Below are 56,340 nucleotides of genomic sequence, written 5' to 3'. Positions count from 1 at the left end.
ATTGAAGCAACAATGCGTCCATCAACCATTCCTAGGAAGTCGCCATCTGTAATGGTAATACCATCGATTTGCGTATCACGAATCGCATGCGTAATTGATCCACTAACCACACCTGCCAAGGCTTCGGTCATCGCTTCTTTATTTTCATCTAAAGAAGCAGTCTCGTTAAATGCCAACATCGCCGACATTCCTTGTGAAATCGTCTTCGATGGCACCACCGCAACAGGAATTTCCGCTACTTCTGCGGCTTGATCAGCTGCCATGAAGATGTTTTTATTGTTAGGCAAGACAATCACTTTGTCCGCATTCACTTCTTCAATTGCTTTCACAATATCTTCCGTGCTTGGGTTCATAGTTTGTCCGCCACTAATCACATAGTTGACACCTAGACTCTTGAATAATTCTTGCACACCATCTCCAGCTGCAATAGCTACAATCGCATATGGCAAGCGTGGCTTAGGCTTAGTTGTTTCTGCATCATGTTCCAAAATGGTTTCATGTTGCAACCGCATATTGTCCACTTTTACTTTGACAAGGGAACCAAATTTTTGCCCGTAATTCATCACTTCACCAGGATGCTCTGTATGCACGTGTACTTTGATAATTTCATCATCATTGACCACTAATAAAGAATCACCAAGCTCATTCAAATAATTGCGGAATGTTTCATAATCAAAGGCGGAATCCACGGTCGGACCTTCGCCAATTTTCACCATAATTTCGGTACAGTAACCAAAGTGGATGTCTTCTGTCGCTAATTGACCTTGTACACTGCGATGATGTTCGGCGTTCACCATTTCATCCATTGCAGCAGGTGTCGCCACCACTTCTTCTGGCTGATAATCACCCATCAACGCTCCAAGGAAGCCTTCATAGATGAAAAGTAGTCCTTGACCACCGCTATCTACCACGCCAACTTCTTTTAAGACCGGCAACAAGTCAGGTGTCTTAGCTAATGCACGCTTAGAACCAGTCACTACTGCACGCATCACTTCGATACAGTCATCGGTTTCCGCTGCTTTGCGTTCACCAAACTCCGCACCAATGCGAGCCACCGTTAAAATCGTGCCCTCTACTGGTTTCATGACCGCTTTATACGCAGTTTCGACACCTCGCGTAAACGCTTGGGCTAGCTCTTGGGCAGTAAGTGTTTCGACTGTTGGGATTTGTTTAGCAAACCCTCTAAATAACTGCGACAAGATAACCCCTGAGTTTCCACGAGCTCCCATTAACAACCCTTTTGATAAACGATTCGCTAATTCCCCTACTTGCTCAGACGCGGAATCACTGACAGCTTTCGCTCCGCTAGTCATCGATAAATTCATATTTGTCCCTGTATCACCATCTGGTACTGGGAACACATTTAAAGAATTGACATATTCTGCATTGATTTGTAGACGATTAGCGCCGGCTTGCACCATCTGTTGGAACTGGCCCGCACTTATATTCGTTACTTTCACTGATAATCCTCCTTAAGATCAACAACCTGTAATTAGTTTATTAGTCGGGCAATACTCGTACTCCTTGAACAAAGACGTTCACAGAGTTAGCCGTTATACCGAGCATCGTTTCCAAATTGTACTTCACTTTTTCTTGTACATTTCGTGAAACTTCCGAAATTTTTGTACCGTAGCTTATAATAGTATACACGTCAACAGCAATACCATTTTCTTCTTGACGCACGACTACGCCACGTGAATAATTTTCTTTACGTAAAATTTCATTGATATTGTCTTTGATTTGATTTTTGCTTGCCATACCGACAATGCCAAATACATCTGTTGCTGCACCGCCCACAACTGTTGCAATGACTTCGTTTGATATTTCAATCATGCCGGATGCATTTTTCATTTTTACAGCCATAAGATAGCCTCCTTAACAGACTTTTCGCCTATTTTCTACTATAGTATTCTAACATAGCTACCATTGAAATAAAAGAACGAGTGCCCTCTTAGGTCAAAAACCTTGCCTTCTCTTGAAAATGACAGCCTTTAATTTACCTTTTTTTACAAAAAAAGTCAATTGCAGCCTAATTTTTTCTTGCATATTTCTGTGGGGTATGATAAATTCATTTAGTATGAGCCAAAGTATAGGCTAACAATCAAGGCAAAGGAGGAAACACACACATGGCTAAAGTTTGCTATTTCACAGGACGCAAAACATCTAGTGGAAACAACCGTTCTCACGCAATGAACTCTACAAAACGTACAGTTAAACCGAACCTACAAAAAGTTCGCGTAATGATCGACGGAACACCAAAGAAAGTTTGGGTGTCCGCTCGCGCTTTGAAATCTGGTAAAGTAGAACGCGTATAATTGAAAACTAGTAAGTAACCGTTCGTCTAACGAACGGTTTTTTTATCTATGAATTTTCTGTGTCGTTTCTCTTCCAATTCCCCTAGATTTAGCAGAATGTGGTAAACTAAAACCATTCTATCAAGCTAAATGACTGGGGGATTTTTTTTGTGTTTACTTTCCGTCAATACTTACGCACGCATCGCTATTTTTTACTAGCAAGCTTTTTGCTACCTGTGATTATTTTGGCAGGAATTTATTTAAGTATCGGCATTTATCCCGGTAGTTCTAGAAGCATCTTAGCCAGTGACGCCTTTGCACAGTTTTCAAATTTTCATGCTAGCTTTCGCAATATGTTGCTTGGCAAGCAGAGCTTTTTTTACACTTGGAACGCTTCACTAGGACTCAACTATTTATCACTTGTTTCCTACTATTTAGGTGGATTGTTTACTCCGCTTGTGCTATTCTTTCCAAATAGCTATATGCCCGATGCACTCTATGTAGTAACATTGGTCAAGATTGGCGCTGCCGGACTGAGCTTTTGGTTATTTGCTCAGCACACCTTTAAGCTCTCACGCTGGAATCTTTTGACGTTATCCAGCTGCTATGCGCTAATGTCTTTTGCCATTGCTCACTCTGAAATCGTGATGTGGCTAGATACCTTTACCTTTTTACCACTTGTCATTTGGGGCATTCATCGCCTCATCCAACAACGCCGCCCTTGGCTCTTGTTCATCAGCTATGCTCTTTTATTTATTTCAAATTTCTACATGGGATTCATGGTCGCGCTCTTTTCTGGGTTGTATTACCTTGTCTTGTTATTTACTCAATGGAAAGACGTCAAGCACAGCTTCTTTCCCTACGCCCTGACAGCTGGTCTATCTGTCGGAACAGCCATGCTCACATTACTGCCTACGTATCTTGACCTAAAGACAAACGGTGAAGAACTCACCAAGATCACTACACTAAAAACTGAAGCAACTGGCATGTTTGACTTCTTCATTAAAAATATGGTGGGCGTCTATGATACGACCAAATACGGCTCCATTCCTTTTATCTATATTGGTTTACTGCCATTAAGTTTGTGCTTGTTTTATTTCTTTGTCCGAACGATTCCTTGGCAAAAGAAAGTCGGCTTTGCTTTATTAGCCGGACTGATTATCGCTAGTTTTTACTTTCAGCCGCTTAATTTATTTTGGCAAGGCATGCATGCGCCGAACATGTTTTTGTTCCGTTATTCCTTTTTGCTTTCTTTTCTTATTATTTTACTCGCTGGGTATGGTTGGGAGCAATTAACGCCAAAGCACACCCCTATCTATCTACTGGGCAATTTACTTTTACTGATTTGCTTTATCGTTACTTACTTCGTGCTAGATAAGAGCGACACGGCATATGGGTACGTCACACTCAGTTCTTTTATCCTTACGTTAGTATTCTTAGGATTGTATGCACTATGCACTGCCAGTATGACGTTTCATGTTCTTTCACTGAAGCAATTTTCCTTGTTATTACTACTATGTGCTGTAGTCGAGATTGGCCTAAATACGAATGGAATGATTCACGGCATTTTAGATGATTGGAACTATGCTTCTCGTAGCTTGTACACTGACCCATATCCGTCGATTCAATCTCTGGTGAATCAAACAAAAGAAGACAACACTACCTTTTATCGACTAGAAAATTTGGATAACGTTTCACCAAACGATAGTATTAATTATGGATACAGCGGTATTAGCCTATTTTCTTCCATTCGTAACCGCCATTCTTCTAGTTACTTAAATCAGCTTGGTTTTCGTTCGAGTGGCACCAATCTAAACATCCGTTACAATAATAACACCTTGCTAATGGATGCATTTACTGGCATAAAGTACAACATCGCCTCTACGCCAATTAGTAAATATGGATTTACTCAGACGACAACAAAAGGCAACTACTCTTTATTTGAAAATACCGATGCCTTATCTTTAGGCTACCTAGCCTCAACAGATGATCAAGCAGTGACGACATACGATAATGACAACTTACTCAACCAAACAACGTTGATGAACTATTTATCTGGATTGAACTTGAACTACTTTACACTGTATCCTATTCGTGTAATCAACACGAACAACACCACCCTGGAAACGCAAGGCAATCAAACAACCTATAAAGAAGTCGCTTCTAACTTAGCCAAAGACGTGACGTGGGATGTGACCATTCCAGCGAATACACAAGCCTACCTAAGTCTTTACCCATCTAATTACAATGACTTACAAAGCTCGACCGTTACGATTCGCGTCAATGGCACAGAACGCAAAACCCAGCTAAATATCAATGGCCAATATTATGATTTAGGCTATTATGCCAATGAAACAACTGTGACATTCGCCGCTAGCTTCTACGGTACCGATCAGGTCACGTTCCAGACACCTAAAGTGGTCGGCTTAGACACGATTGCATACCAAGAAGCAGTTGATGCCATTCAAAACCAAAATGTCTCAATGACAACAACCAATCGGGGCGCATCCGCAACAATCACTACTGATAAAGAGCAAGCCCTGATCACGACTATTCCATATGATAAAGGCTGGAGCGTAACAATTGATGGCAGGAAAGCAACCGTATCTTCCTTTAAAGATGCCTTTGTCAAAGTAACGATTCCTAAAGGTACCCACACTGTTGTATTCAGCTATCTTCCAGATGGTTTCTTATTAGGCTTTTACAGTAGCTTGATTTCAATCGTGCTTTTTGTGTTCTTGCAATGGCTGTATGGACGCCATCGCAAAAACCATCATCCTCACACTTAATTGACAGGTTCACTAAAAATGCATCGCCAGTTCCTTGCTTTTGTTTATTTTCATCAGCGAAGGAATTGGCTTTATTTATTTTGTTATTTTTCCTTACGTCACCGTTTTCATCCTAAAAAAAGACTGATAGGCTAATAATCGAAAGTTTTTCAATCTTTTCAGAAATAATTTTTAGAATTTTCTGTTGTTTTATAAAAAAATTGGTTTACTTGTTCCACTAACCATGTTATATTTCTTTACATGAACGACAATAAGATTGGTGAGCACTAGAATAGCCGATACAAAAAGGATGGGATGAACAATGCCAAAAGCAAAAAAGACTGCTGAAGAAATTAAAGCGATTGTTGAAAAAGAACATGTACGATTCTTACGCCTCATGTTTACTGACATTATGGGAACAATTAAAAACGTCGAGGTTCCTGCTTCTCAACTTGATAAAGTGTTAGAAAACAAAATGATGTTCGATGGTTCTTCGATTGAAGGATTTGTACGAATTGAAGAAAGCGATATGTATCTACATCCTGATTTGGATACATGGATGATTTTCCCATGGGAAAGCGAACACGGAAAAGTCGCTCGTTTAATTTGCGACATTTACAATCCTGACGGTACACCATTTGCTGGTGATCCTCGTGGAAATCTAAAACGTGCCTTAGCTGATATGGAAAAAGCTGGTTTCACTTCATTCAACTTAGGACCTGAACCAGAATTTTTCTTATTCAAACTTGCAGCTGACAATAGCATCACCACTGAATTAAATGACCAAGGTGGCTACTTCGACTTTGCTCCTACCGATTTAGGCGAAAACTGCCGTCGCGACATCGTATTAGAATTAGAAAACCTTGGATTCGAAGTGGAAGCTTCTCACCATGAAGTTGCCCCTGGACAACACGAAATCGACTTTAAATACGCTAACGCTGTGGAAGCTTGCGACAATATCCAAACATTTAAACTTGTGGTGAAAACAATCGCTCGCAAGCACGGCCTACATGCAACATTCATGGCAAAACCATTGTTTGGTATTAACGGTTCTGGTATGCACTGCAACATGTCTCTATTCAAAGGATCTGAAAATGCCTTCTTCGATAAAGATGGCGACATCCAATTATCTCAAACTGCGTATCATTTCTTAGCAGGTCTAATGAAACACGCCAAAGCATTTACGGCCATCTGTAACCCAACAGTAAACTCATACAAACGTCTCGTACCAGGATACGAAGCACCGGTCTACATCGCATGGTCAGGACGCAACCGTTCACCATTAATCCGTGTGCCAGAATCAAGAGGATTATCAACCCGTTTGGAATTACGTTCAGTTGACCCAACTGCTAATCCTTACTTAGCTCTTGCAGCACTATTAACTGCTGGACTTGATGGTGTGAAAAACGAATTGGAACCACCAAAATCAGTCGACCGCAACATATATGTGATGACTGAAGAAGAACGTGAAGCAGCTCACATCTATGATTTACCAGGTACCTTGCAAGCTTCATTAGCAGAATTGAAAAACGACCAAGTTATCGTAGACTCACTTGGCAGCCATATCTTCAATAACTTCTATGAAGCAAAAACAATCGAATGGCAAGCATTTGGTCAAGCTGTAACAGAGTGGGAACGTGAACAATACTTAGAATTATATTAATCAACAGATTATAAGTGGATAAAACAACTTAATCTACACGCAAAAAGCCAGGCAATCCAGAAGTTATTTCTCAAACTTTTGGATTACCTGGTCTTTTTTAGTAGACACCATTTAGATCTAGTAGTACATAACACACTCGTTTAATATTTGACTTCTTTCAAATACAAGCCCTCTGGATGGGCAGTCGGTCCTGCACAATTTCGATCCTTACTTGCAATAATTTTAGGAAGGCTCGTCTCCTCTAAGCGTCCATTTCCAATCTTTAATAATGTCCCGACCAAAATGCGAATCATTTTATACAAAAAACCATCGCCACGAAAGGTAAATACCAGCTCACTCAACGCTTCATCATGCACCATCGTTGCTTCATAGATTGTCCTGACTTTATCTTCGACTGAGCTGCCACTCGCACAAAACGCGCTAAAATCATGTGTTCCTAATAAATCAGGCAACGCTCGTTCTATTTTTGCTAAGTCTAGTGGATATGGATAGTAGCTAGCATAATGACGGCGAAACGGGCTCCGTGGTTTGCCGATTTGGACATGAAACTCATAGACTTTCTCTTGTACCAAATACCTCGCATGAAATAGCTCATCCACTATTTCCACTTGCTTCACAGCAATATCCTCTGGTGTCTGCGTGTCCATCGCAAAACGCATCTTTTCAAGTGGACGCTCTTTTGGATAATCAAAATGAATGACCTGTCCCAATGCATGGACATGCGCATCCGTCCTACCTGATCCATGCACAACGATGGGCTGACTAGCCATTTTGGATAGCGTTCGCTCCAGTTCTTCTTGCACAGTCCGTCCTTGTGGCTGACGCTGAAAGCCATGAAAAAGCGTCCCATCATACGCGATAATTGCTTTGTATCTAACCATACTCATTTCCTTTCTCAAAAAAAGAGTGTATCCGTCCTTCTCACTGCTTCAACTACACACTGAGCTATTTCAGATACACCTCTTCTTAACTTTTCAGTCCGATTAATATTACTGTTAATAAAGCAAAAACAACCACAACGGCAGTGTCTCGTCGTTGCCAATGGAGAATACGATACTTCGTTCTTCCTTCTCCGCCTTGATAGCCACGTGCCTCCATAGCTGTCGCTAAGTCTTCCGCACGATTAAAGCTACTGACAAATAACGGAATCAATAACGGCACGATTGCCTGCATCTTTTGGATTAAGTTCCCTTCACCAAAGTCCACCCCTCTTGCACGTTGGGCATTCATGATTTTTTCCGTCTCATCCATTAATGTCGGTACAAATCGCAGCGCAATCGATAGCATCAATGAAATTTCATGGACGGGAAACTTCACAGCTTTTAACGGCCGTAATACGTACTCCAAAGCATCCGACAGTTCAAGTGGGGGGGTACTTAGGGTTAAGAGTGTCGACATAAATATAATTAATACAAATCGACAAAAGATAAAAATCCCATTACGTACACCAAATTCAGTCAGCTGTAAAATCCCCCACTGCCAATACACGATACCTCCAGATGTAAAAAACATCTGTAACGCAACAGTGAAGAGAATTAGCCACAATAGAGGCCGTACGCCCTTCCAAAAAAATGTAAAACTGATTTTTGAAAGAGCAATCGCCACTAACGTAAAGGCCGCTAAAAATAAATAACTTTGCCAATTATTCGCTAAAAAAATAATCCCAATGAAATAAAAACTGCCGAGTAATTTTGTCCGCGGATCCAACTTATGAATAAATGAATCACCTGGTATATATCGACCAAAAATCAATTTATTCATCATAGTTTTGATCCTCCTTGGCTAGAATCATATCTGCCAATTCTTTTGCTGTTAACGGCAACATCTTAAATGAAACACCTTTAGCCATTAGCTTTTGTGCAAAGCGCGTCGCTGTCGGCACGCCCAGTTGCTTCTCTTCAAGCCAAGAGACGTCTTGAAAGACATCTCTTGGGGTGCCTTCTTTCACCAACTTTCCTTTTTCAAGGACATAGACATAATCAGCAAAATCAGCGACATCATCCATTAAATGTGTCACCAAGACAATCGTCATCTTCTTTTGTTTGTGCAAGGCTTCAAACATCGCCATCATTTCTTTTCTTCCTTGTGGATCCAGACCCGCTGTCGGCTCATCTAAGACCAATACTTCTGGTTCCATCGCCAACACACCCGCGATCGCTACCCGTCTCATCTGCCCACCAGACAAATCAAATGGTGATTTTTCCAATATATCTGCCGGAAGTCCCACAAGCTCCAAGTATTCCTCAGCTAATTGCCGCGCCTGCTCTTCAGGAACACCAAAATTTTTAGGTCCAAACATAATATCTTTCGCCACTGTTTCTTCAAAAAGCTGAGCTTCTGGAAATTGAAAGACGATGCCGACTTTTTTGCGAATCGGCTTTAAGTTTTTATTGTTCGACTCAGGTGTAATGATTCTTTCACCAATTTTTACAGTACCCTGTGTTGGCTTTAATAACGCATTTAAGTGTTGCAATAGTGTAGATTTCCCCGACCCTGTATGACCGACAATGGCTGTATAGCTACCATCTTTGATCGTCATATCCAATTGAAACAACACGCGCTGTTCAAATGGTGACTTCGGCTGATAGGTAAAGTCTACTTGTTCAAAACGGACGTCCATAACCACTCAACCATTCCTTCCTCAGATAGATATGAATCAGGCACAGGCAACCCACGTTCTTTTAAAACTTGTTTCAGTTTTTCTGGAAACGGCAAATCCAATCCTAATTCAATTAATTTGGGACCTTCTAAAAAGATTTCTTCCGGAGTCCCTTTTTTGACTAGCTGACCTTGCTTCATGACGAAAAGACGATTCGCATTCGCTGCTTCATCAATATCATGCGTGATTGAAATGACCGTTAGCTGACTTTCCTCTTTAATCTTCTTAATTGCTTCGATTACTTCAAAGCGCCCTTCTGGATCAAGCATACTTGTCGCTTCATCTAAAATAATAAGATCTGGACGTAAGGCAACAACACCTGCAATTGCGACTCTTTGTTTTTGTCCACCGGATAGTCGAGCTGGTTCACGCGTTGCAAAGTCGCTCATTCGTACTTGCTCTAATGCATCCTTGACGCGCGTTACCATATCTTCTCTAGGGACTCCTTGATTTTCCATTCCAAATGCGACATCATCTTCTACTGTTGCTCCTACGAACTGATTATCTGGATTTTGAAAAACCATCCCGACTGCTTTGCGAATTCCCCAAATCGTTTCTTCTGAAAGTATTTGACCAGCAACACGGACTTCTCCTTCATTAGGCAATAGTAACCCATTGATTGTCTTTGCCAAAGTCGACTTACCTGAGCCATTGTGACCAATGATTGCAATCCACTCACCCGGATAAATTTCTAATGAAACATGGTCAATCGCTGGCCGACTGTCTTCTGGTTGGTATTTAAATGTAATATTTTTTAGTTCAACTATCGGATCCATTTCTTTACCCCCGCTATTCTATCTGCATAAAACACTACCAAAAAAAAACAGTGAACGCAATCACTCAGAAGAACATTTTTTTCACTCTCCATCATCTGTCAAGACAGGTAATCGAGAGTAAAAAAAAACACCAACATCTTATGATGAGTGCATACCCCTTGAAAAAATCAAGGGGTAGCGCTGAGCTAGACTCGGAATACTATTCCAACATCATAACACTCTTTTTGCATCGATAAAATGATGATAAGTGTGATTTTATACTAATTCTAGGACAACCATTTTGGCAGCGTCTCCGCGTCTTGGTTCAGTTTTCAAAATACGAGTATAGCCACCTTGGCGATCAGCATAACGAGGAGCGATATCACTAAACAACTTTTGTAAAGCTGATTCGATAACAACTTCTTCGTTTTCTTCACGTACGCTAGCAACTTCATTGCGAACAAATGCAGCAGCTTGACGACGTGCATGTAAATCACCGCGTTTTCCTAAAGTGATCATTTTTTCTGTAGTTGAACGAACTTCTTTCGCACGAGCTTCTGTCGTTACAATGCGTTCGTTAATGATTAAATCAGTTGTTAAATCACGCAACATCGCTTTACGTTGACTTGATGTGCGACCTAATTTACGATAACTCACTTGGTTTCCCTCCTTTGAAAAGGTTTAATCGTCTTTACGTAACCCTAATCCTAAATCATGTAATTTAGCTTTCACTTCTTCAAGTGATTTACGGCCTAAATTACGTACTTTAATCATTTCAGGTTCAGACTTATTCGTTAATTCTTGTACAGTATTAATTCCTGCACGTTTTAGACAGTTATAAGAACGTACAGATAAGTCTAGTTCCTCAATCGTCATTTCCAACATTTTTTCTTTTTGTGTTTCTTCTTTTTCTACCATGATTTCAGCGTTTTTCGCTTCATCAGTAAGGTTAACAAAGATGTCTAAATGTTCAGTCATGATTTTTGCTGCTAAACTCATTGCATCTAATGGTTCAATTGAACCATCTGTCCAAATTTCCATCGTTAATTTGTCGAAGTCATCACGGTGACCAACACGAGTGTTCTCTACTTGGTAGTTCACACGACGAACTGGTGTGTAAATAGAATCGACAGGCAACACACCGATTGGCATGTCATCTTTTTTGTTTTCATCTGCTTGAACATACCCACGACCAGGCTTCACTGTTAAGCGAGCGTGGAAGGTAGCACCTTCAGAGACTGTACAGATGTACATATCTTTATTCAGGATTTCTACATCACTGTCAACGATAATATCGCCAGCAGTAACTGTTGCAGGACCTGTAATATCGATTTCAAGGGTTTTTTCATCTTCGCCATACAATTTTAATGCTAGGCCTTTAATATTCAAGATGATTTGAGCCACGTCTTCTCGAACACCCTTAATTGTTGAGAATTCGTGCAATACGCCATCTATTTGAATATTAGTGATTGCTGCCCCTGGCAAAGAAGATAACAAAATACGACGTAGGGAATTTCCTAAAGTAGTTCCGTAGCCACGTTCTAGTGGTTCCACGATGAACTTGCCATAATCTTTCTCTTCATCAATCTTTGCAATTCTTGGTTTTTCGAATTCAATCATTCTTATCTCTTACCCCTTTCAAACGAAAAGTGTCTTGTTCAATGACGCGATACTAATATTGCTCATATGAGAAGCACTCATTAAACACGACGGCGTTTTGGAGGGCGGCACCCATTATGAGGTACTGGAGTCACGTCACGGATTGCCGTTACTTCCAAGCCTGCTGCTTGTAATGAACGAATAGCTGCTTCACGTCCTGAACCAGGACCTTTTACAGTTACCTCTACTATTCTTAATCCGTGTTCCATTGCTGCTTTAGCTGCAGTTTCTGCTGCCATTTGAGCGGCGAAAGGAGTTGATTTTCTGCTTCCTTTGAAACCTAATGCACCAGCTGATGACCATGCTAACGCGTTACCATGAGTATCAGTGATCATTACAATTGTATTGTTGAATGTTGAGTGGATATGTGCAATCCCAGATTCAATATTCTTTTTCACACGGCGTTTACGACTCACTTTTTTTGCTGCCATGAAGTTATAACCTCCTTCACTTTAAAATCAATTATTTTTTCTTGCCTGCGACTGTTTTAGACGGGCCTTTACGAGTACGTGCATTATTTTTCGTGTTTTGTCCACGAACTGGTAATCCACGACGGTGACGGATACCACGGTATGAACCGATTTCCATCAAACGTTTGATGTTCAAGTTGATTTCGCGACGTAAGTCACCTTCAACTTTTAATTTGTCGATTTCAGCACGGATAGCGTCTGTTTGATCATTCGTTAAATCACGAACGCGAACTTCTTCAGAAACACCAGCGTTTGCTAAAATTTGTTTGGCAGTCGTATTTCCAATACCATAAATGTAAGTAAGAGAAACGACTACACGTTTATCACGAGGAATATCTACTCCTGCAATACGAGCCATAGCTTGTTACACCTCCGATTATCCTTGACGTTGTTTATGTTTTGGATTTGCTGGGCAAATCACCATAACGCGTCCTTTACGACGAATTACTTTACAATGTTCGCACATTGGTTTTACTGATGGTCTTACTTTCATGATAATACCTCCTGTGGTTTTACGGAGTACAATTACTTAAAGCGATATGTAATACGGCCACGGTTCAAATCATACGGTGAAAGCTCAACCGTTACTTTATCTCCAGGTAAAATTCGAATGTAATGCATTCTTATTTTTCCAGAAACAGTTGCTAGAACTTGATGTCCGTTTTCCAATTCGACTTTAAACATTGCATTCGGCAAAGTTTCGACGACTGTACCTTCGACTTCAATCATATCTTCTTTTGCCACGCACAGTACCTCCTTGTACTTTTTCGCATTTTCACACGATAAAACGGCGGAATGCAATGCTTCCACCTAATAATCTTCGAGACTTCTACAAGTAGAAGTCAGACTGAAACATTGTAGCATGTTTCTACTAATATATCAAGAAAAAGTCATTGCACCTGTGAGTAGGCAATCGATCGTTACTCGATAATTTTTTTTACATCTGCAAATACAGCATCGATTTCACGATTGCCATCAATAGATTGCAACAAACCTTTGTCTTTGTAATACGATAAAATAGGTTCGCTACTTTTGACATTGACAGCTAGACGATTTTTGACCGTCTCAGGCTTATCATCTTCACGTTGATAGAAATTGTGGCCACCACATTTATCACAAGTACCTTCCACTTTTGTCGGGTTAAATACTTTATGATACGTTGCACCGCAATCACGGCACATGAAGCGTCCAGTCAATCGATCAACTAAAATAGATTCAGGGACATGAATATCAATCACGGCATCTAGTTTCTTACCAAGTTCATTTAACATTGTATCCAAAGCTTTTGCTTGATCCAGTGTACGAGGAAAGCCATCTAATAAGAAGCCTTTGTCCGTATCTGATTCTGCTAAGCGTTCTTTTACAATACCATTAGTCACTTCGTCTGGAACGAGGTTGCCTTGATCCATGTATGATTTTGCTTTTAATCCTAGTTCTGTTTTGTTTGCCATTGCCGCACGAAACATATCACCAGTAGAAATATGTGGAATGTTATAAGTAGCAACAATTCTTTCTGCTTGGGTACCTTTTCCTGCGCCAGGAAGCCCCATTAAAACGAGGTTCATTCTGCTTCCTCCTTATAAAGTTCTTGAATAGTGTTGAGGGAAATGCCTCAACACTTCAATCACTTGTTAATTCATAAAGCCAGTATAATGACGTTTTAGCATTAGTCCTTCAAGCTGTTTTGCAGCTTCTAAAGCAACACCGATTACGATCAATAAACTTGTACCACCGAGTCCAATCGATTGTGGTAGATCCCAAATCATTTGCGCAATGATTGGAACTAGAGCAACTAGTCCTAAGAAAATAGAACCAACTGTACTCAATCTCATTAAAACGGCTGAAACATAGTCCTCTGTTCCTTTACCAGGGCGAACACTTGGAATGTAGCTTCCTTGTTTTTGTAAGTTTTCAGCCAATTTTTCGGGATTGACCTGCACAAACGCATAGAAGAAAGTGAATGCAACGATTAACACAGTGTAAATAGTTGCACCCGGTACAGTGTTATAGCTAAAAATAGTTGTAACCACTGTATACCAAGATTCATTTTGATAAGAGCTCCCAAGCGCTTGGATAACCGCACTTGGTGTCGTAATAAATGAGCTAGCAAAAATTACAGGGATAACCCCAGCAGCATTTACTTTTAACGGTAAATAACTACTTGTTGGCGCACCAGTAATTCTTTTAGTGTATTGAATAGGAATCTTGCGTTCTGCTTGTTGGAAATATGTCACTAGAGTAACAATGACAAGCACTGCAACAATTAAGATGGCAACAAAGATGCCCGATTTCCATAAGTCAGATGATGGCACATTAACGAAGTAATCTTCATATAGTTCCTTCACACTAACCGGCAATCTTGAAATAATCCCCGCAAAGATAATCATTGATACACCGTTTCCGATTCCTTTTTCAGTGATTTGTTCTCCTAACCACGTCACAAACATTGTTCCTGCAGTTAAGATAATCCCAATGGTAACAAAAGTTTTCCAGTTTGGATTGTTAACAAATCCATATTGAGTGTAGTAGTTAAATCCGGCAGTCAAAGTCATAGACTGTAAAAAGCCCAGTACCAACGTCAAATAACGTGTTGCTTGATTTAACTTCTTGCGACCAACTTCACCTTGCTTCGACCACTCCACAAAACGTGGAACGATATCCATTTGCAACAATTGAACGATAATTGACGCAGTGATATAGGGAGAGACCCCCATCGAAAAGATTGAAAAGTTTTGCATGGCACTACCACTCACGAGATTTAACATCCCTAAAAATGGCAAATCTGCAATATCTTCCAATCGATTTACATCCACACCAGGCACAGTAACGTGTGCCCCGATTCGGAATACAAACAATATTAAGACAGTAAATAGAATTCTTGAGCGAATATCCTTAACTTTAAAAGCATCCTTCAAAAGTTTAAGCATTAGATCACCTCAATTGATCCACCAGCAGCTACGATTGCTTCTTCTGCTGTTTTTGAGAATTTCGCAGCTTTTACAGATAATTTTTTGGTTAATTCTCCGTTACCTAAAACTTTAATTCCAGCTTTTTCATTTTTCACGATTCCAGCTTCAATTAAAGCAACTGGTGTAACTTCAGCTCCGTCTTCAAAACGGTTTAAAAGCTCCACATTAACAACAGCATATTCTTTGCGGTTGATGTTTGTGAATCCACGTTTTGGTAAACGACGGAATAAAGGTGTTTGACCCCCTTCAAATCCTAAACGTACACCGCCACCTGAACGTGCTTTTTGACCTTTTTGTCCACGCCCTGCTGTTTTACCATTACCAGATGATGTTCCACGTCCAACGCGATTACGCACTTGACGAGAACCTTCTGCAGGTTTTAATTCATGAAGATTCATGGTTTGGCACCTCCTTAATCAAACTAAATCTAATTTTTTAAACTTCTTCTACGTCCACTAAGTGAGAAACTGTGTTAACCATGCCTTTGATTGCATCATTAGCTGGTTTCACTACAGAGCTGTTCACTTTACCAAGACCTAACGCTTTAACAGTTGCACGTTGGTTTTGAGGACGTCCAATAATACTGCGTTTTAATGTAATTTTTAATTCAGCCATTATAGTTGTCCTCCTTACCCGATAATTTCTTCAACTGATTTGCCGCGAAGTGAAGCTACTTCTTCAGCACGTTTTAATTGTTTTAAGCCATCAACTGTTGCGCGAACAACGTTGATTGGTGTGTTTGAACCTAATGATTTAGATGTGATATCAGCTACCCCAGCTAATTCCAATACGGCACGAACTGGTCCACCAGCAGCTACTCCAGAACCTTCTACAGCAGGTTTCATTAAGATGCGTCCACCGCCAAATACACCGATTACTTCGTGAGGGATTGTAGAACCAACCATTGGCACTTCTACTAAGTTTTTCTTAGCATCTTCCACAGCTTTACGGATTGCTTCTGGTACTTCTTGAGCTTTACCAGTTCCGAAACCAACGTGACCATTTTTATCGCCGACAACAACTAAAGCTGCGAAACGTAAACGACGTCCACCTTTTACAACTTTTGTTACACGGTTGATTCCAACTACGCGGTCTTCTAATTCCAAGTGTTTTGGATCAATATAAACCATGAATGGTGTTCCTCCTTCTCCTAAAATTCTAGTCCATTTTCGCGTGCTGCTTCAGCTAAAGCTGCTACACGGCCATGGTAAAGGTATCCACCACGGTCAAAGACTACTTCTTTAATACCTTTTTCTGTTGCACGTTCTGCGACTAATTTACCGACAGCTTGTGCTTGTTCTGTTTTGTTTCCACCTGAAATTTCTTTATCTAAGGCAGAGGCACTTGCTAGCGTTACACCCGCTACGTCATCAATAACTTGCGCGTAGATGTTTTTGTTAGAACGGAAAATGTTCAAGCGTGGGCACTCAGCAGTACCAGAGATTTTGTTACGGACACGGCGATGTCTTTTTTGGCGTGTCTTATTTTTATCTGGTTTTGAAATCACAATTGTCACCTCTTTATTTATTTTGGTTATGCTATTTTTTGTAAACAGAGTTGTCTACGATTATTTACCAGTTTTACCTTCTTTACGACGAACGAATTCACCAACATAGCGGATTCCTTTGCCTTTATATGGTTCTGGCGGACGCACACCACGAATATTCGCTGCTAATTCACCAACTGTTTCTTTGCTAATTCCTTTAACAATAACAGAAGTATTGGCAGGTACTTCGATAGTAATGCCTTCTGGTGCTTCGATTTCAACTGGATGTGAATAACCAACGTTCAAGACAAGTTTTGATCCTTGTAATTGAGCACGGTATCCAACCCCAATTAATTCTAAAGCTTTTTGGAAACCTTCACTAACACCAACAACCATGTTGTTGAAGTTCGCGCGTGTAGTTCCATGAATTGTTTTCATTTCTTTGCTGTCATCCGGACGAGTGAATGTTACTTCATTTCCTTCGATTTTCATTTCGATATCTTTTGAAAATGTACGTGTTAATTCACCTTTAGGTCCTTTAACTGTAATGTCACTTCCGTTTTGCTTTACTTCAACGCCTGCAGGAAGAACAACAATCTTATTACCGATACGACTCACTTAGAGACACCTCCTTGTGTAATTTATTTGATTACCATACATAAGCGACTACTTCGCCGCCAACATTTTTAGCTCTAGCTTCTTTATCAGTGATAACACCTTCAGAAGTTGAGATAATCGCAATTCCTAAACCGTTTAAGACTTTTGGTACTTCGTCAGATTTAACGTAAGCACGTAGTCCTGGTTTAGAGATACGTTTCAAGTTAGTGATAACACGTTCACCATTTTTTCCATATTTCAAGAAGACACGGATCACGCCTTGTTTGTCATCTTCGATATATTCAACATCGCGAACGAAACCTTCATTTTTCAAGATTTCTGCAATATCACGTTTGATTTTTGAAGCAGGTACTTCTAAAACTTCGTGTTTCACCATATTGGCATTACGAATTCGAGTTAGAAAATCTGCAATTGGATCTGTCATGACCATTAGATGATTTACCTCCTTTATGCGAGTTTACTTGTTTACCAGCTAGCTTTCTTCACGCCGGGAATTTGACCTTTGTAGGCAAGTTCGCGGAAGCAAATACGGCAAAGTTTAAATTTACGATAAACTGAATGTGGACGTCCACAACGTTCACAGCGAGTATACTCTTGGGTTGAGTGTTTTGCTGGACGTTTGTTTTTAGCAATCATTGATTTTTTAGCCACGTAGTTCGCCTCCTTTTTTTATTTTTGGAACGGCATGCCTAATTGTTTTAACAACTCACGAGATTCTTCATCTGTGTTCGCTGTTGTAACAATAACGATATCCATCCCACGTACTTTATCTACCAAATCATAATCTACTTCTGGGAAGATTAATTGTTCTTTCACACCTAACGTGTAGTTTCCACGTCCGTCAAATGCTTTTTTGCTGACACCATGGAAGTCACGTACACGTGGTAGAGATACAGACACTAATTTGTCTAAGAATTCGTACATTCTTTCGCCACGTAATGTAACTTTAGCTCCGATTGGCATTCCTTCACGTAAACGGAATCCAGCGATAGATTTTTTGGCTTTTGTAATTAAAGGTTTTTGACCTGAAATTAATTGTAATTCTTCTACTGCTTTATCTAAATTTTTTGCGTTTGATACTGCATCACCCACACCCATGTTGATAACGATTTTATCAACTTTTGGTGCTTGCATGATTGAGCTATATTCAAACTTTTCCATCAATGATGGAACCACTTCATTCGTATATTTTTCTTTAAGGCGGTTCATTTAGTAAGCTCCTCCTTCCTTCGATTGATTACTTGTCTAGAACTTCACCGGTTTTTTTAGAAACGCGGACTTTTTTACCGTCTACTTCTTTATAGCCGACACGTGTAGCTTCACCGTTTGAAGGATCAATAACCATCACGTTAGAAACGTGAATTGGTGCTTCGACTTCAACGATTCCACCTTGAGGAGCAGCTTGAGAAGGTTTTTGGTGTTTTTTCACAACGTTTACACCTTCAACAACGACTTTATCTTTTTTCGGGAACGCTGCTAATACAACGCCTTCTTTGTTTTTGTCTTTTCCAGTGATAACTTTAACTTTATCGCCTTTTTTAACAAACATTACTGTTTCGCACCTCCTTTAGAATAAGTGACAATTATAGAACTTCTGGTGCTAGTGAAACGATCTTCATGAAGTTGTTTTCGCGTAGTTCACGAGCAACTGGGCCAAAGATACGTGTTCCACGTGGGCTCTTATCGTCACGGATAATTACCGCAGCATTTTCATCAAATTTAATGTAAGAACCGTCTGCACGACGAGCGCCTGTTTTCGTACGAACGATAACAGCTTTAACGACGTCACCTTTTTTGACAACCCCGCCTGGCGTTGCTTGTTTAACCGAAGCAACAATGATGTCTCCAATATTCGCAGTTTTGCGACCTGAACCACCAAGGACTTTGATTGTCAAGATTTCGCGAGCGCCTGAATTGTCAGCAACTTTTAAACGACTTTCTTGTTGGATCACGATGTGTATCCTCCTTTCAGATTTTGCAAATTCAATCTATATAGGAAAACCTCGTGTGATTAAATAATCACTGCTTTTTCAACAATCTCTACTAGACGGAAACGTTTCGTAGCTGATAATGGACGAGTTTCCATAATTTTCACGATATCGCCAACTTTTGCTTCGTTGTTTTCATCGTGTGCTTTGTATTTCTTAGAATAGTTCATACGTTTACCGTAGATTGGGTGATTTTTCTTTGTTTCAACCACAACTGTGATAGTTTTATCCATTTTGTCGGATACCACACGACCTTGATAAACTTTGCGTTGGTTTCTTTCTTCAGTCATACGTTAAATGGCCTCCTTCCAAAATTAGTTAGCTTGTTGACGCAACACAGTTTTAATGCGTGCAATCGATTTACGAACTTCTTTAATACGTGCAGTGTTTTCTAATTGACCTGTTGCTAATTGGAATCTCAAGTTAAACAATTCTTCTTTTAATTGTTTTTCTTGTTCTAGCATTTCGGCAGTGGTTAATTCTCTGATTTCTTTAACCTTCATTCGATTCACCACCCATTTCTTCACGTTTTACGATTTTCGTTTTCATTGGTAATTTGTGTGAAGCAAGACGTAATGCTTCGCGAGCTACTTCTTCAGGTACACCAGCGATTTCAAACATGATTTTACCACGTTTTACTGGAGATACCCAACCTTCAGGAGCCCCTTTACCAGAACCCATACGTACCCCAATCGCTTTGGCAGTATAAGATTTATGAGGGAAAATTTTGATCCATACTTTCCCACCACGTTTCATATAACGAGTCATGGCAATACGTGATGCTTCGATTTGACGGTTTGTAATCCAGTGAGATTCTACAGCTTGTAGGCCGTATTCACCAAAAGCAACTTCTTTTCCACCTTTCGCTTCTCCACGCATTTTACCACGGAATTCACGACGGTGTTTTACACGTTTAGGTACTAACATGCTTATTTCCCTCCTTTCTCAGTGTTCTTTTTTGCTGGAAGAATTTCTCCACGATAGATCCACACTTTAACTCCTAGTTTTCCGTATGTTGTATCTGCTTCTTCCCATGCGTAATCAATATCCGCACGTAATGTGTGTAATGGAACTGTTCCTTCAGAGTATCCTTCGCTACGAGCAATATCTGCACCGTTTAAACGACCTGATACTTGAGTTTTGATTCCTTTAGCTCCAGCACGCATTGAGCGTTGAATTGCTTGTTTTTGTGCACGACGGAAAGCTACACGACCTTCTAATTGACGGGCGATGCCTTCGCCAACTAATTTTGCATCTAAATCTGGTTTTTTGATTTCCACGATGTTGATGTGTACTTTTTTACCAGTTAATTTGTTTAATTCTTTTCTTAGGTTTTCGACTTCAGATCCACCTTTACCGATAACCATACCTGGTCTAGCTGTGTGAATTGATACGTTCACGCGATTTGCAGCGCGTTCGATTTCAACTGTCGACACAGCGGCATCAGCAAGTTTAGATGCGATGAATTTACGAATTCTTAAATCTTCGTGTAGAAAATCAGCATACTCTTTTTCAGCATACCATTTTGCATCCCAGTCACGGATAATGCCTACACGCATTCCAATTGGATGTACTTTTTGACCCACTGAATGTCCCTCCTTATTTTTCTGATACGACTACGGTGATGTGACTTGTACGTTTGTTGATTGGTGAAGCTGAACCTTTTGCACGTGGACGGAAACGTTTCATAGTTGGTCCTTCGTTTACAAATGCTTCAGATACTACCAAGTTCTCAACGTCTAAATCAAAGTTGTTTTCTGCATTCGCAATAGCTGACATTAGGACTTTTTCAATGACCCCTGCAGCTTTGTTCGGCGTGAACTTTAAGATTGCAATTGCTTCAGCAACATTTTTCCCTCTGATTAAATCAATCACAATACGTGATTTGCGAGGAGAAACGCGAACTGTTTTTGCAGTTGCTTTAGCTGACGTAATTTGTTCTGCCATTCTTATATCCTCCCCTCAAATTAACGTTTTGTTTTCTTATCATCACTTGCGTGACCACGATAAGTTCTAGTTGGTGCAAATTCACCTAATTTATGTCCTACCATGTCTTCTTGGACGTAAACTGGTACATGTTTACGGCCATCATAGACGGCAATTGTAAATCCTACAAAACTCGGGAAGATTGTCGAACGACGTGACCAAGTTTTGATAACTTTTTTCTTTTCAGCACCTTGTTGTGCGTCGACCTTTTTCATCAAATGATCATCGACAAAAGGTCCTTTCTTTAAACTACGACCCATGGTGAACCTCCTCTCAAAATGTGCGACACATGGTCAAAGAAATTATTTAGTGTTACGACGACGAACGATAAGTTTGTCTGATTTTGCTTTTTTGTTACGAGTTTTGTATCCAAGAGCTGGTTGACCCCATGGAGATACTGGAGCTTTACGTCCAACTGGAGCTTTACCTTCACCACCACCGTGTGGGTGATCATTAGGGTTCATTACGCTACCACGAACCGTTGGGCGTTTGCGCATCCAACGAGAACGACCGGCTTTACCGATGTTGATTAATTCGTGTTGTTCGTTACCAACAGCACCGATTGTTGCACGACAAGTAGCTAAGATCATACGAACTTCGCCTGAGTTCAAGCGGATTAATACGTATTTTCCTTCTTTACCTAATACTTGAGCGCTTGTACCAGCTGAACGGATTAATTGTCCGCCTTTACCTGGTTTCATTTCGATATTGTGGACAACTGTACCAACTGGAATGTTTGCCAATGGTAATGTGTTCCCTACTTTAATATCTGCTTCAGGTCCAGAAACGACAGTCATGCCAACTTCTAATCCTTTTGGTGCTAAGATGTATGCTTTTACTCCATCTTCGTAATGTACTAATGCAATATTAGCAGAACGGTTTGGATCATACTCAATTGTTTTTACTGTAGCAACAACGTTGTCTTTGTTACGTTTGAAGTCAACTAAACGGTATTGACGTTTGTGACCGCCACCTTGATGGCGAACTGTAATACGTCCGTTGTTGTTACGACCGGCATTATTTTTCAATGGTGCCAACAATGTTTTTTCTGGTGTTGAAGTAGTGATTTCCGCGAAATCAGAACTTGTCATATTGCGGCGACCATTTGAGGTAGGTTTGTACTTTTTAATAGCCACGTCTTTTTTCCCTCCTATTAATTTTTTTGAATAAATGATGCTTATTCAGCAGCGAATAATTCGATTTCTTTTGAAGCTTCAGTTAATGTTACAACCGCTTTGCGGCATTTTTTTGTGTATCCTGCATATTTACCCATACGTTTAAATTTAGGACGCACGTTGATGATGTTTACGTTTTTCACTTCAACACCAAATGCTGCTTCAACAGCTTGTTTCACTAAAGTCTTGTTTGCGCGAGTGTCTACTTCGAAAGTGTATTTCTTTTCGTCCATGGCTAACATTGATTTTTCAGTGATAACTGGTTTTTTGATAATATCTAGTAAGTTCATTATGCAAGCACCTCCTCAATTTGAGTAAGAGCAGTTTGCGTTGCCAACACTTTGTTGTTTGATACAACGTCTAGGACGCTTACGTTATCAGCAGAAACAACAGAAACGTTTGGTAAGTTACGTGCAGACAATGCTACGAAGTCGTTTCCTTCTTCTAATACTACTAATACTTTTGCGTCAATAGACAAGTTAGCAAGAACTTGTTTAAATTCTTTTGTTTTTGGTGCATCAAAGCTTAATGCTTCAACAGCTACCAAGTTATTTGAAGCAACTTTTTCTGATAAAACAGATTTCATTGCTAAGCGACGAACTTTTTTAGGAAGTTTGTAACTGTATGAACGTGGTGTTGGTCCAAATACAACGCCACCTCCACGCCATTGTGGTGAACGGATTGAACCTTGACGGGCACGACCTGTTCCTTTTTGGCGCCATGGTTTACGGCCACCACCACGAACAGCGCTACGATTTTTCACAGCGTGTGTTCCTTGTCTTAATGAAGCACGTTGCATGATGATTGCATCAAAGACAACTGATTCATTTGGTTCAATTCCGAAGATTTCTTCGTTTAAAGTAATTTCGCCATTTTGGCTTCCATCTTGTTTAAATAATGCTACATTCGGCATTCCTTAGTTCCTCCTTTCTTCCTATCTACTTATTTAGCTTTCACAGCTGATTTTATTGTAATCAATGATTTTTTCGCTCCAGGAACGTTACCTTTGATTAGGATAACATTGCGTTCAGCATCAACACGAACGATTTCCAAGTTTTGGATTGTTACGCGGTTGCCGCCCATACGACCTGCCAAGTGTTTGTTTTTAAACACGCGGTTTGGTGCAACTGGACCCATTGATCCAGGACGACGGTGGTAACGAGAACCGTGAGCCATTGGGCCGCGGCTTTGTCCGTGACGTTTGATAACGCCTTGGAATCCTTTACCTTTAGTTGTTCCTGTCACGTCAACGATGTCTCCAGCTTGAAATGCGTCAACTTTAATTTCTGATCCTACTTCTAAGCCCTCTAGCTCAACATCCTTGAATTCGCGAATGAAGCGCTTAGGAGCCGTGTTTGCTTTTGCAACATGACCTTTCGCAGGTTTGTTACTTAAAACTTCACGTAAATCTTGGTAACCAACTTGAACAGCTTCGTAGCCGTCGTTTTCAACAGTTTTTAATTGTAGGACTACGTTTGGTGTAGCTTCTACAACTGTTACTGGAATAAGTTCACCTGATTCAGTGAAGATTTGAGTCATTCCCACTTTTTTCCCTAAGATTCCTTTGGTCATGATTACACCTCCATCTTAATTTTTATAGTTTAATTTCAATGTTCACACCAGACGGTAAGTCAAGCTTCATTAAAGCATCAACTGTTTTTGGTGTTGGATTCACAATGTCGATTAGACGTTTGTGTGTACGCATTTCGAATTGTTCGCGTGAATCTTTGTATTTATGTGTCGCACGGATAACTGTGTAAAGACTACGTTCAGTTGGTAATGGAATTGGACCAGATACGTCAGCTCCAGTTCTTTTTGCAGTTTCTACGATTTTATCCGCTGATTGATCTAAAATACGATGTTCATACGCTTTTAAACGGATACGAATTTTTTGTTTTGCCATTGTTTTCCCTCCTTCGCCTATTTTAAAAGTAGACATAGCTCCACGAAAATTTTCCGTCACGCTCGTCCATGGCAAAGCGTCCGGGCGTGTCGCAACCTCTCGTTTCCTAGCCGGCAGAAATTCTTTTCTACCAGTACTATTCCTATTTTTTTGAACAGCACCTTTATGATTATAGTATGTTTTTTCTGCAATAGCAAGAACTTTCTACCAAAAAATCAAAGAAATAAAAAACTTTCCTTCATCACTTCTGCTCGTTTGATAAAGGAAAGTTTTCATTTAGTATATTAGTATAATAGTAGCTTTTTTTCTACATGTTCATCCGTTTCTCTGCCTGATTGTATGCCCCATGCCACACGTGTCCTACATAGGGATTAATGATAACACCTGCTTCAATGGCTTTGGAAACAAAGTCTTTGGCCAAGACTACTGAATCAATTGCTGACTTTCCTTTGGCTAATCCTGCCGTTACAGCAGCAGCAAAGGTACAACCCGCACCATGATTGCTATTGGTTTGATGCATCGTTCCTTCTAATAATTCAAAGTCGGTCCCATCATAAAACAAATCAATCGCTCGATCAGTAGCCAAACGACGGCCACCCTTAATCACCACATACTTCGCGCCATACGCTGCAATGCGTTTTGCGGCCTCCTTCATTTCATCGACTGTCGCAAGATCCCCCAGTTCAGATAAAATGCCCGCTTCGATTAAATTCGGTGTCACTACTTCAGCTTTCGGTAGAAGAAATGTTTTGATTCCTTCGACACTTTTAGGTTGAAGAATTTGCGCCGTACCTTTGCAAGCAATCACAGGGTCAATCACCACGTGCGCCGTGTATTCCTTTGTCAAATACTGACTGGCAACTTCAATGTTCCGTTCATTGCCCATCATCCCTGTTTTAATTGCAGCAACTGGTCCACCAGCAAACACCGAAATCAATTGTTCTTTTAATAGTTCATCAGACAGTTCGGTCACTTGATGAGACCACCCATTCTCGGGATTCATCGTTACAATCGAGGTGATACTCGAAAAACCAAAAACTCCATACTCTTCAAATGTTTTCAAATCCGCTTGTAACCCGGCTCCACCGGTTGAATCTGATCCTGCAATTGTTAAAACCTTTTCCATACTATCACGTCCTTTTTTTAAGTATACTTAGTAAACTTCTTGACGGAAACAACCAATTGGATTATTTTTAAACCATCCAATTAACAATTAGATGCATCAGCACTCAAACATGGAAGGATGATGACATGAAAGTCCCTCTCTATCAACAAATTATTAATGAGTATGTCGCAAAGATCGAGCAAGGTGCGCTCCTACCAGGTAGCACTTTGCCACCAGAGCGGACGATTGCGGCTCAATGGCAAGTCAATCGTTCGACAGTCGTGCGCGCGCTCGATGAACTAGCAAGCCTTGGCTGGATTGTCCGCAAACAAGGCAGCGGTACCCAAGTCGCGCAAAGTCAACTGGCCAACCGGCAAACTCCTTTCGCACACTGGCCAAGCTTGCCTACTCAAGCCAATCTTCAAGAAGATCCGTATTTAAAGAAAATGAAAGAGCAGACCCATTCGGCAACCACTATCGATCTTTTGACCGGTGAATTGCCAGCTGAGTTGATTCCTAACTTTTCCTTTCCAGAAATATCATGGGAACAAATTCTCAAAAAGGCAACGCAAAATACCACAAGCGGGTACTTGCCTCTCTTACACTTATTAAAAGAACGACTGCAACAAAGCATGCACGTCGCGATGAACTTCCAGCAACTTTTGGTAACAGCCGGCTCCACCCAAGGACTACAAATTATCTTGCAAACATTCGTCAAAAAAGGAGACTGTGTCGCAACGGAAGACCCTTCCTTTTTATTCGCTCTACCGTATTTTGCTTCATTAGGCATCAAGCTTGAAGGTATTCCACAAGATGATGAAGGTCTCTCCGCCCAAGGACTCTTGGCTGCGTGCAAAAAAAAGACGATTCAGCTACTCTATCTGAATCCCACGCACCAAAATCCAACTGGAAAAACGATGTCGCTCCATCGACGCAAGCAAATTATTGCCATTTGCCAAACGTATCAAATACCAATTATCGAAGACGATATATTTGCCGAATTACACTTTCAATCCGTACCGCCAACACTAAAAGAACTGGCACCAGATCAAGTCATTTATTTAGGATCTCTATCTAAAATTCTCTCACCGTTAATCAAAATCGGCTGGATACTCGCTCCAAAAGCCCTCATCCAAGCATTCTCCGAAACAAAAGAACGACTGGATTTGACGACCGATTTATTTCCGCAGCTACTTGCTTACCAAGCCTTAAGCGACCAAGGTTATCAGGAAACACATGCCACTTTGTTACGGCAACTAAAACAAAAAGAGCAGCAATTCCATGCGGCATTTGCTTCATTGACAAATGATTGGCAACTCCATTCAATCAATGGCGGTATCTATCATTGGCTGACTTGGAAGCATCAGCCTTTAAAACGCAAAGACTGGGAAAGGTTTCTTACTCATGAGATACTTCTAGCTCCCTCTTTTCTATTTAGTAATGATACAATGTCTTGTAGAGTGAACTATACTCGACTAAAATCAGAGCAAGTCTGCTCCTTCGTGACTAGGATGCAGACCATTACACAACAACTACGAAAGGATGATCCATTATGAATGATACTATTCACCTACTAACTTCTCACCGGAGTTATCGTCACTTTGACGAAAACTATACCTTACCTAAAGAACAATTATCAGCTATCTTGGCAGCAGCTCGGCAGGCACCAAGCTGGATGAACGGTCAAATGTACTCGATTATCGTCATCCAAGATAAAAAAATCCGTGAAGAAATGATTCGCATGAACCCGGGAAATCCTCATATCTTAAATAGCTCGGTCTTTCTACTCTTTCTAGCTGACTTAAAACGAACAGAACAAGTCGCCAAAGAAAATCAAGCAAGCTACCAAATCGGCGACGGACTAAATCCGCTACTAATCGCTACAACTGATGCAAGTTTAGCACTTGAAAATGCTTTGATTGCTGCCGAATCACTTGGGTTAGGTGCCGTACCTGTCGGCAGCGTGCGTAGCCATGTCGATGAATTAAAAGAACTTCTTCACCTACCAGATTATGTCTTGCCTATCGCAGGCTTAACAATCGGTAAACCAACTGTCGAAATGAAAATCAAACCGCGCTTGCCTGAGCAAGCTGTCATCCACTACGATACGTATAAAGAAACGGACTACGCCCTAATTGAAGCGTACGATGAAACGATGGAAGCATTCGGCGAAGCTCGCGAAACCAAGCGATGGAGCAAAAAATTTGTTGACTACTTTGCTCACCAACCAAGTCAAAAACTCGATCACTTTATCAAAAATCAAAAATTATTTGATTTCAAAGAAAAAACTGAAAACTAAAAAAACGTGAGCGAAATTCGCTCACGTTTTTCATTTTGTTGATTAATTTGCTTACGCTTTGATTTCAGAAACAACGCCTGAACCAACAGTACGTCCGCCTTCACGAATAGAGAAACGAGTTCCGTCTTCGATAGCGATTGGGTGGATTAATTCAACTTCGATTGTTACGTTATCCCCAGGCATTACCATTTCAACGCCTTCAGGTAATTCTACAACACCAGTTACGTCAGTTGTACGGAAGTAGAATTGAGGACGGTAGTTAGTGAAGAATGGAGTATGACGTCCACCTTCTTCTTTAGTTAAAACATACACTTCAGCAGTGAATTTTGTGTGTGGAGTAATTGTAGAAGGTTTAGCTAATACTTGACCACGTTGGATGTTTTCGCGAGCAACCCCACGAAGTAACGCACCAATGTTGTCACCAGCTTCAGCGTAGTCTAATAATTTACGGAACATTTCAACACCTGTTACAGTAGTTTGAGCAGTTTCGTCAGCAATACCTACGATTTCTACAACGTCACCAACGCGAACTTGTCCACGTTCAACACGACCTGTAGCAACAGTACCACGACCAGTAATTGAGAATACGTCTTCGACTGGCATCATGAATGGTTTGTCAGTATCACGAACTGGAGTTGGGATATATTCGTCAACAGCAGCCATCAATTCTAAGATTTTTTCTTCGTATGAAGGATCGCCTTCTAAAGCTTTCAAAGCAGAACCTGCAACAACTGGAGTGTCATCGCCTGGGAAGTCATATTCAGATAATAAATCACGAACTTCCATTTCTACTAATTCTAATAATTCTTCGTCATCAACCATATCCATTTTGTTTAAGAAAACAACGATGTATGGTACACCTACGTTACGTGAAAGTAAGATATGTTCACGAGTTTGAGGCATAGGACCATCAGCAGCAGAAACTACTAAGATAGCTCCATCCATTTGAGCCGCACCAGTGATCATGTTTTTAACATAGTCCGCGTGACCTGGGCAGTCAACGTGAGCGTAGTGACGGTTTTCAGTTTCGTACTCAACGTGAGCAGTTGAGATTGTGATTCCGCGTTCGCGTTCTTCTGGAGCGCCATCGATTTGGTCGTAAGCAGAAGCTTTAGCCAAACCTTTTTTAGCTAAAACAGTTGTAATTGCAGCTGTTAATGTAGTTTTACCATGGTCAACGTGTCCGATAGTACCAATGTTTACATGGGGTTTAGAACGGTCAAATTTTTCTTTTGCCATTTTAAATGTTCCTCCTAAAATTTACAATTTGTGTTTTTTTATTTGATAAGTAAGGAATCGCAAGCGATTCCTTTCCTATATCATCGTTCATTATTGTACACGAAACTTCTCAAAAAACATAGTATTTTGAAAATAATTCCGAAATCATTTAAGATTATTCAGCTTTACCGCCATTTTTCTTAATGATTTCTTCTTGAATTGATTTCGGTACATCTTCATAGTGGTCAAAGACCATCATGAATGTTCCGCGACCTTGAGTCGAAGAACGTAGCGTTGTTGCGTAACCAAACATTTCTGATAATGGTACAAGCGCATTAACGATTTGAGCGTTACCGTGTGCTTCCATACCTTCTACGCGTCCACGTCGAGCAGTTACGTGACCCATTACATCACCTAAATATTCTTCAGGAACAGTCACAGTAACTCTCATCATTGGTTCTAGAATAACTGGATTTGCTTTTTTCGCAGCGGCACGTAATGCCATAGATGCTGCAACGCGGAAGGCTGTTTCATTTGAATCGACATCATGGTATGAACCATCATAAAGTTTTGCTTTAATGTCAACTAAAGGATAACCAGCAAGCACACCATTTGCCATAGCGTCTTCCAATCCTTTTTCAACAGCTGGGATGTATTCACGAGGAACTACCCCACCAACGATTGCATTTTCAAACGCGAAACCGCCACCTTCTTCATTCGGTGTAAATTCAATCCATACGTGTCCGTATTGACCTTTACCACCTGATTGGCGTACAAATTTACCTTCTGCTTGAGTTGCAGAACGGAATGTTTCACGGTAAGAAACTTGAGGCGCACCAACGTTCGCTTCTACTTTAAATTCACGACGCATACGGTCTACTAATACGTCTAAGTGCAATTCACCCATACCAGCGATAACCGTTTCACCCGTTTCAACGTTTGTTGTTACACGGAATGAAGGATCTTCTTCAGCTAGTTTTTGAAGGGCAATACCCATTTTATCTTGGTCTGCTTTTGATTTAGGTTCAACAGCAACTTCGATAACTGGATCAGGGAATTCGATTGATTCCAAGATAACCGGTGAGTCTTCTGCACATAGTGTATCTCCAGTTGTTGTATCTTTCAATCCAACAGCTGCCGCGATGTCACCTGAATAAACTTTTTCGATTTCTTTACGTGTGTTGGCGTGCATTTGTAGAATACGTCCGATACGTTCGCGTTTGCCTTTTGAAGCATTTAAAACGTATGAACCAGATTCTAACACACCTGAATAAACACGGAAGAATGTCAAACGACCTACGAATGGGTCAGTCATCACTTTAAATGCTAATGATGCAAATGGAGCTGAATCATCGGCTGGACGATCTGTTTCTTCGTCTGTCTTAGGGTTAACCCCTTTGATTGCAGGGATATCAGTTGGAGCAGGTAAATAATCGATAACTGCGTCCAATAATAATTGAACCCCTTTGTTTTTAAAGGCTGTTCCACAAAGAACTGGGAAGAAGTCTACTGAGATTGTTGCTTTACGGATAGCTTCTTTTAATTCGTCGATGGTAATTTCTTCACCTTCTAAGAATTTCATCATTAGGTCTTCGTCTGTATCAGCTACAGCTTCGACTAATTTTTCACGCCATTCTTCAGCTTGTTCACGGTATTCTTCTGGAATTTCAGTTTCTTGAATTTCCGTACCTAAGTCGTTTGTGTAAATTTCAGCTTTCATTGTTACTAAGTCGATGATTCCAGTGAAATCATCTTCTGCACCGATTGGCAATTGAATTGGGTGAGCATTTGCTTGTAAACGATCATGCAATGTTGATACAGAGTACAAGAAATCTGCCCCAATTTTATCCATTTTGTTACAGAATACAACACGTGGTACACCGTATTCTGTCGCTTGGCGCCAAACAGTTTCAGTTTGTGGTTCTACACCTGATTGTGAATCCAATACAGTTACCGCACCATCAAGTACGCGTAATGAACGTTGTACTTCAATTGTGAAGTCCACGTGTCCAGGAGTATCGATAATGTTTACACGATTCCCTTTCCATTGCGCAGTAGTAGCGGCTGAAGTAATTGTAATCCCACGTTCTTGTTCTTGTTCCATCCAGTCCATTTGTGATGCACCTTCATGCGTTTCACCAATTTTGTGGATTTTACCTGTATAGTACAAGATACGTTCTGTTGTTGTTGTTTTACCAGCATCAACGTGGGCCATGATCCCAATGTTACGAGTGTTTTCTAAAGAAAATTCTCTTGCCATTTTAGGTTTGTTCTCCTCTCAGTTCGAGTAAATGGTTGCCATCTATACCTTCTGCTAAATGATATGCAAATGCAGAGAGGATCTTACCAACGATAATGAGCAAATGCACGGTTTGCATCCGCCATTTTGTGAGTATCTTCGCGTTTTTTAACAGAAGCTCCAGTGTTGTTAGCAGCATCCATGATTTCTTTCGCTAGACGTTCTTCCATTGTGTGTTCTCCACGCAAACGAGCGTAGTTAACAACCCAACGAAGGCCTAGAGTTGTACGACGTTCAGGGCGAACTTCGATCGGCACTTGATAGTTTGAACCCCCAACACGACGAGCTTTTACTTCTAATACTGGCATGATGTTTTTCATTGCTTGTTCGAAAACTTCCAATGGTTCATTGCCTGTAGATTCTTTAATAATGTCAAAGGCATTATAGATAATGTTAGCAGCAACCCCACGTTTTCCGTCAATCATGACACGGTTAATTAAGCGAGTTACTAATTTTGAGTTATAAATAGGATCTGGTAAAACATCACGTTTTGCAACAGGACCTTTACGAGGCATCCGTAACTCCTCCTTCCGAAAAATGTTATTTTATGTTCTTATTTGTTTTCATTAAATGGTTTATTACGCTTTAGGGCGTTTTGTACCGTATTTAGAACGAGATTGTTTACGATCGTTCACGCCGGCAGTATCTAACGCACCACGTACGATATGGTAACGTACCCCTGGTAAGTCTTTTACACGTCCACCACGAAGTAACACAACACTGTGTTCTTGTAAGTTATGGCCGATACCTGGGATATAAGCAGTTACTTCAATTAAGTTAGACAAACGAACACGGGCATATTTACGTAAAGCTGAGTTCGGTTTCTTCGGTGTCATGGTACCCACACGAGTAGCTACCCCACGCTTTTGAGGTGAACTCACGTTAGTTTGAGTTTTTTTGAAACTGTTGTATCCTTTGTTCAATGCAGGTGAATTTGATTTTTCAACCTTAGATTTACGAGGTTTACGTACTAATTGATTAATTGTAGGCATCCCTTGTCATCCTCCTTCCTGGTTCATTATATAGACCCACACATCCAGGTGGTTCTTTTTTTTCGATAAAAAATAATGCATCATGCGCATTTCTGTGTACTTCCAACAGTCAGCACGTCTCGACGAGAGACCTGTAATTAAAGCACCTTTGATAGAATAGCACGGGAAAACAAATCTGTCAAACCTTTTCTCCTCGTTTCTAAAAATTTCAGCTATCACTCCTTATTTTTAAATGAAGCGCTATCTAATTTACTCATTTCCTATTATAATGAACTCATCAAACATCAAAGGTGGTCGCTATGAATTTAAAACAAATGGTTGGGATTGAAGCTGCTTCATATGTGAAAGATGATATGATTGTCGGGTTAGGTACAGGATCAACTGCGTATTATTTCATCGAAGAATTAGGGAGAAGAGTGCAAGAAGAAGGGCTGCATATCCAAGGTGTGCCTACCTCATTCGCTTCACGCGAACAAGCAAAAGCCTTAGGTATCCCAGTCAAAACAATCGACGAAGTCTCCTATATCGACCTAGTCATTGATGGCGCCGATGAAATATCTGCTGACTTTCAAGGAATAAAAGGTGGCGGTGCCGCCCTGCTCTTTGAAAAAATCGTCGCTAGTTATGCCAAACAAGTCATCTGGATTGTCGATCAATCCAAACTCGTGACAAAACTTGGCCGTTTTCCATTGCCAGTTGAAGTTGTTCCTTACGGTGAAAAGCAACTGTTCCAACTTTTTGAAAAAAAAGGATATCACCCATCTTTTCGCCTGACTGCTGATGGTGAGCCGTTAGTCACTGATTGCCAGCACCATATCATTGATCTACACTTAGACGTCATCGAGCAGCCTCACGCTCTAAATGAAGAACTCAATCAACTCGTCGGTGTGGTCGAGCATGGCTTGTTTTTGGAGATGGTTCAGACAGTGATTATCGGTCAAGAAGATGGTGTAAAAACCATCGTCGTCCCTTCTCGTAAAAGCAAATGATTTTTTCATAGAAAAAATTTGAGAAAAAGTGTACAATGAATATTGGAATGAAAAATTTCGGAAAACAACACAAAGGAGAGTTTTTTTATGCCAAAATTAGTTTTTTCTCGTCATGGATTAAGTGAATGGAACAAATTGAACCAATTTACTGGTTGGGCAGATGTTGATTTAGCTCCAGAAGGTGTAGAAGAAGCCAAAGAAGGTGGCCGCAAAATTAAAGAAGCAGGGATTGAATTCGATATTGCCTATACTTCTGTCTTAACTCGCGCCATCAAAACTTGTAACTACATTTTAGAATACTCTGACCAACTATGGGTGCCACAAGTAAAATCTTGGCGCTTAAACGAACGTCACTACGGTAAATTACAAGGCCTAAACAAAAAAGAAACTGCTGAAAAATACGGAGATGACCAAGTACACATTTGGCGTCGTTCTTACGATGTATTGCCTCCATTGATGGAAGCATCTGATGAAGGTTCTGCAGCAAACGACCGTCGTTACGCTAAATTAGACCCTCGCGACGTTCCGGGTGGAGAAAACTTAAAAGTTACTCTAGAACGCGCATTACCATTCTGGCAAGATCAAATCGCTCCTGCTTTGAAAGATGGTAAAACAGTTTTAGTTGCAGCTCACGGGAATTCATTACGCGCGCTTGCAAAACACATCGAACAAATTTCAGACGAAGACATCATGGACTTAGAAATCCCAACTGGTCAACCATTAGTTTATGAATTGAACGATAATTTATCAGTAGCGAAAAAATACTATTTATAAAAAAGACGCTCCTTCTTATGAAGGAGCGCTTTTTTTCACGTCTGAGACAGAATTATTTAGTTTCTGGTCTCATCGTTTCATTTGGATTTAGCAATACAAAGCTATATCTGAACCCTTATTACTTGTAGCGATCCGCTGTTGCCCCAACTTTTTATAAATAAGTAGTCGGTGTCATACAAGCTTGATAGATCGCTACCACATCTTCTTTGGTTAAAGGCTCAAACGCCTTTGTCGCAATTGCGCTACTTGCTACTGCTTGTTCAGCCATCGCTTCAAAATTGGTCTCGTCAGTTATACCAACTTCAGGTAATGTCATTGGAATGCCACAAGCAACAAAATAATCAGTCAACTTTTGAATTCCCATACGAGCAGCTAATTCAGGGACTGCTTCTTGCACACCCCAGACTTCTTTTGCGTAACGAGCAAGCTTAGGCGTTGTCCGCTCATTTAGCACATGCGCCATCCAACGCGGAGTCAAAATCGCTAACCCCACACCATGTGTAATATCATAAAACGCACTTAGTTCATGCTCCATCGCATGGCACGACCACGTTCCAGCCTTTGAAGCACCTGTTAAGCCATTTAATGCCAAGCTGCTTGCCCACATTAGATTTGCTCGTGCGTCATAATCATTCGGTGTATCTAGCGCTACGGGAACATTTTTGATTACTGCTCGCATCAATCCCTCAGCAATGCCATCTTCCACTTCTGTTCCTGGTGTTAAATCGAAGTAATTTTCCATTAAGTGACTGAATATATCTGCAGAGCCAGCCGCTGTTTGGTACGCATTTACACTATACGTATTTGTCGGATCTAAGAATGAGACTTTCGGTAAGAAATTCGGACCGCCAAAGCCTAGTTTTTGCTTCGTTTTTAAATTTGAAATAACTGACCCGCGATTCATCTCACTACCTGTCGCTGCCAAAGTCAAAATCGTGACTAACGGTACTGCTTGCCCCAGATAGGCGCGCTTGGTCACCATCTCCCATAAATCACCAGAAGCATACGTACCTCCTGCGATGGCCTTGCTACAATCAATGACTGAGCCTCCACCAACGGCTAAAATCACATCAATCTTTTCTTTGCGGCAAAGTTCGGCCCCTTGCTCCACTGTTTCAATTCGCGGGTTCGGATCAACACCACTTAATTCAAAGACTTCATTGTCATTTTTAGCTAGCTGACTCATCACTTGATCATATAGACCATTACGCTTGATACTGCCGCCTCCATAGACTACTAACACGCGTTTGCCAAATTGATTTAACACGTCAGGCAGTTCATCTAAGCGATCTTTTCCGAAGCGAATATCGGTCGTTACATGAAATCGAAAATTCTCCATTTTTCTTTCATCCTTTCTTTTATAAGTTACAAAAAGGATGGGAACTTAGTGGTTCCATCCTTTTTTCGTTCCATTAGCCTATCAGTGTTTCCAAGCCAATAGTCATCATATCATTAAATGTCGTTTGTCTTTCGGCTGCTGTCGTTTCTTCACCAGTGACGATGTGATCGCTCACTGTACAAATAGCCAGTGTTTGTACATGAAATTTGGCACCTAAGTAATACAACGCTGCCGCCTCCATCTCAACACCCATGACACCAAGCTCTGCTAATTGCAACGTTTCGGTCATATCGTCTTTATAAAAGGTATCTTCAGACAAGATATTGCCCACGTGAGTCGTCACACCAGAAGCTGTGGCTAATTCATACGCTGTTTTTAATAACTGAAAGTCAGCAATAGGCGCAAAGTGAAAACTAGAGAAGTTTTTTTGCACCATGGAAGAGCTTGTGACTGCCCCTTGAGCAATAACTAAATCACGCACATGGACATCTTTTGAAATCGCTCCGCATGTTCCCACACGAATCAATTTTTTTACACCATAGGATTGAATTAATTCTTGTGCATAGATGCTAGCAGATGGCATCCCCATCCCAGTACCTTGGACGGATACTCGTTCACCTTTATATGTTCCTGTATAGCCTAGCATACCGCGTACTTGATTGTAGCAAACCGGATTTTCTAAAAATGTCTCTGCAATGTATTTCGCCCGCAATGGATCGCCTGGCAATAAAATCTTGTCTGCAATTTCTCCTGTTTTTGCTTCGATATGAACACTCATATTGTCTCTCCTTTATAGTTCTTGCAATGTTTGTTTGATCAACGTCTTGAATGATTGCTTCACACGTTGGGTTGTTTCAACTACTTCTTCATGATTGAGTTCATGTTGCATACCAGCAGCCAAATTCGTGATACAAGAAATACCTAAGACACGCAAGCCACTATGCACAGCGACGATGACTTCGGGTACAGTCGACATACCTACTGCATCCGCTCCAATCGTTCTTGCCAAACGAATTTCAGCAGGTGTTTCATACGTAGGTCCCGTGAAGCCCATATATACGCCTTCTTTGATGTCAATATTGGCTTGTGCTGCTATACGTTTTGCCGTCACTTGGTAATCCAAATCATATGCATGACTCATGTCTGGGAAGCGTGGTCCCATCTTTTCATCATTTGGACCAATCAATGGGTTCGTCCCCATGAAGTTAATATGGTCGCTAATCACCATTAAATCTCCTGGTGCAAATGTTTCGTTTACACCACCACATGCATTCGTCACAATTAATGAATGCGCCTGTAATGCTGCCATCACGCGTACTGGATACGTGACTGTCGCCATAGAATGACCTTCATAAAAATGAAAGCGACCTTGCATGGCTAATACTTTCTTACCTGACAATGTACCATATACCAATTTTCCCGCATGGCCTACTACTGTCGATGCTGGAAAATGAGGAATCTCATCGTACGAAATCACCACTGGTTGTTCGATTTCATCGGCTAACTCACCTAAGCCCGATCCTAAAATCAAGCCAAAGTCGATGGCGCCAACGCCAGCTTCTTTCATGTAAGCAGTTGTCTCTTGCAATTTGTTTTCTAACGTTGTCATTCTTTCAACTCCTATTGTAATTGATTTAAAAAGCTTACGCCGTTTTCAGTCGCTGGCACATGAAAGTTCTCAGCTATCGTCGCTGCGATGTCGGCATAGTGGCCTTGCGTCAATGCACCTTGGCCAGTTAATTTTTTACTAAATGCCAACAACGGTACGTATTCACGCGTATGGTCTGTTCCTGGGAACGTAGGATCATTGCCGTGGTCCGCTGTAATCAACAAAAGATCATCGTCTTGCATAGCAGCAATAATTTCTGGCATGCGTGCATCAAACTCTTCGATGGCATTGGCATAGCCCTTCACATCCCGACGATGACCGAATAATGCATCAAAGTCAACAAGATTAGTAAAGCTCAAGCCTTCAAAATCATTGGCCATTACGTTTAATAATTGGTCGACTCCATCCATATTGCTCTTCGTGCGAACATAATCTGTAATTCCTTGGCCATTGAAGATATCGTTGATTTTACCCACAGCGATGACTTGCTTACCATTTTCTTTTAGCGAATCCAAGACCGTGTGACCGAATGGATCTAGCGCATAGTCATGACGATTAGCCGTACGTGTAAAGTTACCTGGAGTGCCAACATAAGGACGTGCGATAATACGACCAATCATATACGGATCATCTTTGGTGATGTCCCGGACGTATTGGCAAATGCGGTAAAGCTCTTCAAGTGGAATAATGTCTTCATGTGCCGCAATCTGTAATACTGGATCAGCAGAAGTATAGACAATTAGATCACCTGTTTCCATTTGATGTGCACCGTAATCATCAATCACCTTTGTCCCAGAGTAAGGAAGATTGCAGACAATTTTCCGGCCAGAAAATTCTTCAATTTTATTTAATAGTTCTTCAGGAAATCCTTCTGGAAATACTCGGAACGGTGTCTTAATATTTAGTCCCATAATTTCCCAGTGACCAGTCATCGTATCTTTCCCGACAGAAATTTCTTCTAATTTCGTAGCGTAGCCTTGATGATTTGATACATTAGCAACGCCTTGTAACGGGCGAATGGTCCCTAGACCTAGGTTTTCCAAATGAGGGATTGTTAACCCTGCTTGTTCGGCAATGTGCCCTAATGTATCCGCACCAACATCATTAAATTTATCCGCGTCTGGCGCTTGACCAATTCCTACAGAATCCATCACAATCAAATGCACTCGTTTAAACATAATCTCCCTACTTTCTTTTGGTCTTTCTATTATTTCTTCTTTATTATACAACACGAAAGGGCAAGAGAAGGCATCTAATCCCCTTCTCTCACCCTTTTCCCATTAATTATTTAGATTTAATATAATTTTTTCCGTTCGCTTTTGGTCCAGAAGCTTTACCAAGAAAGATAACAAGAACCAAAATCGTCAAGACATATGGTGTGATTTGCAAGTAAACATCTGGAATGGATTTAACAAATGGAATATTGCGTCCAGCGATACTTAAATTTTGAGCAAAACCAAAGAAAATCGCCGCACCCATCGCACCTAGTGGATTCCATTTACCAAAGATCATTGCAGCCATCGAGATGAACCCTTGACCAGAAATCGTCGTCACTGCAAAACGACCAGAGATTGATTGAGCAAATAATGCGCCGCCCATACCACCGAGAAAACCAGAAATCAACACGCCGGCATATCGCATGCCATAGACATTAATCCCTAGCGTATCAGCCGCTTGAGGATGTTCACCAACCGAACGCAATCGTAAGCCAAACTTGGTTTTAAAAATAATAAACCAAGCAAGGATAGAAATCAAAATTGCTACGTACGCTGGTAACATTGTATTTGTAAAAAAGATTCTCCCAATCACTGGAATATCACTTAAAACTGGGAACGTATAATACCCAAAAATTTGAGAAATATCATCTGTTTGGCCTTTTCCATAGATTACTTTGATTAAGAAAATTGCTAATGACGGGGCCATCAAGTTCAATACCGTTCCACTAATAATATGGTCGGCGCGAAAGTTAATAGTGGCAACCGCATGCAAGACAGAAAAGACCATTCCTACCAAGCCACCAAACAACGTAGCTAACCATGGAGTCCATGCGCCAAACTGACCAGCATACTCTAAGTTAAAGACAATCGCGCTAAATGCGCCCATCACCATGATTCCTTCTAGCCCTACATTAACAATTCCACTTCGCTCTGAGAACACACCACCGAGAGCTGTTAAAATCAATGGTGCTGCATAAATTAATGTTTGAGTAAACACGGATGCAATCATATTTATATTCATTAGATTGTCCCTCCTTTTTGCGAGTCCTCATCGCCGTTGTCCTCTAGCTCTTTTACTACTACTGCTTCTTTTTTGGATTGAAACACTTTTGCCAAAACATAATGAATAACAAAACTAATTCCTACAAAGAAGATAATAATGGCAATATCCACATCTACTAATTCAGAAGGAATACCGGCAAACTGCATTCCTTGGCCGCCTAACTTCAATACACTGAATAAGAGCGCTGAAAGCAAGATGCCGATCGATGAGCCTCCTCCAAGTAAAGAGACTGCCATACCGTCAAATCCGATACTTAACGATGAACCTTGGACAAAGAAATTACCAAATGTGCCCAAACCTTGAACCACACCACCAAAACCAGCCAATGCGCCTGAAATAACCATTGAGATAATAATCGTGCGTTTGCTACTCATCCCTGCATACTCTGACGCAAAAGGATTCAATCCAACTGAACGAATTTCAAATCCAAGTGTCGTTTTTTTCATTAAGAACCATACCAACACTAAAAAGATTCCAGCTAAGAAAATACCAATGTTCAATCGTGAGCCATTGGACAGTGCCGCTAACCAGCTCGTCTGCATGGATGCATTCGCAGAGATAGCTTTTGTCACGCCTTTGGTAGAGATAATATTACTCCCCATAACATCATTCACTAAATACGTACTAACATACAATAAAATATAGTTCATCATAATTGTGACAATGACTTCGCTTGTACCAAAGTATGCGCGCAATATACCCGGAATCGCTGCCGCAATCGCTCCTGCCAAAACACCCACCACAACTGCTAGTGGCAAAACAACCAAACGTGGTGCATCAGGTAACAACAGCGCAACCCAGACACTTGCGACCCAGCCGCACAATGCTTGACCGGAAAGACCGATATTAAAGAAGCCGGCTGAATTCGCAACTGCAAATCCTAATGCTGTAAAAATTAATGGCCCAGCCGAAACAAACACTTCCCCGATATTTCGCGTATTTAAGCCACCATTTTGCAAATCAACGAACACTGTCCGAAACATGGTTTGATACCCAGATACTGGATCATAGCCAAAAATCCACATGATCAAGCCACCTAGTAAAAATCCTAGTAAGACAGCAATAATTGGGACTAGCCCATTTCTAATTTTTTCTGAACGATTATTCACCTGTTTCACCTACCTCTGCCAATTCCTTCCGTGCATCTTCTAACGAATAGCCTGCCATCAGCAAGCCTAGCTCTTTTTCAGATGTTTCATTAGGATCTACAATCCCGACAATTTTACCAGCATGGATCACGGCGATACGGTCCGATACATTCAGAATTTCTTCTAATTCAAAACTAATTAGCAAGACTGCTTTTAGTTTATCTCTTTGCTCAATTAAACGCTTATGGATAAATTCAATGGCACCGACATCCAGCCCGCGTGTAGGATTTGCGACAATGAGCAAATCAGGGTCACGACTTACTTCACGAGCAATAATCGCTTTTTGTTGATTTCCACCAGATAAAGCTTTTGCCGCAACAAGCTCATTGACTGTACGCACATCAAATTCTTGAATCAGTTCACGGGCGTGTTCGTTAATCTCTCCATAATTCAAGACGCCCATTTTGCTATAAGGTTCTTGATAATATGTCTGAATACCGATATTTTCAGCCAACGTCATGTCCAATACTAGTCCATACTTATGGCGATCTTCCGGTACATGCCCAACTCCAGATTCGGTGATTTTCCGTGGTGTGCGATTGGTGATGTCATCACCGTTAATCGTAATTCTACCACTCTCTACTTTCCTCAGACCAGTTAAGGCTTGAAGCAATTCCGATTGACCATTGCCATCAATTCCAGCAATCCCTAATACTTCCCCCGCTCGGACTTGCAGACTAAGATCTTTGACTGCTTCTACGCCACGATTTTCTTTTACGACCAAATTTTGCACATCCAAGACGACTTCTTTTGGCTGCGCAAGTTTTTTGGCTGTTTTGAAAGATACGGCACGGCCCACCATCATATCTGCTAATTGTTGTGAAGTAACGTCCTTAATATTGACCGTTCCAATTCCTTTCCCTCTACGGATAACTGTACAACGATCTGCGACTGCCTTAATTTCATCCAGCTTATGCGTAATCAAAATGATAGATTTGCCTTCTTTGACCAACTCTTTCATAATCGTAATGAGTTCATCGATTTCTTGTGGTGTTAGTACGGCTGTCGGTTCGTCAAAAATCAGTACTTCTGCCCCACGATATAAAGTTTTTAATATTTCAACCCGTTGTTGCATCCCCACTGAGATATCCCGTACATAGGCATCAGGATTAACAGAAAGTCCGTAGCGTTTGGATACTTCTTCGATTTCTTTGCGTGCTGCTTTTTTGTTTAGTGTACCAAAGTGGGTCTTTTCACTGCCTAAAATAATATTTTCCGTAACAGTAAATGCATCGACCAACATAAAATGTTGATGAACCATCCCAATTCCTAATCGATTGGCGGCTGTTGGACTCGTCACTTTGACCACTTTGCCATTTAAATATATTTCACCTGAAGTAGGCTCTAAAATACCGGATAACATATTCATCAATGTCGATTTTCCGGCACCATTTTCTCCAAGCAACGCATGAATTTCACCTTTTTTAACTTGTAAATTCACATTGTCATTTGCTTTGAATGTACCAAATTCCTTCGTTATGTGTCGCATTTCGATGACATAATTTTGTTCTTGGGTCACTCTTTCTTCACATCCTTCTAATTTTCGACTAGAAACTAGCTCCGGGAAAGCTCCCTTACCAAAAGAAATGATCGCACTTCCTTTGGTAAAAAGCATTCACGCCTTTTCCATAGAATTTGAGGGACGAACCAATGAATGGTTTTTGTCCCTCTGATTCTTTGGATTATTTACAATACTCTTTATTTACTAGGTGTTTCAGGTACTTCGATTTTACCATCAATAATTTCTTGTTTCGCTTCTTTAATTGCTGATTTGGCATCATCAGACAAGTAACCATCTGTAATATCCACACCACCATCTTTTAGACCATATTCCAAATGTTCGCCACCAGGGAATTTACCTTCTAATGCACGAGTTGAAATATCTTCAACCGCTGCTCCTACACCTTTCAATGTTGAAGCCAATGTGAAGTTATCGTCTTTGCCATCTTTTGTTGTGTACTTACCTTGATCTGCTTGGTCGCTGTCTACGCCGATTACCCAAACTTTTTTGCTGTCAAGATCTGCTTCGTTTAATTGGCTATTGATTGCTTTTGCTTCTTGGAAGACACCAGCTCCAGTACCGCCTGAAGCGTGGAAGATAATATCCGCACCGTCTTGATACATTGATGCCGCTAAAGCTTTCCCTTTCGCTGGATCCCCAAATGATGCCGCATATTGTGAATCAACAGTGATTGTTTTGCCTAGTTTTTTCGCTGTATCTGCCACACCTTGTTCAAAACCTGCTTGGAAACGGTCAATAACGACACCTTCTTCACCACCGATGAAGCCGACTTTATTGGTTTTTGTCGTTTCAGCCGCTGCAATACCTGCTAAATATGCTGCTTCATTGTCTTTAAATGTTGCCGATACAACGTTGTCCGCATCAATTGTTTCATCGATAATAACAAATTGAACATTTGGATTTTGCGCTGCCGCTTCTTTAATTGCTGGTTGTAATAAGTAGCCAATCCCAAAAATAGTTTTAAAGCCATTTTGTACAGCACCTGATACGTTGGTCGTATACTGAGTTGCATCGTCTGATTGAATGTAATCATAGCCACCTGTACCACGCTTAATGTCGTGTTTTTTACCCCATTCTTGTAACCCTTCCCATGCAGATTGGTTAAATGAACGGTCATCTACACCACCAATATCGGTCACAAGTGCGACACTGTGATTACTAGATGATGAACTACTAGCTGTTGAACTTGTTGTACTTTTCTTTCCACCACATGCTGCTAGTAACAATACACTTGATAATGCTACCAAACTAATACCTATGAATTTTGCTTTTTTCATTTCTGTAAAGCCCCCTATAAAAGTATTTTTTATTTTCAACAGTCATATACGACCGAATGAACAAAGTTAGATTGATAAATCTTCTTCTTTAAAGAAATACGGCAAAAGCTGCTCGACCGTCATTTCTTTTGTCACACCATTATCACCAACGAGCGTGACTGGCATCGCCGCATGACAGAACTCTGAAATGACTTGTCGACATGCCCCACAAGGTGAGATAGGCTTGGGCGTACGACCCGCAATCACCAAATGGGCAAAGTCACGTTCCCCTTCAGATACTGCTTTAAAAATGGCGGTACGTTCTGCACAATTCGTTAATCCGTATGAAGCATTTTCAATATTTAGACCTTGGTATACTTTCCCTGCTTTGGTAACCAAGCATGCGCCTACTGGGAAATGCGAATAAGGAACATAAGCCTTATCAAGTGCCATAACTGCATTGTCGATCCATTCTTGCTTAGCTTTTGTCATTTCCTCGCTCACCCCTTAATAGCCGATGCCCGTTTGACCAGAGATAATTGCAATACTTGCGCTTGTCCCTAGACGCGTTGCCCCTGCTTCAACCATCGCTACAGCTTCGGCTTCATTATGAATGCCTCCTGAAGCTTTCACACCCATCTCTGGTCCGACAGTCGCACGCATGATGCGAATATGTTCCACTTTTGCACCCGCTATAGAGAAGCCAGTCGATGTTTTTACAAAATCTGCTCCTGCTAGCTTAGCTAATTCACACGCACGAATGATTTCTTCTTCTGTCAATAACGCTGTTTCGATAATTACTTTCACTAATGCGCGATCTTTCGCCGCTGCCACCACTGCTTCGATATCTTGACGTACGTAGGCATCATCGCCATCTTTTAAGGCGCCGATATTGATGACCATATCTACTTCATCCGCACCGTTTTGAATGGCATCAGTCGTTTCAAAGGCTTTTGTTGCAGAGGTATTTGCCCCTAGAGGAAAACCAATCACTGTACAAACTGCCACTGGTTCATTTTTTAATTGTTCAGATGCAAAGGCAACCCAAGTTGGATTGACACATACTGAGTAAAAATGATGCTTTTTGGCTTCATCAATAATTGTTTGAACCGATTCTCTAGTTGCATCTGCCTTTAAGATTGTGTGGTCGATCATTCGATTTAATTCCATTTTCATATCCCCTATTCTGTAATCATTTCATGTATTAAAACTGGTTCTTCTCCCGATTCACCAATCGTAATACTTTGTTCAATACGCTCAATCACATCTTCAATGTCTTTTTGGTTACTATAAATGGTCAGTAACGTATCGCCTTCTTGCACAGCGTCCCCTACTTTTTTGTGCAATTTGATACCGACTGCATAGTCAATGGTATCTTCTTTCGTCTTGCGCCCTGCACCAAGCATCATGGCCGCAATTCCTAAGTCATTAGCGACCATTTTTTGAATGATACCAGACTGTTTGGCTGGAAGAGCTACCTCATAGCGAGCTGTTAATAATACCTCTGGGTGGTCGACGACGGAATCATCGCCCCCTTGATTGCGAATCATTTCGCGGAACTTTTCTAATGCTTTCCCACTAGCTAAAGCCTCAGAAAGAAGTGCACGTGCTTCTTCCAACGACTCTGCCTTCTTAGCTAAGACGACCATCTGACTACCTAGTACCATGCACATTTCAGTCAAATCAGCAGGACCATTGCCTTGGAGCGTCTCGATTGCTTCCACCACTTCTAAGCTATTTCCGATGGCTTCTCCGAGTGGTTGCGACATATCGGAGATGACAGCCATGGTTTGGCGGTTAGCCAATGCACCAATCCGTACCATCGTGTGTGCGAGCCTTCTTGCATCTGTCAGATTCTTCATAAAGGCGCCATCACCCGTCGTTACATCTAAGACAATCGCATCTGCCCCTGCTGCTATTTTTTTACTCATGATTGAGCTAGCAATCAACGGGATTGAGCTGACTGTCCCCGTCACATCTCTTAACGCATACAATTTTTTATCCGCTGGTGCCAAATCACCTGACTGACCAATGACCGCGACTTTGCTTTCATTTACCATCTCGATAAATTCGGTGTCAGTCACTTCAATCTTAAAGCCAGGGATTGCTTCTAGCTTATCTAGCGTCCCACCTGTATATCCTAAGCCTCTGCCAGACATCTTAGCGACTGGTACACCAACACTGGCAACCAGTGGCGCCAAGATCAACGTCGTCGTATCACCCACACCACCTGTCGAATGCTTATCTACTTTTGTGCCAGCGACCGAAGACAGGTCCATCACTTCACCTGAATGAGCCATTGCTAGTGTTAAGTGCGTGATTTCCTCATCCGTCATATCGACAAAATAAATCGCCATCAATAAGGCACTCATCTGATAGTCTGGAATGTTATTGTTCGTGTATTCAGAAATAACCCACGCGATTTCTTCTTTATTTAAAGCATGACCATCACGCTTTTTCTCAATAATATCGACCATGCGCATAAAACTGATCCTCACTTCCTTAATCTTCTTTATTATACATAAAAAACCCACATAGTAAACCGTTTTAGTAAACTGGTTTACTAAATAAACTTTCATAAAGAAAGCCCTTACAATATAGACTATACATTGCTACGGCTTGGTTGTCAATGTTTTCGTGCTCTCACGAATAATTAATCTAGTTTCAAAAATTTTATTCGGAACCCGGTGGCGAGGATACTCTATCGCATCTACCAAGAATTTGGCAGCTGTAAAACCAATATCGAACGTTGGTTGCATCACAGTGGTAAGTGGTGGATTCATATACTCAGAAAACTGAATATCATCAAAGCCAATCACAGAGACATCTTCTGGTACCTTTTTTCCCGCCTCATAGATTGCTTTGTAGCACCCCATAGCCATTAGATCATTGCTGCAAAAAATTGCCGTAATCTCGCGTCGTCGCAACAGTTCTTTAGCGGCCGTGTATCCTCCTGTAATCGTCAGATCACTACTTGCAACGTATTGTTTACGAAAAGGAATACCTGCATCCTTCAACGCCAAACGATACCCATTAAATCGTTCTTCTAATTGATAATAGCCAGTATTTTCCTTTAACACGCCAATGTGACGATGTCCTTGCGTGATGAGATGTTTGACTGCTAAGTACGCTCCTTCATACTCTTTGATGATTAATCGGCCCGTATCTCGTGTATTAATACCACGATCAATCAAAATGACCGGCGTTTTTTGAAAAAATGAACTTTTCACTTGGTACGCTTCCGGTAATAAGTGCGGAGTAGCTAGCAAAATCCCATCGACGGAACGATGGGCCAATTCTTCTAAAAACTGAATTTCCTTTTCTTGGCTCTGGTGTGAATTACAAAGCACCAACATATAACCCAATGGATTCATGTAGCGCTCTGCTCCCTCTACGATTTTGGAAAAGAAGGCATCGGTCACATCAGGAACGATCATGCCAATCGTTTTCGAATGGCGCTTAATCACATTGGAAGCAAAGAAATCAGGCTTGTAATGATACTCTTCGACAATCGCCAACACACGCCGTCTCGTCTCTTCACTAAAACGGCTGCCTTTATTATTCAAAATTTGTGAAACAGTCGTAACAGATACACCGGATAATTCAGCGATTTGACGGATGGTTAGTTTCATTGCTACACTCCCTATTCTTTGATACTTTTGATGATGTAATAGCCTTTTTCTTTTTTGATTACTTCGGCATTACCAAAGACTTCAATCATTTTCTTTTGAGCGCTTGGTGCGCCTTGTTTTTTCTGAATCACAATCGTCAAGCTACCACCTGAAAGGAGACGCTCATACGCTCCAGACAAGATTGTGTGGACGACTTTTTTGCCTGCGCGAATCGGTGGGTTACTCACGATTGCCGCATAGCGTGCTTCTAGGACATTTTCGTAAATATTTGACGGATGAATGGTCACTGCATCAATGTGATTTAAGGTTGCATTTTGTTGTGCCAAAGAAACTGCACGTTCATTAATATCTACCATCTCGACTTGACGCTTTGTTGCATACGCCAATGACAAACCAATTGGCCCGTAGCCACAGCCTACGTCTAATAGCGTGCCCTCTGGTAATCCTGCAGTCGTAAATGTATCAATTAATACCCGTGAACCAAAATCAACGGTTCCTTTTGAAAAAACACCGCTATCGGTCAAAAAACGAAACGTATGATTTTTCAATTCAAACGTCCACTCATTGACATGATGAGCCGTATTTGGTTGCTTTGTATAATAATGATCAGCCATCTTGATCCTCCCCTTTGTGTCGTTTCTTTATCATACCAATTATTTTCAAATGAAACAAACACCATTAAGCATCCTCTCCAAAAAAACACAAAAGAATCAGACAAGTATGCGTTTTACTAGCTTTTTATGTTAAACTTGTTGGGAATAAACGAAGGAGACCGTTTCATGAAGGAAATGACCAATTATTATTTGATACCACGTGAAGAGTGGCAAGGCTTCTATACAAAGGGCTACACGCCACTCACACAAGAAGAATTAGATAGCATTAAAAGTTTAAATGACCGGATTTCAATTCAAGACGTGGAGGATGTCTATATTCCCTTGTGTCACATGATTCATCTTTATATGAAGGAATTTGAATCGCTGACATTAAGCAAGGGATTGTTTTTGCATCGCTATGTGAAGATGCCACCGTTTATCATTGGCATTGCCGGTAGTGTGGCTGTCGGAAAAAGCACCACTGCTCGCCTACTACAGACACTACTCGCACGGCTCTTCCCACGGCGAAACGTCCAACTCATTACGACTGATGGCTTTTTGTATCCAAATCGGACCTTAGAAGAACGAGGACTCATGGATCGCAAAGGCTTTCCGGAGAGCTATGATATGCAAGCACTGATTACCTTTTTAAATGCTGTCAAGTCTGGCCAGCCCAATATCCCTATCCCGATCTATTCGCACAGTGTCTACGATATTGTCGAGAATGAATATGAATACATCGACTGTCCCGATATTTTATTAGTAGAAGGAATCAATACTCTACAACTCCCTGCCAATGAGCAAATATACGTCAGTGACTTTTTTGATTTCTCTATTTTCGTCGATGCCGATCCATCATTAGTCGAAAAATGGTACTTGGAACGCTTTGAATCACTCCTAGACACTGCCTTTCGTGACCCGACTAATTATTACTATAATCTAGCCATTGGCAATCGCCAAGATGCCATTGCACTTGCTGAAGAAATTTGGCAAAAAGTAAACTTAAAAAACTTAAAAGAATACATCTTACCTACCCGTAGTCGTGCTGATATCATCCTACACAAAACACATCATCACGCCATCGATCAAGTCTTTTTACGAAAATATTAGAAATTGAAAAGAAGTTTTTGCAAATTTTCACTCACTCGCTTATGATAGATACTAACTTACGAACATAAATCAAAAAAAGAATAGGGGTAATAATCGTGACGAACGTTGACAACATGCCTAACGTTGAAAAAATTATTGTGCTAGATTACGGTAGCCAATACAACCAATTGATCACTCGCCGCATCCGTGAATTCGGTGTCTTCTCAGAATTACTGAGCCACCGAATTACAGCCGAAGAAATCAAAGAAATGCAACCAAAAGGAATCATCTTATCAGGAGGACCAAACTCAGTATATGATGATGGATCTTTTGGTATTGATGAAGCCATCTTTGATTTAGGTATTCCCGTCTTAGGTATTTGTTACGGCATGCAATTGATGACTCATCGTCTAGGTGGATCTGTCGAAGCCGCAAAGAATAAAGAGTACGGCAAAGCTGAATTAGAAGTATTAGCTGCTGATGCTGCTCTCTTCCAACACACGCCAGCCAAACAAACAGTCTGGATGAGTCATGGTGATTTAGTTACGAAGGCACCAGAAGGCTTCTCAATCGTCGGCACAAGTAAAGACTGTCCGATTGCATCTATTGAAAACACAGAACGAAAAATGTACGGGGTGCAATTCCATCCGGAAGTTCGCCACTCCGAGCACGGAAACGACTTACTGAAAAACTTTGCCTTAACTGTCTGTGGCTGCAAAGGCGACTGGAGTATGGAAAACTTCATTGATATGCAAGTGAAAGCTATCCGCGAAAAAGTCGGCGATAAGAAAGTATTGCTTGGCTTATCTGGTGGGGTAGACTCTAGTGTCGTAGGTGTGCTCTTACAAAAAGCCATCGGTGACCAATTAACTTCAATCTTTGTCGATCACGGCCTACTTCGTAAAGGTGAAGCAGACCAAGTAATGGACGCTCTTGGTGGAAAATTTGGCCTAAACATCATCAAAGTAGATGCCAAAGACCGCTTCCTATCAAAACTTGCTGGTGTCTCTGATCCTGAACAAAAACGGAAAATTATCGGAAATGAATTTGTCTATCTGTTTGATGACGAGGCAACTAAGTTAGCTGGGGAAGAAGGAATCTCCTTCTTAGCACAAGGTACACTATATACGGATGTCATCGAGTCTGGAACTGAAACAGCTCAAACAATCAAATCTCATCATAATGTTGGCGGACTACCTGATGATATGCAATTTGAACTGATTGAACCGTTAAATACTCTTTTTAAAGATGAAGTTCGAGCATTGGGGACAGAACTTGGGATGCCCGACAACATCGTTTGGCGTCAACCCTTCCCTGGTCCAGGCCTAGGTATTCGAGTGCTTGGTGAAATTACGGAAGAAAAGTTAACGATTGTCCGTGATTCAGATGCCATTTTACGAGAAGAAATTGCTAGTGCCGGATTAGATCGTGACGTTTGGCAATATTTCACTGTTTTACCAGGTATTCGTTCCGTTGGAGTAATGGGTGACGGTCGTACTTACGATTACACAGTTGGTATCCGTGCTGTCACATCTATTGATGGTATGACCGCTGATTTTGCACGTATTCCATGGGATGTCCTACAAAAAATTTCTGTTCGTATCGTTAACGAAGTGGCACACGTCAATCGTATCGTTTATGACATTACAAGTAAGCCACCAGCAACCGTTGAGTGGGAGTAGTTGTAGGAGAGCCAGAAATCCTTGTTTATCAAGGGTTTCTGGCTCTTCTTATTTTTTTACTGCACTTTTATTGCACTTTTTTCATTTCTTTGTTTCGCAAGTAGTCTACAGTAAATTGATTCTTTGGTGAAGTATCATAATTTTGTTTTGCTTCTTTAAAGGAAATGGCTCCATTTAATTTGTTAGCTACCTCAAAATTACTGTTAGGATAAAGATGTCCATACGTTCCTAAAGTCGTCTCAATATCTTCATGTCCTAAACGGTCTTTAATGATGAGTGGGTTTTCTCCCATACTGATTAACAAGGAAGCATGCGAATGCCGTAAACCATGAATTCTGATTCGATGAATACTAGCCAGCTTAGCATAGCGTTCAATAGCATGTGCTAGCGTATGTTTTTGGGTAGGAATACCGTTATAGCTCATTACAAAGTCTGTCTGAATTAGATTTTGTTGTGCTTTCTTCCATTCGGATAGATAATTTAGAGTACATTCATCTAATACAATATGACGAACACTCGCCTTTGTTTTTGGTTCAACAAATCTATAATCCGATTGATTCTTGTAATAAAGTGTTTTGTTGATGGTTAGTACTCCAGAGTCAAAATCAATATCTTCCCATTGAATGGCAGTAGCTTCACCAATTCGCATTCCAGTCATAAATAAAAACCACAGAGAGATAAATAAAAAGTGTTGATAGTAATCTTCTTTATAAATTAGAGAGATTACTTTTTCAAATTCTTCTTTTGTCCAAAATTCAATTTTAGACTTTTGCTTTTTCACATTGCCAATAATCTTAGATGGATTTGTGGTGGTTATCCCAAGGACAATTGCTCGATCCATAGCAACTGAAAATAGTCCTTGAACAGCTCTCACATAAGAAGACTTACATTTCTTTGATAATTTTAGTTGCCAATTTTGCACATCAATAGGCTCAATATCGGAAACAGCCATTTTATCAAAATAAGAGAAATGTTTCTTAATAGTTGGTAAGCGATTTTCATATGTTCTGAGCTTTACCTGTGTCTTATACCATGGAAGAAAAATTTCAAAGATATAATGATTAAACGTCATTTTATCCTTATTCTCACTTAATTCTTCTGGTTTCATCAGTAGTAGTTTTGAATATTCTTCTCTTGCTTCTTTTTTAGTAGTGAATCCACTACGATATTTTTGAATTTTTTTTCCTTTAGAATCATAACCTAGATTTGCACGAAAATAATAGGTTCCATTCTTTGCTTTTTTTATTGGGTCTTTAACCATAGTTTTTACTCCTTACTGTGCAAAAACTACTCAGACCTGTTTTCATTTGAAAACCGAATTCCTAGAATTTCTTCAACAGCTTCACGAGGGACTCTATCTAACTTTCGAGATTGATAGTAGGTATGCCCTTTTGTAATCATCAATTCTTTTGCTTTTTTTATGATGTCTGCTGAAAAAGAAGTTCCATATCCTAGCTCAACTAAATCTTTTTTTGTGACCGTTATCATTATTACTCCTTTCCCATTATAGGCTAGGAAAACTCCAATATTCACCTATAATTATATCAAATATTTTTATGATAATACATTGACAAGAGAAGAATATCCCAGCAATCGAACAGCTCTAGCAAAGCTCACGGGCATTTCACCCCTGCATGATTTTCATGTAGCCGTACCCATTGTCTGCGACGCTACTAACGCTCGGACTGTGGCTATACGGGAGTATCATTATCACGATAAGAAAGTCATGGCAACAATCCTGCTAAAGATTGTTTACGAAGTTTTAACATGAATCGCTCGCTATCTTCATAGATCATGGCGTGTTAGTTCGTTGGCTCTTTTCTTATCGAAACGTATTCGATTGGCTTTATTCAATTGTCAAAGAACGTTTGGCTTGTTAGCCTATCAAAACATACTGAACATACAGTAGGCTTTGATGGAATAACAAACCTCCCAAATCGGGAAGCGTGGAACGGTTCAACACGCTTCCACGAAAAAATGAGATTATTTAATTTCGAACGCTAAAATCTTGGTGATGAGTTTTGTTTCCATTCTGCCACGTAGGGTTTCATCAATAACCATATGAGAATTGCCATATTCGTCTGTCATGCGACGCAAAGAACGTTTTGAGGTATACCCTCGATAATGTTTAACAATCTGATTAATTGCTTCCACGTCGCCATCTGTCGCCTTTACAATGAGGGGGAAGGGAACCCTTGGATAGGCTGTTTTCATTCTTTACACTCCTTCATGAATTCTTTAATCATGGCTAGTCCACTTATTCGATGACGATAAACTGTTGAACGATTTACATTTAGTAATTCTGCAATTTCCACATCACTCATATCCATAAAATAATGAAGTAAAATGATGTTCCGCTTGTTCTCTGGAAGGTGGCGTAAGGCTTCGCTTAACAAATCACTTTCAACATTGATTCTTAATCCATACAATGTGAATAGTTGAAAATCAGTGACATACGTATCAACCGTAGAAAAAGAGGTGACAAGGTAGTTATCTATTTCAGAAAATGAAACTTCTTTTTTGGACAGTCTGCTTAGATGTTTGAAATAATCTTTCCGTTCATCTTCAATGGCTTGTTTGCAGATATAGTCAAACTGATTTTCTATGGTTTCTTGAAAAGAAGATGGTTTCATGTTTTTCACCCCCTTTCTGTCGTGAAAGGGAGTGGCATGTACTTCTTTATCTCCCTTCATACTAAGTCCCGACACGAAAGGGGGATTTGTTGCATAAGTGAAGAAAAATCTTAAAAGATATTCACGAAGTAGCCAAAAAAACACATAAACAGATTGTTTTCTCTGTTCATGCGCTTCAATTGTTCTGTCTATACGATTTGTAAAACCACATTGATGGTCATATTTATCTAGTGTAGGTGGGTAAGTTTTTTTGATAAGAACCTAATTAAGAGAATTAGATAGTGACGTATCTTTTTCATGGCGACTGTGACCTCCATTCAGTCGCCAATTTTATCTACTTTTTAGCAGCATAACTAAATTTTATATAGTTGTATGGGTAAATAAAATCAGCGACCTTTCTATTTGAGATTGGATTTATCACATTCATAAGCATAATAGCGCTCTTAAAAGAACTCACAAACTACATAACACGTTTTTCTATACCTGTTTCCACTTGGATAGGAACAGTAAAATGTATAGAGGTGGTTTATTATGCGTAAAAAAGAAGATAAATACGATTTTAGAGCCGTTGGTCTAGCGATTAAAGAGGCTCGAATAAAACGTGGTCTCACCCGTGAACAAGTAGGAACAATCATTGAAATTGACCCACGTTATTTAACAAATATAGAAAATAAAGGGCAACACCCAAGTACACAGGTGCTTTATGATCTTGTATCATTACTCCATGTGTCTATTGATGAATTTTTCTTACCTACAGATAATTTGATAAAAAGCACTCGAAGGCTACAGATAGAAAAATACATGGATAGCTTTACAGACAAAGAACTATCCTTAATGGAAGCACTAGCAAAAGGTATCAATGAAGCAAGAAATATTGAAGGCTAGTCAGTAAAATTCAGATAAACAAAAAGAGCCGATAAGATGAGAGTTTCATTTCTCAAATTATCGGCTCTGCGTCTTGGCGTCTGGCTCTTTGATTGTTATTATATTCATTTTTTGAACATTAATTAAAGTTTCGTTCTTACATTTGGGGCAGTATAAAGGGAAATTTTTAAGTATAGTATCCACTCGTATTCGTAGTCTTGTTTTATTTCCACAAATAGGACACAATATCCACTTGTAGTTTATAATAACAATCTCCTCCTTTCCACTTTAATTCAAATCTATATTAAAGAATATTTCATCTTATTTAATAAGAAACCATATTTATATAACAACATAAAACGCACTAAGTTATTTTATTGAACATATATCTTACTTTATCTATCCGACTATTTAGACGACGGGTCTGGCAAACAGGTTCGCCAGTGGTAACCTGATATCCTTTTAGCTCTGCTAAACAAACACTAAGCCCATTTGTAAAAAAAGTTAAATCATTGCGATAATCTTGAATACATCGAGCAGGAATTTCTCCAATAATAATGACCTCATTATTTTTCAGTTGAGTATTTACGATATTTGCACAATATTTGGGAGCATCGTTATATGCCCGTGAAAGATATTCCTGTGGTGCATAAACTTTAAAACTAAGATATGGCTCTAACAATTCTGTTCCAGCTTTTCTAAAGGCTTGCTCCAGTACAATAGGAGTAAGCATCCGAAAATCTGCTGGAGTACTAACAGGGCTATAGTATAAACCGTACTTAAAACAGATTTTACAATCCGTCACATTCCAACCATATAATCCTTGTTCGCAACCATAGCGTATCCCTTCCATAACTGCATTTTGAAATGATTGATTTAAGTATCCAAGAGAAACCGAGCTCTCATACTGCATTCCACTTCCCAACGGAAGCGGTGATACAGATAAACCAATGGAAGCCCAGAAAGGATTTGGCGGCACTTCGATGTGAATGGTATATTCTGCATTTTTTAACGGTCTCTCCATATAAATGACTGTAGGCTCTTTTAGTTCTATCTCCACATGATACTTTTCTTGCAACAGTGCACTAATCACTTCCATTTGTACTTTCCCTAAGAAAGAAAGTATAATTTCATGTGTCGTAGAATCCACGTAATATCGTAGAAGCGGATCACTATCTGAGATTTCCAAAAGGGCATCAAGCAACATTTCTCTCTGTTCAGGTTTACTCGGTTCAACAGTTGTTTGTAGTAGAGGGTGCGGATTTTCAATCTTTTTTCTCTGTGGCAATAGTTTTGTATCTCCAAGAACACTATTTAACTTCAAAAACTCATTTTGCAAAATAACAATTTCTCCAGAATAAGCTCTATCAATCTTACATAATTCACCATTTATTGAAGTATACATTTCTGTAACTTTTATTTTTTCTTTTTCTGATACTCTAACCGAATCTCGTAAATGTAGTACTCCACTATAAAGGCGTATATATGCAAGACGTTGTCTTTTTTTTGTATATTCAATTTTGAAAACATTTCCGCAAAGTTCAGACGGACCTCGATGTGTTGATGAATAAAATTTATTAGTAATAACTTCTATAAGGTTATCAATCCCTATATTACTTTTTGCACTTCCATGATAAAGAGGGAACAGAGAACAATTCTGAAATCTTATGCTTTCCTCTTGTTCGAGTTCCAATGCTTCTAATGATTTACCGGACATATATTTCTCTAAAAGGTCATCGTTTCCCTCTATTACCGTATCCCATTGTTCAGATTCGGTAAAGTTCGTCACACACATATTAGGATACAGTTCTACCTTCTGTTTGATTACAATTTCGGCAGAAAGTTTCTCTTTAATATCCTGATAAACCGTTGATAAATCAATTCCATTTTGGTCAATCTTATTGATAAAAAAGATTGTGGGAATCCCCATTTTCCTAAGTGCATGAAATAATATACGAGTTTGTGCTTGTACGCCATCTTTTGCAGAAATCAGTAGAATTGCCCCATCTAAAACTGATAATGAACGATATACTTCTGCTAAGAAATCCATATGTCCTGGCGTGTCTATGATGTTCACCTTCGTATTTTCCCACTGAAAAGAGGTTATTCCTGTCTGAATTGTAATTCCTCTCTGACGTTCTAAAAGCGTATTATCCGTCCTCGTTGTACCTTTGTCCACGCTTCCTAATTCTGTAATCGCTCCACTGTTATATAATAAGCTTTCTGTTAAGGTAGTTTTTCCTGCATCAACATGAGCTAAAACTCCAATATTAATAATTTTCATGTGATTTTCCTCCATTCAAAAACCCAAAAGGGCATAAAAATCCCAGTGATAAATACTTTTATCACTGGGATTTTTATGCATAACCATAGGTATACAAAGCATACAGATATTCTCTGGATACTTTAGAATCACATGATAAAGGTATTCTTAAACTGGGTACAAAAAACTAAGCCCTCCTAAAAAAGGACATCTAATTATTTGTTCCCGCTATCAAATTGACAGTTTATTTAAGAATACCTTGCCGCATATTTATTAACTCCTTTTAAATAGTCACTTAAATAATAGCACGTAAGAGCATATTTGTAAAGGAATCTCCAATTTTTTATCAAAAAGAGTACAT

Annotated in this window: 69 protein-coding genes and 1 pseudogene (1 of these 70 running past the window's edge); 10 read left to right on the top strand and 60 right to left on the bottom strand. The window is 40.3% G+C overall.

The features are described 5' to 3' along the window. A protein-coding gene (locus tag NE257_RS08160) for a DAK2 domain-containing protein (protein ID WP_251886182.1) crosses the window boundary here: on the bottom strand, nt 1-1,460 show its 5' portion. 208 nt of this gene lie to the left of the window's left edge; 1,460 of the gene's 1,668 nt are visible here — the first part of the coding sequence; the start codon lies at nt 1,458-1,460; its stop codon lies beyond the left edge, outside the window. Nucleotides 1,461-1,500: 40 nt separating this feature from the next. Beyond that, the gene (locus NE257_RS08155; protein WP_007207595.1) at nt 1,501-1,863 is read right to left on the bottom strand and encodes an Asp23/Gls24 family envelope stress response protein; all 363 of its coding nucleotides are present in this window, start codon (nt 1,861-1,863) and stop codon (nt 1,501-1,503) included. 263 nt (nt 1,864-2,126) lie between these two features. On the opposite strand from NE257_RS08155, the gene rpmB reads away from it, so the two are divergent. The 3 genes from rpmB to glnA all read left to right on the top strand — a co-directional run bounded on the left by rpmB (nt 2,127) and on the right by glnA (nt 6,725). Further along, nucleotides 2,127-2,315: a 50S ribosomal protein L28 gene (rpmB, locus tag NE257_RS08150; protein ID WP_007207596.1), complete on the top strand. Its 189-nt coding sequence runs from the start codon at nt 2,127-2,129 to the stop codon at nt 2,313-2,315. 149 nt (nt 2,316-2,464) lie between these two features. After that, nucleotides 2,465-5,083 carry a YfhO family protein gene (locus NE257_RS08145; RefSeq protein ID WP_251852016.1) on the top strand — a complete coding sequence of 873 codons (2,619 nt, stop codon included), beginning with the start codon at nt 2,465-2,467 and terminating at the stop codon, nt 5,081-5,083. A 301-nt stretch (nt 5,084-5,384) separates the two neighbouring features. Next, entirely contained in the window at nt 5,385-6,725 is a 1,341-nt protein-coding gene (glnA, locus tag NE257_RS08140; protein ID WP_007207598.1) for a type I glutamate--ammonia ligase, read from the top strand. A 140-nt stretch (nt 6,726-6,865) separates the two neighbouring features. On the opposite strand, the gene truA is transcribed toward glnA, so the two are convergent. The 34 genes from truA to thiD form a co-directional block, all read right to left on the bottom strand. Further along, entirely contained in the window at nt 6,866-7,606 is a 741-nt protein-coding gene (gene truA / locus NE257_RS08135; RefSeq protein WP_040366171.1) for a tRNA pseudouridine(38-40) synthase TruA, read from the bottom strand. A gap of 85 nt (nt 7,607-7,691) precedes the next feature. Further along, entirely contained in the window at nt 7,692-8,489 is a 798-nt protein-coding gene (locus NE257_RS08130; protein ID WP_007207600.1) for an energy-coupling factor transporter transmembrane component T family protein, read from the bottom strand. Further along, nucleotides 8,479-9,345, bottom strand: a complete 867-nt coding sequence (locus NE257_RS08125; protein WP_251886181.1) for an energy-coupling factor ABC transporter ATP-binding protein — start codon at nt 9,343-9,345, stop codon at nt 8,479-8,481. Before NE257_RS08125 ends, NE257_RS08130 begins: the two co-directional genes overlap by 11 nt. Beyond that, nucleotides 9,321-10,160 carry an energy-coupling factor ABC transporter ATP-binding protein gene (locus tag NE257_RS08120; protein WP_251886180.1) on the bottom strand — a complete coding sequence of 280 codons (840 nt, stop codon included), beginning with the start codon at nt 10,158-10,160 and terminating at the stop codon, nt 9,321-9,323. Before NE257_RS08120 ends, NE257_RS08125 begins: the two co-directional genes overlap by 25 nt. Nucleotides 10,161-10,415: 255 nt before the next feature. Further along, nucleotides 10,416-10,796: a 50S ribosomal protein L17 gene (rplQ, locus tag NE257_RS08115; protein ID WP_007207603.1), complete on the bottom strand. Its 381-nt coding sequence runs from the start codon at nt 10,794-10,796 to the stop codon at nt 10,416-10,418. Nucleotides 10,797-10,820: 24 nt separating this feature from the next. Beyond that, nucleotides 10,821-11,759 (bottom strand): DNA-directed RNA polymerase subunit alpha, encoded by a 939-nt coding sequence (locus NE257_RS08110; protein WP_007207604.1) that lies wholly within the window; start codon nt 11,757-11,759, stop codon nt 10,821-10,823. An 80-nt stretch (nt 11,760-11,839) separates the two neighbouring features. Continuing rightward, nucleotides 11,840-12,229, bottom strand: coding sequence for a 30S ribosomal protein S11 (rpsK, locus tag NE257_RS08105; protein WP_007207605.1), 390 nt, complete (start codon nt 12,227-12,229; stop codon nt 11,840-11,842). A gap of 31 nt (nt 12,230-12,260) precedes the next feature. Further along, nucleotides 12,261-12,626: a 30S ribosomal protein S13 gene (gene rpsM / locus NE257_RS08100; RefSeq protein WP_007207606.1), complete on the bottom strand. Its 366-nt coding sequence runs from the start codon at nt 12,624-12,626 to the stop codon at nt 12,261-12,263. A gap of 18 nt (nt 12,627-12,644) precedes the next feature. Beyond that, nucleotides 12,645-12,761 (bottom strand): 50S ribosomal protein L36, encoded by a 117-nt coding sequence (gene rpmJ, locus NE257_RS08095; protein ID WP_002288710.1) that lies wholly within the window; start codon nt 12,759-12,761, stop codon nt 12,645-12,647. A 32-nt stretch (nt 12,762-12,793) separates the two neighbouring features. Next, on the bottom strand, nt 12,794-13,012 hold the full coding sequence (infA, locus tag NE257_RS08090) for a translation initiation factor IF-1 (RefSeq protein WP_002288695.1): 219 nt from the start codon (nt 13,010-13,012) through the stop codon (nt 12,794-12,796). 176 nt (nt 13,013-13,188) lie between these two features. Beyond that, nucleotides 13,189-13,833 (bottom strand): adenylate kinase, encoded by a 645-nt coding sequence (locus NE257_RS08085; RefSeq protein ID WP_251886179.1) that lies wholly within the window; start codon nt 13,831-13,833, stop codon nt 13,189-13,191. A 66-nt stretch (nt 13,834-13,899) separates the two neighbouring features. Next, nucleotides 13,900-15,195, bottom strand: coding sequence for a preprotein translocase subunit SecY (gene secY, locus NE257_RS08080; RefSeq protein ID WP_007207609.1), 1,296 nt, complete (start codon nt 15,193-15,195; stop codon nt 13,900-13,902). Next, nucleotides 15,195-15,635 (bottom strand): 50S ribosomal protein L15, encoded by a 441-nt coding sequence (rplO, locus tag NE257_RS08075; RefSeq protein ID WP_007207610.1) that lies wholly within the window; start codon nt 15,633-15,635, stop codon nt 15,195-15,197. The genes secY and rplO overlap by 1 nt, the downstream gene beginning before the upstream one ends. 37 nt (nt 15,636-15,672) lie before the next feature. Then, a complete protein-coding gene (rpmD, locus tag NE257_RS08070) occupies nt 15,673-15,852 on the bottom strand; it encodes a 50S ribosomal protein L30 (protein WP_007207611.1) in 180 nt (59 codons plus the stop codon). 14 nt (nt 15,853-15,866) lie between these two features. Beyond that, entirely contained in the window at nt 15,867-16,367 is a 501-nt protein-coding gene (rpsE, locus tag NE257_RS08065) for a 30S ribosomal protein S5 (RefSeq protein WP_007207612.1), read from the bottom strand. A 20-nt stretch (nt 16,368-16,387) separates the two neighbouring features. Further along, nucleotides 16,388-16,744 carry a 50S ribosomal protein L18 gene (gene rplR / locus NE257_RS08060; protein WP_040366268.1) on the bottom strand — a complete coding sequence of 119 codons (357 nt, stop codon included), beginning with the start codon at nt 16,742-16,744 and terminating at the stop codon, nt 16,388-16,390. Nucleotides 16,745-16,804: 60 nt separating this feature from the next. Beyond that, nucleotides 16,805-17,341, bottom strand: coding sequence for a 50S ribosomal protein L6 (rplF, locus tag NE257_RS08055; RefSeq protein ID WP_007207614.1), 537 nt, complete (start codon nt 17,339-17,341; stop codon nt 16,805-16,807). 31 nt (nt 17,342-17,372) lie between these two features. Further along, nucleotides 17,373-17,771 (bottom strand): 30S ribosomal protein S8, encoded by a 399-nt coding sequence (gene rpsH, locus NE257_RS08050; protein ID WP_251852010.1) that lies wholly within the window; start codon nt 17,769-17,771, stop codon nt 17,373-17,375. Nucleotides 17,772-17,806: 35 nt separating this feature from the next. Continuing rightward, nucleotides 17,807-17,992 carry a type Z 30S ribosomal protein S14 gene (locus NE257_RS08045; protein ID WP_007207616.1) on the bottom strand — a complete coding sequence of 62 codons (186 nt, stop codon included), beginning with the start codon at nt 17,990-17,992 and terminating at the stop codon, nt 17,807-17,809. 18 nt (nt 17,993-18,010) lie between these two features. Then, the gene (rplE, locus tag NE257_RS08040) at nt 18,011-18,550 is read right to left on the bottom strand and encodes a 50S ribosomal protein L5 (RefSeq protein ID WP_007207617.1); all 540 of its coding nucleotides are present in this window, start codon (nt 18,548-18,550) and stop codon (nt 18,011-18,013) included. Between the two features lie 28 nt (nt 18,551-18,578). Further along, nucleotides 18,579-18,890: a 50S ribosomal protein L24 gene (rplX, locus tag NE257_RS08035; RefSeq protein WP_007207618.1), complete on the bottom strand. Its 312-nt coding sequence runs from the start codon at nt 18,888-18,890 to the stop codon at nt 18,579-18,581. 34 nt (nt 18,891-18,924) lie between these two features. Continuing rightward, a complete protein-coding gene (gene rplN / locus NE257_RS08030) occupies nt 18,925-19,293 on the bottom strand; it encodes a 50S ribosomal protein L14 (RefSeq protein WP_007207619.1) in 369 nt (122 codons plus the stop codon). A 59-nt stretch (nt 19,294-19,352) separates the two neighbouring features. Continuing rightward, nucleotides 19,353-19,619: a 30S ribosomal protein S17 gene (gene rpsQ / locus NE257_RS08025; RefSeq protein WP_007207620.1), complete on the bottom strand. Its 267-nt coding sequence runs from the start codon at nt 19,617-19,619 to the stop codon at nt 19,353-19,355. Nucleotides 19,620-19,643: 24 nt separating this feature from the next. Continuing rightward, nucleotides 19,644-19,832, bottom strand: coding sequence for a 50S ribosomal protein L29 (gene rpmC, locus NE257_RS08020; RefSeq protein ID WP_007207621.1), 189 nt, complete (start codon nt 19,830-19,832; stop codon nt 19,644-19,646). Continuing rightward, entirely contained in the window at nt 19,822-20,256 is a 435-nt protein-coding gene (rplP, locus tag NE257_RS08015) for a 50S ribosomal protein L16 (protein WP_007207622.1), read from the bottom strand. Before rplP ends, rpmC begins: the two co-directional genes overlap by 11 nt. Nucleotides 20,257-20,258: 2 nt before the next feature. Continuing rightward, nucleotides 20,259-20,915: a 30S ribosomal protein S3 gene (gene rpsC, locus NE257_RS08010; protein WP_007207623.1), complete on the bottom strand. Its 657-nt coding sequence runs from the start codon at nt 20,913-20,915 to the stop codon at nt 20,259-20,261. 13 nt (nt 20,916-20,928) lie between these two features. Then, the gene (rplV, locus tag NE257_RS08005) at nt 20,929-21,276 is read right to left on the bottom strand and encodes a 50S ribosomal protein L22 (protein ID WP_007207624.1); all 348 of its coding nucleotides are present in this window, start codon (nt 21,274-21,276) and stop codon (nt 20,929-20,931) included. Between the two features lie 20 nt (nt 21,277-21,296). Further along, complete coding sequence (rpsS, locus tag NE257_RS08000) at nt 21,297-21,575, bottom strand: 30S ribosomal protein S19 (RefSeq protein ID WP_007207625.1); 279 nt, start codon at nt 21,573-21,575, stop codon at nt 21,297-21,299. A 42-nt stretch (nt 21,576-21,617) separates the two neighbouring features. Then, complete coding sequence (gene rplB, locus NE257_RS07995) at nt 21,618-22,451, bottom strand: 50S ribosomal protein L2 (RefSeq protein ID WP_251886178.1); 834 nt, start codon at nt 22,449-22,451, stop codon at nt 21,618-21,620. Nucleotides 22,452-22,492: 41 nt separating this feature from the next. Continuing rightward, nucleotides 22,493-22,780 (bottom strand): 50S ribosomal protein L23, encoded by a 288-nt coding sequence (locus tag NE257_RS07990; RefSeq protein ID WP_251886177.1) that lies wholly within the window; start codon nt 22,778-22,780, stop codon nt 22,493-22,495. Continuing rightward, nucleotides 22,780-23,403, bottom strand: a complete 624-nt coding sequence (rplD, locus tag NE257_RS07985; RefSeq protein WP_007207628.1) for a 50S ribosomal protein L4 — start codon at nt 23,401-23,403, stop codon at nt 22,780-22,782. The genes NE257_RS07990 and rplD overlap by 1 nt, the downstream gene beginning before the upstream one ends. A gap of 29 nt (nt 23,404-23,432) precedes the next feature. Then, on the bottom strand, nt 23,433-24,062 hold the full coding sequence (gene rplC / locus NE257_RS07980; protein WP_007207629.1) for a 50S ribosomal protein L3: 630 nt from the start codon (nt 24,060-24,062) through the stop codon (nt 23,433-23,435). Between the two features lie 22 nt (nt 24,063-24,084). After that, the gene (gene rpsJ / locus NE257_RS07975; RefSeq protein ID WP_002389727.1) at nt 24,085-24,393 is read right to left on the bottom strand and encodes a 30S ribosomal protein S10; all 309 of its coding nucleotides are present in this window, start codon (nt 24,391-24,393) and stop codon (nt 24,085-24,087) included. Nucleotides 24,394-24,700: 307 nt separating this feature from the next. After that, nucleotides 24,701-25,519, bottom strand: coding sequence for a bifunctional hydroxymethylpyrimidine kinase/phosphomethylpyrimidine kinase (gene thiD, locus NE257_RS07970; RefSeq protein WP_251886176.1), 819 nt, complete (start codon nt 25,517-25,519; stop codon nt 24,701-24,703). A gap of 125 nt (nt 25,520-25,644) precedes the next feature. Between thiD and NE257_RS07965 the strand changes: the two genes are divergently transcribed. Together NE257_RS07965 and NE257_RS07960 are read left to right on the top strand one after the other, a co-directional pair. After that, nucleotides 25,645-27,054: an aminotransferase-like domain-containing protein gene (locus NE257_RS07965; protein WP_007207632.1), complete on the top strand. Its 1,410-nt coding sequence runs from the start codon at nt 25,645-25,647 to the stop codon at nt 27,052-27,054. Further along, complete coding sequence (locus NE257_RS07960) at nt 27,051-27,797, top strand: nitroreductase family protein (RefSeq protein ID WP_007207633.1); 747 nt, start codon at nt 27,051-27,053, stop codon at nt 27,795-27,797. Before NE257_RS07965 ends, NE257_RS07960 begins: the two co-directional genes overlap by 4 nt. 51 nt (nt 27,798-27,848) lie before the next feature. Here the strand turns inward: NE257_RS07960 and tuf are convergent, their stop codons facing one another. The 4 genes from tuf to rpsL all read right to left on the bottom strand — a co-directional run bounded on the left by tuf (nt 27,849) and on the right by rpsL (nt 32,306). Further along, on the bottom strand, nt 27,849-29,036 hold the full coding sequence (gene tuf / locus NE257_RS07955) for an elongation factor Tu (RefSeq protein ID WP_007207634.1): 1,188 nt from the start codon (nt 29,034-29,036) through the stop codon (nt 27,849-27,851). A 154-nt stretch (nt 29,037-29,190) separates the two neighbouring features. Beyond that, the gene (gene fusA, locus NE257_RS07950; protein WP_251886175.1) at nt 29,191-31,275 is read right to left on the bottom strand and encodes an elongation factor G; all 2,085 of its coding nucleotides are present in this window, start codon (nt 31,273-31,275) and stop codon (nt 29,191-29,193) included. 83 nt (nt 31,276-31,358) lie between these two features. Then, a complete protein-coding gene (rpsG, locus tag NE257_RS07945; RefSeq protein WP_007207636.1) occupies nt 31,359-31,829 on the bottom strand; it encodes a 30S ribosomal protein S7 in 471 nt (156 codons plus the stop codon). A gap of 63 nt (nt 31,830-31,892) precedes the next feature. After that, nucleotides 31,893-32,306, bottom strand: coding sequence for a 30S ribosomal protein S12 (rpsL, locus tag NE257_RS07940; protein WP_007207637.1), 414 nt, complete (start codon nt 32,304-32,306; stop codon nt 31,893-31,895). A 299-nt stretch (nt 32,307-32,605) separates the two neighbouring features. Between rpsL and rpiA the strand changes: the two genes are divergently transcribed. Next, nucleotides 32,606-33,295, top strand: a complete 690-nt coding sequence (rpiA, locus tag NE257_RS07935) for a ribose-5-phosphate isomerase RpiA (RefSeq protein WP_251886174.1) — start codon at nt 32,606-32,608, stop codon at nt 33,293-33,295. Between the two features lie 87 nt (nt 33,296-33,382). Then, nucleotides 33,383-34,069, top strand: coding sequence for a 2,3-diphosphoglycerate-dependent phosphoglycerate mutase (locus tag NE257_RS07930; RefSeq protein WP_251852006.1), 687 nt, complete (start codon nt 33,383-33,385; stop codon nt 34,067-34,069). A gap of 151 nt (nt 34,070-34,220) precedes the next feature. Here the strand turns inward: NE257_RS07930 and NE257_RS07925 are convergent, their stop codons facing one another. From NE257_RS07925 to NE257_RS07865, 13 genes are all read right to left on the bottom strand, one after another. Continuing rightward, nucleotides 34,221-35,408: an iron-containing alcohol dehydrogenase gene (locus tag NE257_RS07925; RefSeq protein ID WP_040366272.1), complete on the bottom strand. Its 1,188-nt coding sequence runs from the start codon at nt 35,406-35,408 to the stop codon at nt 34,221-34,223. Nucleotides 35,409-35,481: 73 nt separating this feature from the next. Next, nucleotides 35,482-36,186, bottom strand: coding sequence for a purine-nucleoside phosphorylase (gene deoD / locus NE257_RS07920; protein ID WP_007207642.1), 705 nt, complete (start codon nt 36,184-36,186; stop codon nt 35,482-35,484). A 12-nt stretch (nt 36,187-36,198) separates the two neighbouring features. Continuing rightward, nucleotides 36,199-37,017, bottom strand: a complete 819-nt coding sequence (locus NE257_RS07915; RefSeq protein WP_251886173.1) for a purine-nucleoside phosphorylase — start codon at nt 37,015-37,017, stop codon at nt 36,199-36,201. An 11-nt stretch (nt 37,018-37,028) separates the two neighbouring features. Continuing rightward, nucleotides 37,029-38,195, bottom strand: coding sequence for a phosphopentomutase (gene deoB, locus NE257_RS07910; RefSeq protein WP_040366275.1), 1,167 nt, complete (start codon nt 38,193-38,195; stop codon nt 37,029-37,031). A gap of 106 nt (nt 38,196-38,301) precedes the next feature. Next, complete coding sequence (locus NE257_RS07905; protein WP_007207645.1) at nt 38,302-39,255, bottom strand: ABC transporter permease; 954 nt, start codon at nt 39,253-39,255, stop codon at nt 38,302-38,304. After that, the gene (locus tag NE257_RS07900; protein WP_040366276.1) at nt 39,255-40,406 is read right to left on the bottom strand and encodes an ABC transporter permease; all 1,152 of its coding nucleotides are present in this window, start codon (nt 40,404-40,406) and stop codon (nt 39,255-39,257) included. Before NE257_RS07900 ends, NE257_RS07905 begins: the two co-directional genes overlap by 1 nt. Further along, nucleotides 40,399-41,934 carry an ABC transporter ATP-binding protein gene (locus NE257_RS07895; protein WP_143139691.1) on the bottom strand — a complete coding sequence of 512 codons (1,536 nt, stop codon included), beginning with the start codon at nt 41,932-41,934 and terminating at the stop codon, nt 40,399-40,401. Before NE257_RS07895 ends, NE257_RS07900 begins: the two co-directional genes overlap by 8 nt. 209 nt (nt 41,935-42,143) lie before the next feature. After that, nucleotides 42,144-43,244: a BMP family lipoprotein gene (locus NE257_RS07890; protein ID WP_040366277.1), complete on the bottom strand. Its 1,101-nt coding sequence runs from the start codon at nt 43,242-43,244 to the stop codon at nt 42,144-42,146. A 66-nt stretch (nt 43,245-43,310) separates the two neighbouring features. Further along, nucleotides 43,311-43,715, bottom strand: coding sequence for a cytidine deaminase (locus tag NE257_RS07885; RefSeq protein WP_251886172.1), 405 nt, complete (start codon nt 43,713-43,715; stop codon nt 43,311-43,313). 15 nt (nt 43,716-43,730) lie between these two features. Continuing rightward, the gene (deoC, locus tag NE257_RS07880; protein WP_251869892.1) at nt 43,731-44,393 is read right to left on the bottom strand and encodes a deoxyribose-phosphate aldolase; all 663 of its coding nucleotides are present in this window, start codon (nt 44,391-44,393) and stop codon (nt 43,731-43,733) included. 11 nt (nt 44,394-44,404) lie between these two features. Then, nucleotides 44,405-45,706, bottom strand: coding sequence for a pyrimidine-nucleoside phosphorylase (locus tag NE257_RS07875; RefSeq protein ID WP_251851998.1), 1,302 nt, complete (start codon nt 45,704-45,706; stop codon nt 44,405-44,407). Nucleotides 45,707-45,835: 129 nt separating this feature from the next. Then, the gene (locus NE257_RS07870) at nt 45,836-46,855 is read right to left on the bottom strand and encodes a LacI family DNA-binding transcriptional regulator (RefSeq protein ID WP_251851997.1); all 1,020 of its coding nucleotides are present in this window, start codon (nt 46,853-46,855) and stop codon (nt 45,836-45,838) included. A gap of 11 nt (nt 46,856-46,866) precedes the next feature. Then, complete coding sequence (locus NE257_RS07865) at nt 46,867-47,469, bottom strand: class I SAM-dependent methyltransferase (RefSeq protein ID WP_251851996.1); 603 nt, start codon at nt 47,467-47,469, stop codon at nt 46,867-46,869. A gap of 165 nt (nt 47,470-47,634) precedes the next feature. On the opposite strand from NE257_RS07865, the gene coaA reads away from it, so the two are divergent. Then, complete coding sequence (coaA, locus tag NE257_RS07860; protein WP_251851995.1) at nt 47,635-48,558, top strand: type I pantothenate kinase; 924 nt, start codon at nt 47,635-47,637, stop codon at nt 48,556-48,558. A gap of 95 nt (nt 48,559-48,653) precedes the next feature. Beyond that, nucleotides 48,654-50,219 (top strand): glutamine-hydrolyzing GMP synthase, encoded by a 1,566-nt coding sequence (gene guaA, locus NE257_RS07855; protein ID WP_251886171.1) that lies wholly within the window; start codon nt 48,654-48,656, stop codon nt 50,217-50,219. Nucleotides 50,220-50,286: 67 nt separating this feature from the next. On the opposite strand, the gene NE257_RS07850 is transcribed toward guaA, so the two are convergent. From NE257_RS07850 to NE257_RS07835, 4 genes are all read right to left on the bottom strand, one after another. Then, complete coding sequence (locus NE257_RS07850; RefSeq protein WP_000237798.1) at nt 50,287-51,480, bottom strand: site-specific integrase; 1,194 nt, start codon at nt 51,478-51,480, stop codon at nt 50,287-50,289. Nucleotides 51,481-51,506: 26 nt separating this feature from the next. Next, the gene (locus NE257_RS07845; protein WP_000633909.1) at nt 51,507-51,707 is read right to left on the bottom strand and encodes a DUF3173 domain-containing protein; all 201 of its coding nucleotides are present in this window, start codon (nt 51,705-51,707) and stop codon (nt 51,507-51,509) included. A gap of 495 nt (nt 51,708-52,202) precedes the next feature. Continuing rightward, nucleotides 52,203-52,433: a helix-turn-helix domain-containing protein gene (locus NE257_RS07840; RefSeq protein ID WP_000845144.1), complete on the bottom strand. Its 231-nt coding sequence runs from the start codon at nt 52,431-52,433 to the stop codon at nt 52,203-52,205. Then, entirely contained in the window at nt 52,430-52,852 is a 423-nt protein-coding gene (locus tag NE257_RS07835; protein ID WP_000804878.1) for an RNA polymerase sigma factor, read from the bottom strand. Before NE257_RS07835 ends, NE257_RS07840 begins: the two co-directional genes overlap by 4 nt. A gap of 531 nt (nt 52,853-53,383) precedes the next feature. On the opposite strand from NE257_RS07835, the gene NE257_RS07830 reads away from it, so the two are divergent. Beyond that, entirely contained in the window at nt 53,384-53,737 is a 354-nt protein-coding gene (locus NE257_RS07830) for a helix-turn-helix transcriptional regulator (protein WP_001227349.1), read from the top strand. A 57-nt stretch (nt 53,738-53,794) separates the two neighbouring features. Here NE257_RS07830 and NE257_RS07825 read toward each other — a convergent pair whose 3' ends face one another. The 3 genes and pseudogenes from NE257_RS07825 to NE257_RS11765 form a co-directional block, all read right to left on the bottom strand. Next, the gene (locus tag NE257_RS07825) at nt 53,795-53,962 is read right to left on the bottom strand and encodes a cysteine-rich KTR domain-containing protein (protein ID WP_001803271.1); all 168 of its coding nucleotides are present in this window, start codon (nt 53,960-53,962) and stop codon (nt 53,795-53,797) included. A gap of 118 nt (nt 53,963-54,080) precedes the next feature. Continuing rightward, the gene (tet(M), locus tag NE257_RS07820; RefSeq protein ID WP_000691737.1) at nt 54,081-56,000 is read right to left on the bottom strand and encodes a tetracycline resistance ribosomal protection protein Tet(M); all 1,920 of its coding nucleotides are present in this window, start codon (nt 55,998-56,000) and stop codon (nt 54,081-54,083) included. A gap of 15 nt (nt 56,001-56,015) precedes the next feature. Continuing rightward, nucleotides 56,016-56,063 (bottom strand): annotated as a pseudogene (locus NE257_RS11765) (hypothetical protein); the annotation flags it as partial. Between the last annotated feature and the right edge of the window lie 277 nt (nt 56,064-56,340).

The sequence above is a fragment of the Enterococcus italicus genome (assembly GCF_023743875.1).
Classification (GTDB): domain Bacteria; phylum Bacillota; class Bacilli; order Lactobacillales; family Enterococcaceae; genus Enterococcus_G; species Enterococcus_G italicus.
The sequence above is the reverse complement of the archived record's forward strand: the minus strand, read 5'-3'. Positions and strand labels throughout refer to the sequence as shown.

What these genes read in the sequence shown, in the direction of transcription:
- NE257_RS08155 (WP_007207595.1), bottom strand. Translation starts at nt 1,863, where the DNA reads ATGGCTGTAAAAATGAAAAATGCATCCGGCATGATTGAAATATCAAAC.
- rpmB (WP_007207596.1), top strand. Translation starts at nt 2,127, where the DNA reads ATGGCTAAAGTTTGCTATTTCACAGGACGCAAAACATCTAGTGGAAAC.
- glnA (WP_007207598.1), top strand. Translation starts at nt 5,385, where the DNA reads ATGCCAAAAGCAAAAAAGACTGCTGAAGAAATTAAAGCGATTGTTGAA.
- truA (WP_040366171.1), bottom strand. Translation starts at nt 7,606, where the DNA reads ATGGTTAGATACAAAGCAATTATCGCGTATGATGGGACGCTTTTTCAT.
- NE257_RS08130 (WP_007207600.1), bottom strand. Translation starts at nt 8,489, where the DNA reads ATGATGAATAAATTGATTTTTGGTCGATATATACCAGGTGATTCATTT.
- NE257_RS08125 (WP_251886181.1), bottom strand. Translation starts at nt 9,345, where the DNA reads ATGGACGTCCGTTTTGAACAAGTAGACTTTACCTATCAGCCGAAGTCA.
- NE257_RS08120 (WP_251886180.1), bottom strand. Translation starts at nt 10,160, where the DNA reads ATGGATCCGATAGTTGAACTAAAAAATATTACATTTAAATACCAACCA.
- NE257_RS08110 (WP_007207604.1), bottom strand. Translation starts at nt 11,759, where the DNA reads ATGATTGAATTCGAAAAACCAAGAATTGCAAAGATTGATGAAGAGAAA.
- rpsK (WP_007207605.1), bottom strand. Translation starts at nt 12,229, where the DNA reads ATGGCAGCAAAAAAAGTGAGTCGTAAACGCCGTGTGAAAAAGAATATT.
- rpsM (WP_007207606.1), bottom strand. Translation starts at nt 12,626, where the DNA reads ATGGCTCGTATTGCAGGAGTAGATATTCCTCGTGATAAACGTGTAGTC.
- rpmJ (WP_002288710.1), bottom strand. Translation starts at nt 12,761, where the DNA reads ATGAAAGTAAGACCATCAGTAAAACCAATGTGCGAACATTGTAAAGTA.
- NE257_RS08085 (WP_251886179.1), bottom strand. Translation starts at nt 13,833, where the DNA reads ATGAACCTCGTTTTAATGGGGCTTCCTGGCGCAGGAAAAGGTACCCAA.
- secY (WP_007207609.1), bottom strand. Translation starts at nt 15,195, where the DNA reads ATGCTTAAACTTTTGAAGGATGCTTTTAAAGTTAAGGATATTCGCTCA.
- rplO (WP_007207610.1), bottom strand. Translation starts at nt 15,635, where the DNA reads ATGAATCTTCATGAATTAAAACCTGCAGAAGGTTCTCGTCAAGTGCGT.
- rpmD (WP_007207611.1), bottom strand. Translation starts at nt 15,852, where the DNA reads ATGGCTGAATTAAAAATTACATTAAAACGCAGTATTATTGGACGTCCT.
- rpsE (WP_007207612.1), bottom strand. Translation starts at nt 16,367, where the DNA reads ATGGTTTATATTGATCCAAAACACTTGGAATTAGAAGACCGCGTAGTT.
- rpsH (WP_251852010.1), bottom strand. Translation starts at nt 17,771, where the DNA reads ATGGTCATGACAGATCCAATTGCAGATTTTCTAACTCGAATTCGTAAT.
- rplE (WP_007207617.1), bottom strand. Translation starts at nt 18,550, where the DNA reads ATGAACCGCCTTAAAGAAAAATATACGAATGAAGTGGTTCCATCATTG.
- rplX (WP_007207618.1), bottom strand. Translation starts at nt 18,890, where the DNA reads ATGTTTGTTAAAAAAGGCGATAAAGTTAAAGTTATCACTGGAAAAGAC.
- rpsQ (WP_007207620.1), bottom strand. Translation starts at nt 19,619, where the DNA reads ATGACTGAAGAAAGAAACCAACGCAAAGTTTATCAAGGTCGTGTGGTA.
- rpmC (WP_007207621.1), bottom strand. Translation starts at nt 19,832, where the DNA reads ATGAAGGTTAAAGAAATCAGAGAATTAACCACTGCCGAAATGCTAGAA.
- rplP (WP_007207622.1), bottom strand. Translation starts at nt 20,256, where the DNA reads ATGTTAGTACCTAAACGTGTAAAACACCGTCGTGAATTCCGTGGTAAA.
- rplV (WP_007207624.1), bottom strand. Translation starts at nt 21,276, where the DNA reads ATGGCAGAACAAATTACGTCAGCTAAAGCAACTGCAAAAACAGTTCGC.
- rpsS (WP_007207625.1), bottom strand. Translation starts at nt 21,575, where the DNA reads ATGGGTCGTAGTTTAAAGAAAGGACCTTTTGTCGATGATCATTTGATG.
- NE257_RS07990 (WP_251886177.1), bottom strand. Translation starts at nt 22,780, where the DNA reads ATGAACTTACTAGATATTATCAAAAAACCAGTTATCACTGAAAAATCA.
- rplD (WP_007207628.1), bottom strand. Translation starts at nt 23,403, where the DNA reads ATGCCGAATGTAGCATTATTTAAACAAGATGGAAGCCAAAATGGCGAA.
- rplC (WP_007207629.1), bottom strand. Translation starts at nt 24,062, where the DNA reads ATGACCAAAGGAATCTTAGGGAAAAAAGTGGGAATGACTCAAATCTTC.
- rpsJ (WP_002389727.1), bottom strand. Translation starts at nt 24,393, where the DNA reads ATGGCAAAACAAAAAATTCGTATCCGTTTAAAAGCGTATGAACATCGT.
- thiD (WP_251886176.1), bottom strand. Translation starts at nt 25,519, where the DNA reads ATGGAAAAGGTTTTAACAATTGCAGGATCAGATTCAACCGGTGGAGCC.
- NE257_RS07965 (WP_007207632.1), top strand. Translation starts at nt 25,645, where the DNA reads ATGAAAGTCCCTCTCTATCAACAAATTATTAATGAGTATGTCGCAAAG.
- NE257_RS07960 (WP_007207633.1), top strand. Translation starts at nt 27,051, where the DNA reads ATGAATGATACTATTCACCTACTAACTTCTCACCGGAGTTATCGTCAC.
- tuf (WP_007207634.1), bottom strand. Translation starts at nt 29,036, where the DNA reads ATGGCAAAAGAAAAATTTGACCGTTCTAAACCCCATGTAAACATTGGT.
- fusA (WP_251886175.1), bottom strand. Translation starts at nt 31,275, where the DNA reads ATGGCAAGAGAATTTTCTTTAGAAAACACTCGTAACATTGGGATCATG.
- rpsG (WP_007207636.1), bottom strand. Translation starts at nt 31,829, where the DNA reads ATGCCTCGTAAAGGTCCTGTTGCAAAACGTGATGTTTTACCAGATCCT.
- rpsL (WP_007207637.1), bottom strand. Translation starts at nt 32,306, where the DNA reads ATGCCTACAATTAATCAATTAGTACGTAAACCTCGTAAATCTAAGGTT.
- rpiA (WP_251886174.1), top strand. Translation starts at nt 32,606, where the DNA reads ATGAATTTAAAACAAATGGTTGGGATTGAAGCTGCTTCATATGTGAAA.
- NE257_RS07930 (WP_251852006.1), top strand. Translation starts at nt 33,383, where the DNA reads ATGCCAAAATTAGTTTTTTCTCGTCATGGATTAAGTGAATGGAACAAA.
- NE257_RS07925 (WP_040366272.1), bottom strand. Translation starts at nt 35,408, where the DNA reads ATGGAGAATTTTCGATTTCATGTAACGACCGATATTCGCTTCGGAAAA.
- deoD (WP_007207642.1), bottom strand. Translation starts at nt 36,186, where the DNA reads ATGAGTGTTCATATCGAAGCAAAAACAGGAGAAATTGCAGACAAGATT.
- NE257_RS07915 (WP_251886173.1), bottom strand. Translation starts at nt 37,017, where the DNA reads ATGACAACGTTAGAAAACAAATTGCAAGAGACAACTGCTTACATGAAA.
- deoB (WP_040366275.1), bottom strand. Translation starts at nt 38,195, where the DNA reads ATGTTTAAACGAGTGCATTTGATTGTGATGGATTCTGTAGGAATTGGT.
- NE257_RS07905 (WP_007207645.1), bottom strand. Translation starts at nt 39,255, where the DNA reads ATGAATATAAATATGATTGCATCCGTGTTTACTCAAACATTAATTTAT.
- NE257_RS07895 (WP_143139691.1), bottom strand. Translation starts at nt 41,934, where the DNA reads ATGCGACACATAACGAAGGAATTTGGTACATTCAAAGCAAATGACAAT.
- NE257_RS07890 (WP_040366277.1), bottom strand. Translation starts at nt 43,244, where the DNA reads ATGAAAAAAGCAAAATTCATAGGTATTAGTTTGGTAGCATTATCAAGT.
- NE257_RS07885 (WP_251886172.1), bottom strand. Translation starts at nt 43,715, where the DNA reads ATGACAAAAGCTAAGCAAGAATGGATCGACAATGCAGTTATGGCACTT.
- deoC (WP_251869892.1), bottom strand. Translation starts at nt 44,393, where the DNA reads ATGGAATTAAATCGAATGATCGACCACACAATCTTAAAGGCAGATGCA.
- NE257_RS07875 (WP_251851998.1), bottom strand. Translation starts at nt 45,706, where the DNA reads ATGCGCATGGTCGATATTATTGAGAAAAAGCGTGATGGTCATGCTTTA.
- NE257_RS07870 (WP_251851997.1), bottom strand. Translation starts at nt 46,855, where the DNA reads ATGAAACTAACCATCCGTCAAATCGCTGAATTATCCGGTGTATCTGTT.
- NE257_RS07865 (WP_251851996.1), bottom strand. Translation starts at nt 47,469, where the DNA reads ATGGCTGATCATTATTATACAAAGCAACCAAATACGGCTCATCATGTC.
- coaA (WP_251851995.1), top strand. Translation starts at nt 47,635, where the DNA reads ATGAAGGAAATGACCAATTATTATTTGATACCACGTGAAGAGTGGCAA.
- NE257_RS07850 (WP_000237798.1), bottom strand. Translation starts at nt 51,480, where the DNA reads ATGGTTAAAGACCCAATAAAAAAAGCAAAGAATGGAACCTATTATTTT.
- NE257_RS07845 (WP_000633909.1), bottom strand. Translation starts at nt 51,707, where the DNA reads ATGATAACGGTCACAAAAAAAGATTTAGTTGAGCTAGGATATGGAACT.
- NE257_RS07840 (WP_000845144.1), bottom strand. Translation starts at nt 52,433, where the DNA reads ATGAAAACAGCCTATCCAAGGGTTCCCTTCCCCCTCATTGTAAAGGCG.
- NE257_RS07835 (WP_000804878.1), bottom strand. Translation starts at nt 52,852, where the DNA reads ATGAAACCATCTTCTTTTCAAGAAACCATAGAAAATCAGTTTGACTAT.
- NE257_RS07830 (WP_001227349.1), top strand. Translation starts at nt 53,384, where the DNA reads ATGCGTAAAAAAGAAGATAAATACGATTTTAGAGCCGTTGGTCTAGCG.